This window comes from Aeromicrobium sp. PE09-221 (assembly GCF_002174305.1).
Taxonomy (GTDB): domain Bacteria; phylum Actinomycetota; class Actinomycetes; order Propionibacteriales; family Nocardioidaceae; genus Aeromicrobium.
Map to the genome: position 1 here is coordinate 57,672 of NZ_MIJB01000007.1, position 57,165 is coordinate 114,836.

A 57,165-nucleotide genomic window follows, 5' to 3' on the forward strand; every position below is an offset into this window, starting at 1 on the left:
GAATCAGGGAGGCGGCATGAGTGCCTCCGGTGAGCGGACGCTGTCGGAGAAGTCCGAGATCGCAGCCGTCGCCAGTGGTGACGCGGTGGAGCCCGCGGTCGTAGCCCGCGGTGCACGCGATCGATGCCGGGACGCCTGGCGTCAGGTGAAGCACTTCTTCGCCGATCCCGTGGCCTTCATCGCTGGCCTGGTCATCCTGCTGCTGGTGATCGCGGCAGTTCTCGGCCCCTGGATCGCCCCGTACGATCCCGCCGCGACCGATGCCGCGGCGAGTCTCCAGGGGCCCTCTGGAGCGCACTGGCTCGGCACGGACCAGCTGGGGCGAGATATCTTCAGCCGTATCCTGTCCGGGGCGCGCTTGACCCTCTTCGTCTCGGTGGGCGCTGTGAGCCTCGCCGTGCTCGTCGGTTGCACCGTCGGCCTGGTCGCCGGATTCGTCCGCGGCTGGTCCGATGCGGTGTTGATGCGGTTGATGGACATCCTGCTGGCCTTCCCTGGCTTGATCCTCGCGATCGTGATGGCGGCTCTGCTGGGACCGGGGATCGCCACGGTGATCATCGCCGTCGGAGTCTCTGGCACCCCGACCTTCGCCCGCGTGACGCGCGCCGCGACGATGCGCGCTGCCGTCGAGGAGTATGTGCTGGCGGCACGAGCCGTCGGGTGCAGCCGCGCGCGACTGCTGTTGCGTCACATCACACCCAACATCCTGGGACCCGTCGTCGTGCTGGCGACGCTGTATCTCGCCTATGCCGTCCTGACGGCAGCGGCTTTGAGCTTTCTGGGTGTCGGCGTCAAGCCTCCCGCGGCCGAATGGGGCGCGATGGTCAACGAGGGCCGCGACCTGCTGGCCGTCGGCTGGTGGGTGAGTCTTTTCCCGGGCGTGGCCATCGTGTTGTTCGTCCTCGCCGTCAACATCCTCGGTGATCGTCTACGTGATGTCCTCGATGTCGCGTCGGGAGCCGACGAAGTGCAAGGAGCTGAGAAATGACGACCACGGTCAGCACGCCACCGGTTCAGGAGGGGAGCGAGTTCCTCCTCGACGTCCAAGACCTGCGGGCGGAGTTCCGGGCCGGCGGTAACCGATGGGTACCGGTCACGCACGATGTGTCGCTATCGGTACGACGCGGAGAGGTGCTGGGGGTGGTGGGGGAGTCCGGCTCGGGCAAGAGCGTCAGCATGGCGTCCGTGCTGGGGCTCATGCCCTACCAGGGAGGCCGTGTGGCTCAGGGCCGGGCGATCTTCGACGGCCGAGACCTGCTGACGCTCAAAGAGCGAGAGCTGCGGCAGATCCGGGGCAGCAAGATCGGGGTGATCTTCCAGGATCCGATGACCTCTCTCAATCCGGTCCGGTCTATACAGCGGCAGATGGTCGAGACCCTCCGTGCCCACACTTCCTTGACGTCGGCGGAGGCCAAGGAGCGGGCACTGGAACTGCTGCGCCTCGTCCGTATCCCCGATGCGGCCCGTCGTCTACGCGCGTACCCGCATGAGCTCTCCGGGGGGATGCGGCAGCGCGTCATGATCGCCATCGCGCTGTCCTGCGAACCGGAGCTCATCATCGCCGACGAGCCGACGACCGCTCTCGACGTCACGGTGCAGGCCGATGTGCTCGCGCTCCTGCGCCAGCGCACCAGGGAGCGTGGGGTCTCGGTCGTGATCATCAGCCACGACGTGGGCGTCATCGCCTCCCTCGCCGACAGGATCGCGGTCATGTACGCCGGGCGCGTGGTCGAGTCGGGCTCCGCCCGACAGGTGCTCGGTCATCCCCAGCACCCCTACACGCTCGGTCTGCTCGAGTCGATCCCGGGTGTCAAAGGACCTCGGACCGAACGGCTCCCTTCGATACCGGGACTGCCACCACGTCCTGGTGGCGACGAGATGGGCTGCTCGTTCCGGGACCGGTGCCGATTCGCCGTCTCGCGCTGTGCGACCGAGCGTCCTGCTCTGGCGGAGGTCGGCGGCGAGCCCCAGCACCGTGCGGCCTGTCACTTCGCGATCTCCGATGACGGACGGGTCGTGCCGCGAGAGGGAGTGGTGGGCGATGCGTGAGCATTCGAGCCAGGTGCCGACCGTCGCGGAGCACTGGACGGCGGGATCCATCCTCTCCTCGCCGTTGCTCAGCTGCCATGACCTGGAGAAGCGATATGGTCGCGGCGCCCATGCGGTCCAGGCCGTTGCGGGAGTCTCACTGGGCGTCATGGAGGGGGAGACTCTCGGCCTCGTCGGCGAGTCAGGCTGCGGCAAGAGCACCTTGGCCCGGACGCTGCTGCGGTTGGAGTCCCCGACCGCGGGCACCATCCAGTTCGCGGGGGCCGATCTCACCGGGCTCAAGGGCCGGCGGCTCCGCAGTGCGCGCCGGGACTTCCAGATCATCCTGCAGGACCCCTATACCAGTCTCAATCCGCGCATGACCATCTCGCAGACGGTCCTCGAACCACTGATCGTGCACGGGATCGGCGATCGGACGGAACGCCGTGCACAGGTCGCCGAGCTCCTGGAGCGTGTCGGGCTCGATCCCGCCTTCGGCAAACGCTTCCCGCACGAGTTATCGGGTGGACAGCGACAACGTGTCGGCATCGCGCGGGCACTCGCGCTCAGGCCGCGGTTCATCGTCTGCGACGAAGCGGTCTCCGCGCTCGACGTCAGCATCCAGGCCCAAGTGCTCAATCTGCTGGCGGATCTGCGCGACAGCATGGGACTGACCTATCTCTTCGTCTCCCACAACCTCGGTGTGGTGCGCCACATCGCCGATCGGGTCGCGGTGATGTACCTGGGCAAGATCGTCGAGGTGGGCCGCAGCGAGGAGTTCTTCGAGGCCCCCCGGCACCCGTACTCGCAGCTGCTCTTGTCGGCGGTGCTGGAGCCCGATCCCGATATCGAGCCACCGGAGTCCGAGTCGGGGGGAGAGGCACCGAGCCCGTCGTCACCCCCGTCGGGCTGCCGCTTCCGCACCCGATGCCCCTTCGCGAGGGATCTCTGCGCTGCGGAGGAACCGGAGCTGCGGTCCATCGGAGGCTCGCGAGCCGTGGCCTGCCACTTCTGGGACGAGATCGCCGCGGGCCGGGCCGAGCCCACGAGTCGTCGAGTCGTCGACGCCCCCAACGAGAGAATGGAGTAGACCGTGGATGACGCGTTGCGTCGAGAGGTGAGCACCTTCGAGGGTGGCGTCCCGCTCGGGACCCTGCCACCGGCGGGCGAGATCCCCGAGACAATGACCGCGCTCGTGGTGCGCCAGGACCGCTTCGGCTCGCCGACGTCGGCCTTCGTCGTGGAGGAGGACATCCCGGTTCCGAGGATCGGGCCGGGTGAGGTGCTGATCGCCGTGATGGCGGCAGGCGTGAACTACAACAACGTGTGGGCCGCCCGCGGCTACCCCGTCGACGTGATCGCCTTGCGGCAACGCGGCGGTGAGCCCGAGGACTTCCATATCGGCGGCTCCGATGCCTCCGGCATCGTCTACGCCGTCGGCGAAGGGGTCGACGGCATCTCGGTCGGCAGCGAGGTCATCATCCACCCGGGCTACTGGGACGTCGACGACCCGTGGATCGCGAGGGGCCGCGACCCGATGGTCGCCCCATCCGCGCGGATCTGGGGCTACGACACCAACTACGGCTCCTTCGCGCAGTTCGCCCGGGTCCAGGCACATCAGGTCCTCGCCAAGGCCGACCATCTGTCCTGGGCCGAGGCGGCCGCTCCGACCCTCGTCGGTACGACCGCCTACCGGATGTTGCACGGATGGGCGGGCAATGAGGTCGCCCAAGGCGATGTCGTGCTGGTGTGGGGAGGCTCGGGGGGACTCGGTACCCAGGCGATCCAACTCGCCCGGCTGGCGGGTGCGCGGCCGGTAGCGGTCGTCTCCGATGACGAGCGCGGTGCCTATGCGGTCGAGCGCGGTGCCATCGGCTTCATCAACCGACGCGATTTCGACCATTGGGGAATTCCTCCGCGTATCGATGACGCCGAAGGGCAGGCAGGGTGGCTGAAGTCGGCCCGGGCCTTCGGCAAGCGGATCTGGGAGATCGTGGGTGAGCGCCGGGACCCGGCCATCGTCTTCGAGCACCCGGGCGCCGCGACCGTGCCGACGAGCGTGATGGTGTGCGAGCCCGGCGGCATGGTGGTGATCTGCGCCGGCACCACGGGTTTCGATGCGATGGTCGATCTGCGTTACCACTGGACGCGGCAGAAGCGCCTCCAGGGCAGCCATGGCACGAATGACCAGCAGGCGATCGCCTACAACGAGTTGGTGCGTGCCGGGCGGATCGATCCGTGCCTAGGGAGGACCGTCGCCTTCGAGGAACTGCCACGAGTCCACGAGCAGATGGGACGCGGCGAGGAGGTCTTCGGCAACGTGGTCGCCCTCGTCGGGGCTCAGGAGACCTCGACTCCCTGAGGCCGCGACGGACGTTGACGTGGATCACGCTCACATCTAGTATATGGAATATCGTATGGAGGTTCGAAATGAAGGAGAACCCAGCGGCATTCGTGCTCGCCGGCAGTCGCGGGCTCGGCTTCGCCAGTGCGGCCTCGCTCTCGTCGGCCGGACACCCGGTGGCGATCTGCGGACGTTCGGCCGAAGGACTCGAAGCGGCGATCGCGGCGCTGCCCGGAGATGCCCGGACCATCGGCCTCGCGGCCGATGTCAGCGACGGCGCGGAGCTGGCATCCGCGGTCAAGGAGGCGCGGAATGAGCTGGGACCCATCGGGGTGCTGGTGGCCAATGCCGGCGGACCCCCGGCCGGCGGCTTCGAAGATCTGAGCGATGACGAGTGGAATGTCGCCTACGACCTGACCCTCATGAGCTTCGTGCGGGCCGTGCGGCTCGTGCTCCCCGACATGCGGTCGCTGGGCGGCGGTCGCATCGTGCTGATCGGGTCCTCGAGTATCCGGCGTCCGATCGCCAATCTGACGCTGTCGAATGCCATGCGTCCGGCGTTGGCGGGATTGGCCAAGGATCTGGCCGTGACCTATGCGCCGGACAACATCACCGTGAACGTGGTGGCGCCGGGCCGGGTCGACACCGACCGGGTCCGGTCCCTCGACCTGGCCGCGGCCCAGCGTCGCGGCCTCGACGTGGCCGAGATCCGACGCGTCTCGGAGAGCACGATCCCGATGGGGCGTTACGGCAAGCCGGACGAATTCGGCGCGGTGGTGGGCTTCCTGGCCTCACCCGAGGCGAGCTATGTGACGGGACAGTCGATCCTCGTCGACGGTGGGATGACCGCCTCGTTGCCCTGAGCGGTCGACGAGATCGACACAGCAGAGGCCGAATCTCTGCAGTGCAACTGTGAGAACACCTGGAGGAGCGGGAATGACACGAATCAGGTCAGTGGAGGCGCGGACGGTAGCGATTCCGTTGGCGAAGGCGACGGCGATGGCCCGGCGTTCGGTAGATGTCCGGTACTACGCGCTCGTCCGCGTCACCGACGACGACGGACGGACCGGCATCGGCTTCTGTTACGCCGGCAACTTCGGCGGCTCGGTCGTCTCGCATGCTGTGCGCGAGCTCATCGCGCCGTTGGTGGTCGGCCAACGAGCGGACCGACATCGAGCGCTATGGAACGAGATCTACGCCGAGACCCTGCTGCACGGCCGGGCCGGGTCGGTCTCCCGCGCGCTGAGCGCCGTCGACATCGCGCTGTGGGACCTCGCGGCACGCACCGCTGACAAGCCTCTGTGGCAGTACCTCGGCGCGACCACGATCGAGGACAGCGTTCCCGCCTATGCCAGCGGGGGTTACTACCTCGAGGGCAAGACTCCCGATGACCTGGCCGCCGAGATGCGGGGGTACGTCGATGCGGGCTTCGGGGCGGTCAAGCTCAAGGTCGGCCGGGTCGGCGTCACCCCCCAGCACGATGCTGAGCGGCTCGCGGCGGTTCGCGATGCGGTCGGCCCGGATGTCCGCGTGATGCTCGATGCCAACAATGCGTGGAGCGATGTGCCGACCGCGCTCGAGGCCCTGCGATTACTGGAGCCGTACAATCCCTTCTGGATCGAGGAGCCCTTCGGCCCGGATGACATCCGCAGTCACGCGATGCTGGCGCAACGGACACCGATCACCGTGGCGACCGGCGAGATCGAGTACGGCCGATGGAGGCACCTGGAACTGCTGGAGCGCGGCGGTGCCGCGATCCTGCAGACCGATGCGGCCGTCTGCGGGGGGATCACCGAGTTCCAGCGCATAGCCGACTCGGCCGCCTCATTCGGCGTGACGATGTGCCCGCACTGGTTCCACGACCTGCACATCCACGTGGTGGCCTCGATCGCCAACGGTCAGTATGTCGAGTACTTCCCCGACGACCAGGTCCTCAACTTCCGTCGGCTCGTGTCCCGCCAGCTCACCGTGCTGCCGGGAGGTCGCCTCGCGTTGCCGACGGAGCCGGGACTCGGATTCGACTTCCTGCCCGAGGTCGTCGAAGACGTCGCGACGGATCAGTGGTCCTGACGCCATGCGATTCGCGACCTTGAGGCTGGACGGCACTGAGCAGGCGGCGGTGCTGTGCTCAGGAGACCGCTGGGCGCCGCTGCACCACATTGACCCCCGCCTGCGCGGTGATCTGCTCCGCCTCATCGCGGAGGAACCGAGTCGCGAGAACCTGGCGAACCTGGCGCAAGCGGGTGAGTCGCTCGCCGGTGAGCAGTTCGTGGAACGGGCGGCGGCGGTCTACACCATGCCGTATCGCCCGACCGGCAAGATCTGGGGCATCGGCCTGAACTACCGGGACCATGCCGCCGACCTCAGCGCGGACAGCCCCGCCCAGCCGGCGTCGTTCATGAAGGGCGCGCACACGGTCATCGGCCCGGGGGAGCCGATCGTGGTTCCCTCGCAGAGCGAGCGCACGACCTCCGAGGCCGAGCTCGGCCTCGTCATCGGCCGGCGCATCCGCGGCATCGATCGACGAGATGCTTTGGACAGCCTCTTCGGCTTCTGCGTCGTCCTCGACCAGACCGCCGAGGACATCCTGCAGCTCAATCCGCGGTATCTGACCAGGTCCAAGAACTTCGAGACCTTCTTCTCCTTCGGTCCGGAGGTCGTGACCCCCGATGAGCTGATCGGGGAGGGCCGGCTCGGCGATATCGAGGTGGCCACGGTGCGCAATGGCGAAATCGTCCGGCGCAACACCGTCGACAACATGATGCACTCACCCGAGGAGATCCTGCGGTTCCACGCCGACATGATGCCGTTCCTGCCCGGCGACCTCATCTCGACCGGCACGCCGGGTGCCGCGGTGATCGCACCGGGCGACCGGATGGAGGCCCGGGTCGATCATCTCGAGCCGCTGGTCAACGACGTGGTCGGAGCCGGAGAGCGCGCATGATCGTCCAGCCCGTGCCCGTCGCCACCCTCGATGTCGTGGCCGAGGTGCCGCCGTCGCTACAGGTGACCGATGGGCACCCGGGATGGCTCCGCGCGCGGCGGGGTGTCCTGGCGCCGCGGGCCTTCCTCGAGGGCCCGGTGCCCGCGCCGGACGGCGGTCTCTATCTCGTCGACGTCGCCTGGGGGCGGCTGCTCCACCTCTCCGCGGCCGGGGAGTTCAGCGTGCTGCTCGAATGCGGGGGAGAGCCGAACGGTCTGGCCCTCCGGTCCGACGGTTCTCTGCTGATCGCCGACTACCAGCAGGGCCTGCGGGTCGTGGACGATCCGGCCGCCGCGACCCCTGAAGCGCGCGTCCTGGCCGATGCCGCGGTGCACGGCTTCATCGGCCTCAACGACGTGGTCGTGGATCGGCGCGGGGCCGCCTATGTCACCGATCAGGGCGACTCCGGACTCCACGATCCCTGCGGGAGCGTCCGGCGATGCGATGCCGATGGCCCCGTCTCCACAGTCATCGGCGGACTGCCGAGCCCCAATGGGCTCCTCGTGGACGAGCACGACGACATGCTGTACGTCGCGATGACCCGCGACAACGCGATCTGGCGGGTGCCCCTGCACGGGGACGAGCCGGGGCGCGTCGGCCGGTTCATCCAGCTCTCGGGCGGCATCGGCCCCGATGGCATGGCCCGCGGCCCCCGCGGGAGCTTCCTCGTCGCGCACCTCGGCCGCGGCATGGTGGCGGTCTACGACCGGACCGGCGCGCCCGCGATGGCCCTGCGGTCACCCCGCGGCCTGGCGGTCACCAATCTCTGCCTCCATCCAGATGGTCGCCTCTACGTGACCGAGTCCGAGAGCTCCTCGGTGCTCGGCCTGGAGCTGTCGAGGCTGACCGAGGTCCTCGAAGGGAGCGATCGATGACATCCATCCTCATCACCGGCCCGAACGGCCGGATGAACCAGGTGATCCGCCCGGCGCTCGCCGGAGAGTTCGAGCGGGTGGTGCTGTACTCGCGCAGCCCCGTCGACTCGCTGTACGCGGGCGAGAGCGTCGTCCTCGGCGAGTTGGACGATCTCGAACGGCTCACCGAGGCCATGGACGGCGTCGACGTCGTGGTCCACATGGCCGGCAAGGCCGACGAGGGCGAATGGGAGGAGATCCTGGCCTCCAATATCCATGGCACCTACTGCGTGCTGGAGGCGGCTCGCCGGGCGGGTGTGCGCCGCGTCGTCTACGCCAGCTCGCACCACATCACGGGCCTCTACCGCGCCGGCGAGCCGATAGGGCCCGAGGACCCCGTGCGTCCCGATTCCTACTACGGCGTGAGCAAGGCCTTCGGCGAGGCCCTCTGCCGGCTCTACCGCGACAAGTGGGGGACCGAGATCGTCTGCCTGCGCATCGGGGCGTTCCGACCCCGCCCCGAGGACACCCGGCACCTGAGCGTATGGCTCAGCGAACCCGACGGTGTCCGGCTCCTGCGGGCGGCGATCCTCGCCGAGGGCGTCACCTTCGCGGTGGTCTACGGGGTCTCGGCCAACCGTCGCTCATGGTGGGATCCCGCCGTGGCGGAGGAGGCGATCGGCTATCGGCCGCTCGACGATGCCGAGGCCTGGGCCGACCGTGTCGAGGCCACCCCGGAGGGCCCCGCATCGATCTACCAGGGTGGCGTCTTCGCCGCCCCGGATTACTGCGGAGGGGTCTGGTAGCGCCGACCACTCGCCCGGGCGCCGCGCCAGACGGTGCTCTCGAATGACAACGTGAAGGGAACAGTATGTCCAGAAACCGCAGAGAACGATTCGATCGCGTGTTCGGCGGGACCTCACCGGTCCTCGGAATGATCCACCTCCAGGCGCTGCCGGGATCTCCCGGCTTCGGAGGAAGCCTCGATGCCGTGGTCGAGCACGCGCTGCGCGATGTCGCGACGATGGTCGACGGCGGTGTCGATGCCCTCATCGTCGAGAACCTGCACGATGCCCCCTACTACCCGGAGACGACCGAGCCGGAGACTGTCGCCGCGATGGCGGTGTGCGCGAGGGAGGTCGTCCGGCAGGCGGGCGTACCGGTGGGCATCAATGTGCTGCGGAACTCCTGGAAGGCCTCGCTCGGCGTCGCGGCCGCCTCGGGGGCGGACTTCATCCGCCTCAACATCCTGACCGATGCCATGGTGACCGATCAGGGCATCATCAACGGTGCGGCCCACCTGGTGACCCGCTATCGCCGGGCGATCGGCGCGGATGACGTGCTGATCATGGCCGATCTGCTCACCAAGCATGCGGCACCGCTGGTGGAGCGGCCCGTCCCCGTCATCGCCGGCGACATGCTCGACCGCGGCGGTGCCGATGCCATCATCCTGGCCGGCGACGACTCCAGCATGCCCCCGAGCCTCTCGCGGGTCGAGATCATCAAGGAGGCCTTCCCCGATGCCCCGGTGGTGCTGGGAAGCGGCATGACGGCGGCCGTGGGAGAGGAGTACGCCCGGGTCGCGGACGGTGCGGTCTTCGGCTACGGCTCGAAGGACGAGTCCGATATGGCGCGGCCCGTGAGCGCCGAGCTGACCGGGGCCTTCGTCCGCGCCTGGGGCAGCGGGCGGTCCGCGCGGTGACGACGGGAACGCACGCATGACCAGGAAGGTCTTCGTCGACAGCGACACCGGGGTGGACGATGCCCTCGCGCTGATGCTGCTCGCGGCCGCCCCCGAGGTCGAGGTCCTGGCCGTGGGCAGCGTGTTCGGTAACTGCCACGCGGACCGGGCGGCCGACAACGCGCGCTATGTCCTCGACACCTGTGCTCGCCCGGACATCCCGGTCTACCGGGGCAGCGACGCGCCGTTGGGACAGGAGTTGCGGCTCTCGGGCGGCATCCACGGTGAAGACGGGTTCGGCAATACGGGCCTGCGCCCCGCCGAGCCGGTGCCGGGTGAGCCGGATGCGGTCTCCGTGCTGTCGGACCTCGTCGAACGTCATCCGGGGCAGATCCACTACCTGGCGCTGGGTCCGCTGACGAATCTCGCGCGGGCGCTGCAGCAGGATCCCCGCTTGATGGACCGGCTGGCGAGCGTCACGATCGTCGGGAGCCTGGGGCCGGCGCTGCACGGCGACACCGAGCCGTGGGCCGACCGGCGGTTCCGGATCTCGCGCGATCCCAATGTCGCCTTCGACTTCACCGCGGCGCGGATCGTGGCCGACACCCCCGGACCGATGACCTGGTGCGGGCCCTATGTGACCCGGCAGTGTCTCGTGCCCGAGCAGTACTTCACCGGGATCGCGGAGCGCACGGGCCATGAGCCCGCACGGCTCATCGCGCGGATCAGCGAGTACTACGCGGACTTCTACACGCGTTCCTATCCGCAGCCGGGCGGGGCACGGGTGATGGGCATCAACGACAGTCTCGCGGCCGCCTGCCTGCTGTACCCGGAGCTGATGCTGGGTGCGGTCGAACGGGTGATGGAGACCTTCGAGACCCCCGAGGGCGAGCGCTATCTCGCCGGCGTGCACGTGCGACCAGACGACCCCCGTCCGGTCCACCGCGTCGTGTTCGACGTGGACTTCGATGCCGTGATCTCGCTGGCCGGGGAGACGCTCGAGAGGCCGCTGCCATGGACCTGACCCGTCGACCCCGCGCCGTGCCCAGCGATCACCCGCACGATCCCATTCAACCGCCGGTCAACCGACCGGAACATCATGGAAAGGCCAAGTGACAGTGAGCGACTTCACCCATATCGACTACAGCGTCAAGAACCGAGTGGCGACGATCATGATCGACCGGGCGGAGGCGATGAACTCGATCACGCCCGAACTCGAAGCGGAGCTGCACGCCGCACTCGACGTGGCCGACGCGGACCCAGAGGTGCAGGTGGCGATCCTGACCGGTGCCGGCACCACCGCCTTCAGTGCTGGCTACGACATCGGCTCGGAGGGACCAGACGGCCGGCCCATGGATCCGACCAATAAGGCCGTCGGCGACTACATCAAGTTCTGGTGGAACAGCGATCGTGCGGCGGCCGACAAGCTGATGCACATCTGGAAGCTGGACATCCCGGTGATCGCCGCCGTCAACGGCTGGGCGCTGGGCGGCGGCTTCTGGTATCAGCTGGCCTGCGACATCACCATCGCCGCCGACAACGCCGTGTTCGGCCAGCCGGAGGTGCGCCACATCTCCAATACCACCTTCCTGTTCGCCGCGCTGGCGGGCTGGAAGGCGGCGAACCGCTACGGCCTCACCGGCGATCACTTCGACGCCCAGGAGGCCTACCGTCTCGGGATCGTCAACGAGGTGGTCCCGGCGGACGAGCTGATGGCCACGACCCGCGCGCTCGCCGAGCGCATCGCCATGGTCCCGGCCGCTGCGATCCGGCTGAACAAGGCCATCACCATGATGGGCCTCGAATCGGCCGGGGTGGGCAGCGGGATGAAGCTCAACGCCGTTCTCTCGGCCATCGCGCACTCGTCGCACGGTCCCGAGCGCGAGGAGCTGTTCGATCAGCAGCGTAAGGACGGCATCCGCGGATTCCTCAAGGCCCGCGACGACAAGTTCCGCCCCGAGCCCTTCGGCCCGAGGAGCCGATGAGGTCATCCACCCGAGGGCAATGAATCTGACAGGAGAAAAGAGATGAAGAACATCACCGTCCCGATCATCGACATATCGCCGTTCGAAGGCGACGATCCCGCGGCCAGCCGCGCGGTCGAGACCGCCGTCAAGGATGCCTGCGAGAACATCGGATTCCTCGTGGTCGAGGGCCATGGCGTCTCCGCCGAGCTCATCGAGCGCATGCGCGCGGTCTCCAAGGCGTTCTTCGACCTCCCCGAGGAGGAGAAGCGACTCTCGGCCTCGGACCCGGGCAAGACGATGGGCTATGTCCCCCCGCTGAAGGAGAACCTCGCCGCCACGCGCGAGGAGGAGACACCGCCGGACCTCAAGGAGGTCTTCGACATCCGGCGCCCGGACACGCCCGATGACGACTACTACACCGAGAACGAGATGGGCCGGTACTTCTTCCGCCCGCTCACCTGGCCGGAGCGCCCCGAGTCCTTCCGCGAGACCTGGACCGAGTACTACCGGGCGATGGAGTCCCTGGCGAGCACGATGATGCGCATCTTCGCCGGGGCGCTGGACCTGCCGCACGACTACTTCGAGAAGACGATGGACCGCAGTGTCGACTACCTGCGGGCGATCAACTATCCCGCACAGGACACCGCGCCGCTGCCGGGTCAGCTGCGGGCCGGGGCGCACACCGACTACGGCACGCTGACGTTGCTCCTCACGGAGGATGCTCCCGGCGGACTGCAGGTCTTGGATCATGAGGGCGAGTGGGTCGACGTCCCGCATATGAGCGGCGCCTATGTGGTCAACATCGGCGACATGATGTCCCACTGGACCAATAACCGGTGGGTGTCGACCGTGCACCGGGTCGTGAACCCCGCGGCGAACGTGCGCACCTCGACACGGCGTCAGTCCATCCCGTTCTTCCAGAACCCGAACTACGATGCCGTCATCGAGGCCATCCCCACCTGTGTCCCCGAGGGCGAGCAGCCGCTGCACGAGCCCTTCGTCGCCGGTGAGTGGCTCCGGCGGAAGCAGGACAAGTCACGTGTCGCGTGATCTCACCGCCGTGATGCGGCCGCGGGGCATCGCCGTCGTCGGTGCCTCGCGGCGGCGCAGCCGGGGCACGCTGGTGCTCGCCAATCTCCAGCGCTTCGGCTACGAGGGACGGCTGTTCGCGGTCAACCCCGGTTACGAGTCGATCGGCGAGATCCCGTGCGTCCCGTCGGTGGACGACCTGCCGGACGACATCGACGTGGTCGTCGTGGCCGTTGCCGCGGATGCGTCGCTCGAGGTGATGCGCGATGTCGCCGCGGCAGGCATCCCGGCTGCGATCATGCTGGCCAGCGGTTTCGGCGATGGCGGCGTCGGCCGGCATCGCCGGGAGGAGCTGGAGAAGCTGGTGGACTCGTCTGGACTGCTGCTGGTGGGACCGAACTGCTACGGCCTCGCGGACTTCTCCGCGGGGATCGCCGCCTACTCCGGGTCGATCGTGGATCCCCTCGACCGCGGGGGAGTCGCCCTGATCATGCAGTCGGGCGCGCTGACCCACTCGATCACCGATTCCGCCCTCGGACGTGGTCTCGGCCTCTCGGCGCTGGTGACGACCGGCAATGAGATCGGGCTGGGCGTCGCCGACTACATCGCGTGGTACGCCGCCGACCCCGCGACGACCACCATCGGCGTCTTCCTCGAAGGGTTGCGAGACACTGAGGCCTTCTCGCGCGCCTGCGAACGCGCCCGCGACGCCGGCAAGCCGGTGGTCGTCCTGGCAACCGGCAAGTCCGCCCGGAGCCGCGGCGCGGCGCTCGCGCACACGGGAGCGATCTCGGGCAGCGGGGGCGCTCTGGCCGGCCTGCTCCGTTCGATCGGCGCGGTGCAGGTCGATGACATGGACGAGTTCCGTGAGACGCTCCTGCTCTTCTCCGCCACCGGTAGGCCGACCGGCGGCGGGACCGCGCTGCTCTCCATCTCCGGCGGAGGGTCGGGCCTGCTAGCCGATCTCGCCGAGGATGTCGGGCTGGAGTTGCCGGACTTCACGGCGGAGACGTCGGCGGCTCTCAGCGCGGTCCTCCCCGATTTCGGCGTGGTCTCCAATCCGCTCGATGCCACGGGAACGGCCGCCGACGATCCCGAACTGCTCCACGATGTGCTGGTGCGCTCGGGCCGGGATCCGTCGGTGGGTGCGGTCTGCTTCGTGTTGAATGTCGGCGCGGCGGGTGAGGCGCAACGCGGTCTGTATCGCCGCCAGGCCACCACCCTGGCGCGATTCGCCACCTCGACGGATGCCGTTCCGCTGGCCATGAGCCTCACGGCGGGACCCGTCGACCCGGTGGTGCGAGCGACCCTGGATGAGGCCGGCGTGCCGCTGCTGAGCGGCGCTCGGTCGTCGCTGGCCGCGATCGCCCGCTGGTCGTCCTGGCACGCGGACTCCGACCATCGCCCCCCGAGCCTTCAACCCGCGCCTGAGCGAAGAGAGCTCCCACGCGATCTCGGCGGCCGTTCCTCGTTGATGCAGCTGGTCGATGCCGGCGTGCGGGTGCCGCGCTTCGCCCTGGCCGATACCGCCGAGCGGGCCGGCGAGCTGGCCGAGGAGCTCGGCTTCCCGTGCGTGCTCAAGATCGAGTCGGCCGATATCGCGCACAAGACCGATGTCGGCGGTGTGCGCGTGGGACTGAGCTCTCGGGACGAGGTCGTCCAGGCGACCGAGGAGATCCTGGCGGCCGCATCCTCGCAGGTTCCCGATGCCGTGATCGACGGTGTGCTCGTCCAGGAGATGGTCGCGGGACCGGGGCTGGAGTGCCTCCTCGGCGTGGTGCGCGATCCCCAGGTGGGGCTGACCCTCTCGCTGGCTCCCGGCGGCGTCCTCGTCGAGCTGATCGGGGAGGTGCCCAGCTGGCCGTTGCCGCTCGGCCCCGAGGAGGTGGCCTGGCTGATCGACCACGGCCCGCTGGCGACCCTGCTCGACGGCTACCGGGGCGGTCCGCGCTACGACAGAGCGGCGCTGATCGAGAACGTGGTCGCCTTCGCAGGTCTCGTCGCCGCCTACGGCGAACAGGTCGAGGCGGTCGAGATCAATCCGCTGATCGTGCTGCCGGAGGGGCAGGGCGCCGTCGCGGTGGACTGTCTCATCGTGCCCCGTGATCATGGCGACCTCGGGTGAGCCGAGACATGAGAGCCATGGAGACGGTGCACGAGGCGGTCGCAGCCGCGATCGCCGATCAGCGGGGCCCGGTGTTCGGGCTCATCGGCGATGCCAACATGCGGATCATCGATCGCTATGTCAATGAGCATGGCGGCCGATTCCTCGGTGCCGTCCACGAGGCCGGGGCCGTCGGGATGGCCGACGGCTGGTCCCGGATCTCCGGGCGTGTGGGCTTCGCCTCGTTGACCCATGGGCCGGGTCTGACCAATGCCCTGACCGCGCTCACCGAAGCGGTGCGGGCCCGCAGCTCGCTCGTGCTGCTCACGGGGTCCACGCCGTCGGACGAGGAACACTTCCAGCGCTTCGACATCGAGGGCCTGGCCGACCTGGCCGGAGCCGGTTTCCTCCGGCTGGATGCGCGGAGGTCGGCGCGATACCTGATCGCGGAGGCGGCCGCTCTCACGCACCGGAGCCGCCGTCCCGTGGTGGTGGACATTCCCGTCGACCTCCTCGATCAGTCCTCGACCGACGAGGACCCGGCGGACCCGATCTTGCTCGCGGAGTCCCCGACGGTTGATGCCGACCAGCTCGACCGCGTGCTCGGCATTCTCGCGACCGCCCGGCGCCCCGTCATCCTGGCCGGGCGCGGGGCCGTGTTGTCGGGGGCTGGGCCCGCGATCGCCCGATTGGCGGACCTGATATCCGCGCCGCTGGCCACGACGCTGTTGGCGAAGGGCCTGTTCGCCGGACATCCGGCAGAGCTCGGGGTCATGGGCACGCTGGGGTCCGATATCGCCACCGAGGTGATCAGCCGGGCCGATTGCATCATCGCCTTCGGCGCCGGTCTCAACCGGTTCACGACGGCCGGGGGCGGGCTCCTCGACGGCGCGACGGTCATCCGCTGCGATGACGACCCCGAGCGGATCACCGGGTCGGGCGATGTCCCGATCCTCGCCGACGCGGCCCAGGCCGCGCACCTCCTCCACGACACGCTGGCCGCCAACGAGATCGAGTTCTCCGGCTATCGCGACGAGAGGATGCTCGCCCGGATCGCCGAGTACGACCCGCGCGCGGCGCTCATCGATCGCAGCGGCGATGGTCGCATCGACCTGCGATTGGCGATGCTCCAGCTCGACGACCTGCTGCCAGCCGACCGTCTGGTGGTGTCGGATACCGGCCGGTTCATCTATCCGACCTGGAAATACCTCGGGGTGGGACGACCGGGGCACTTCGTGCATACCCTGAACTTCGCGTCGATCGGGCTCGGTCTGGCGACCGCCATCGGTGCCGCCGTCGCCGAACCGGACCGACTCGCTGTGGCGGTCGTGGGCGACGGCGGGGGACTGATGAGCATCCACGAGTTGGTGACGGCAGTGCGCCACCGCGTGCCGCTCGTCGTCCTCGTCTGCAACGACGGCGCCTATGGGATGGAGTACCGCTATCTCGACGATGCGGGGCTCGATCCGTCGCTGTCCCTGCTACCGGGCGCGGACTTCACGCGCATCGCCGAGGCGATGGGCTGTCGCGCGGTGCGCATCACTTCACTCGACGAGCTCGGGGCGATACCCGATCTCGTCGCCGATAGGGGCCGGCGGCCGCTGGTCGTTGAGCTGGTGACCGACCCGCGGCACGACCCTGGCCGATGAGCCGTGCGGTCGGCGCAGCGGTCACACGCAAGGGAGGTCTCAGTCCGGGGTGTTGATCATGAACTGGGCGGCGTGCTGGGCGTAGCCCCAGAAGCGCGCGTCGTGCTCGGGATCGAGGTCGACGGCGTCCAGTCCCTCGCGGAAGTGCCGCAACCAACGATCGCGGGCCTCGGAGTTCACCGCGAACGGAGCGTGCCGCATACGAAGGCGGGGGTGTCCGCGCTGCTCGGAATAGGTCGTCGGGCCGCCCCAATACTGCTCCAGGAACATGGTGAACCGCTCCGCCGCCGGGCCGAGGTCCTCCTCGGGATACATCGGGCGCAGCACCTCGTCCTCGGCGACTCCCGCGTAGAACACCTTCACGATGCGCTCGATCGTGGCGCGCCCGCCGATGGCCTCATAGAAGTTGTCCTCGTCGCTCATGCCCGCACCGCCCGTGGGAGAAGCGCGCTAGGCCGGTACCGGTATGAAGCCGTGCTGATCGTTCGCTCGCTCATCAGTAACCTCCAGGTGGAACCATCGTGACCGGGATCCGGATGCCCGCCGCGTCGAAGCGGTGCTTGACGCGCTGGCGCATGGCGCGAGCGACACCCCACTGCTCGAGTGGAGCGGTCTTCAGCACGACGCGGATGACGACGCCGTCCTTGTCGAAGCGCTCGACACCCCACACCTCGGGGGGCTCGAGGATCACGCCCTCGAAGGCCTTCTCGGCATACATCTCGTTGGCCACATCGTGCAGGATGCGTTGCGCCTCGTCCAGATCGGACTCATAGGCGACGGTGATGTCCAGGACCGTGCGAGCCCAGTTCTGGCTCGAATTGCCCACGCGCAGGATCTCGCCGTTGCGCACGTACCAGACGGTGCCGTCAACATCACGCAGTCGTGTGACGCGCAGGCCCACGGACTCCACCGTCCCGGCGGCCTCGCCGAGGTCCACGACATCGCCGACCCCGTACTGGTCCTCCAACATCATCGAAATGCCCGCGAGGAAGTCCTTCACGAGGGTCTGTGCGCCGAAGCCGAGTGCGACGCCGACGATGCCGGCGCTCGTCAAGAGAGGTGCGACGGGGATGCCGAAGCTCGCCAGGATGGTGACGACCGCGATGGTGAGGATGATGCCGGTCGCGACGCTCTTGAGCAGCGATCCGGTTGCTTCGGCGCGCTGACGTCGCCGCTGGGCAGCGGGCTCCCCGCGCTCGGCGATCTTGGCGCCGGCCTTCGTCTGAGCGATCGCATTGGGCATCGCTCCTTTGGCCGCTTGGCTGATCAGCCGGTCGATCAGCCGATTGGCCACCCAGCGCAGAACCAGCGCGAAGGCGATGATGATGATCGCCCGCAGCGGCACTTCGACGAAGCGGTGAAACCATGGTTCGTCGAGGAAGTCGAGGTCAGGCATGGCTCCCAACGTACCGGCCGATACGATAGGGCCCATGAGCCTCGTCCGCGCCTTCACGACCCTTGTGGCCGCTGTGGCCGCCGTCCTCATCGCGACTGCCGGACCGGCGGCCGCCTCGACCGCCCCTTACACCTGGGAACAGGACGAGCCGCTCAGTACGCTGTACGTCGTCGGCATATTCGCGGGTGTCCCACTGGCGCTGTTCGTGGTCATCTGGATCTTCGCCGCCGCGACCGCCCGCAACAACTACGTCCCCCCGGCTCCGTCCACGGAGCTCGAGAAGGTCGACGCGGACCACTGACCCGCTCCATGAGGAAGGCCCCCGCCGGCGGCGGGGGCCTTCTGCATTCCCACGACTCGTGTCGCAGCGGAGTTGGGGACGAACGATGATGCGTTGCGGCTGCCAGGACAACCGCAACGCATCATCATCGGTCGGGGCTTCGCCCAGCGAGCTCGCTCAGTTGACCGCGCGGGCACGCAGGGCGCGGGCGAGGTCGTCGCGGCCCTCCTTGACGTACCGCAGTGCCGCGGCGGGCGCCTGATTGTCGGCGAGCCACGCATCGACGCGATCGAGCGTGTCCTGCGAGGGATCGGCAAACGGGAACAGGTAGATCAGCGCGATCTGACCGATCCACACCCCCTGCTCGTCGATGATCGTCTCGGCCATCTCCAGGTAGCGCTCGACATAGGGAGCCAACAGCTCGCCCTGCCCGTGCACCTGGAAGGACGCCGCGATGCTCCGCCGCGTCTCGTTCGGGGTGGCCGGATCGATCGCGACCTTCTGCCAGGCGGTCTCCTTGGCCTCGGGCACCGGGCGGATCGCCAGCGCACCGGCACCGCGCTCGCGGCCGGCATTGGTCGGATCCCGGTCGATCTCCGCGGCGATAGCGGTCTCGTCGAGTGCTCCGAGGCGGGCGAGCGAGGTCACCAGGGTCCAACGCAGATCGGTGTCGACCGTGAGCCCGTCGACGCCGTCCTGCAGGATCTCTCGCACGCGGTCCGGAGTGCTGGCCGCGGCGGCGAGCGCGCGAGCGAGGGCGAGCTGGTGGTCCGTGCCGGGCTCCGCCGAGGTGAGCAGCTCCCACAACCCCTCCTCCCAGGTGCGTGACAGCTCATCGCGCCGGGCATCGGAGGTGAAGGACGAGACCGCCGTCGTTCCCTGGCGCAGCAGTGACCCCACCGCGGTCAGATCGCCCTCGGTTCCCACACCGGACAACACCAGCCGTATGAAGTCGGCTGAGCCGAGCTCGGCGTCGCGGGTCATGTCCCATGCCGCGCCCCAGCAGAGTGCTCGGGCCAGCGAGTCCTCGATCGCCCCGATGCCGCCGAGCAGGGTCGCGAAGGACCGCTCGTCGAGGCGGATCTTGGCATAGGTGAGGTCGGCATCGTTCAGCAGCACGAGATCCGGCTGCTGCCTGCCGACGAGCTCGGGGATGTCAGTGAGCTCGCCCGCGATGTCGACCTCGACCGCGTCCGTGCGCACGATGGCGCCGTCCACCTCGTCATACAGTCCGATCCCGATGCGGTGACGGCGTAGTGTCGGGAAGTCCGGATGTGCGGACTGCTCGACCGCGAACGAGGTGAACCGGCCCTCGTCATCGGTCTCGAAGCGGGCGCGCAGGGTGTTGACGCCCGAGGTCTGCAGCCACTCGGCCGCCCACGAGTCCAGCTCTCGTCCAGATGCCGTCTCCAGCTCGACGAGTAGATCGCGCAGTTCCGTGTTGCCGTAGGCATGCTTGGTGAAGTAGGCGCGCAGGCCGGCGAAGAAGTCCTCTTCGCCCACCCAGGCGACCAGCTGCTTGAGGGCCGACGCCCCCTTGGCATAGGTGATGCCGTCGAAGTTGGCCTCGACGGCGTGCAGGTCGTAGTTGTCGGCGGCGATCGGATGCGTCGAGGGCAGCTGATCCTGCCGGTAGGCCCAGTTCTTGCGGGCATTGGTGAAACCCGTCCAGGCATCGGCGAAGCGCGTGGCGTTGACCTGGGCGTGGTGGGAGGCGAACTCGGCGAAGGACTCGTTGAGCCACAGGTCGTCCCACCACTTCATCGTCACGAGATCGCCGAACCACATGTGGGCCATCTCGTGCAGGATCGTGTTGGCGCGCTGTTCGTAGGCGGCGACAGTCTGTCGGCTGCGGAAGATCAGCTCGTCGCGGAAGGTCACGCAGCCGGCGTTCTCCATCGCGCCCATGTTGTACTCGGGAACGAAGAGCTGGTCGTACTTGCCGAAGGGGTAGCCCATCGCGAAGACGCGCTCGAAGAAGGCGAAGCCCTGCTTCGTGATCTCGACGATGTCGTCGGCATCGAGGTGCTCGACGAGGGACTGCCGGCAGAAGACACCGAGCGGGATCTCGCCGTACTCGCCGGCGTACGTGTCACGTACGACGTGGTACTCGCCGGCGACGAGGGCCGTGATGTAGGTGGACATGCGCGCTGTCGGCTCGAAGTGCCAGACGGCGACGCCCTCGCGGACGGGCTCGGGCCCCGGGGTGGGGGAGTTGCTGACGACCTGCCAGTGCGCGGGAGCGGTCACGTGGAAGGTGAACTCGGCCTTCAGGTCCGGCTGCTCGAAGGTGGCGAAGACGCGCCGGGCGTCCGGCACCTCGAACTGCGTGTAGAGGTAGACGCGGTCGTCCGTCGGGTCGACGAAGCGGTGGAGTCCCTCGCCGGAGTGCGAGTAGGCGCAGGTCGCCTCGACGCGCAGTTCGTTCTCGGCGCGCAGATCCGGCAGGGGAATGCGGCTGTCGGCGTACGTGGCGGGATCGAGCGACGTGCCGTTGAGGGTCACTGCCGAGACCTCGGCCCCCACCAGGTCCACGAACGAGGACGATCCGGGCACCGCGCCGAAGCGCAGCGTCGTGACGGAGCCGAAGCGCTCCGGACCGGTGGTGAGGTCGAGCTCGACGACGTAGGAGTCGGTGGAGACGACGGCCGCGCGCTCGGCGGCCTCGTTGCGCGTCAGGTTGGTTCCGGGCATGAGTTCACTCTTTCACGAACCCCCCACCGGCTCATCACACGGCGTGAGCCGCGACGGACGCCCGGATGTCAGCGCCGCGGTCCGCCGTCGGCGACCCGGCCACTGGCGAGACGCCACAGCAGGGGCACACCCCGCTCGTCGGTGCTCATCCGGTCATCGACCCTGGCCTCTACGGGTGATCGCGTCGTCGGCCGTCGCTCGTACCACTCATGACCGGACCTGACGGCGGGTCTCATGCATGTCGCTCGGATCGGCCTGAGGTCCCTCGTGGGGCAGGATGGACGTATGGACATTCCCTTCGCCGCGTCCGAGCGGTCGAGCGTGGGCATCGAGTGGGAGCTCGCTCTCGTCGACGCCGACTCCGGTGACCTGCGCCAGGTGGCGCAGACCGTGCTCGACGCGGTGGCTCCGGCCGGCGGGGGAGAACACCCCAACGTCCGGCAGGAGCTCCTGCTCAACACGGTCGAGGTGGTCTCCGATGTCCGCCGCACGGTCGCGGAGGCGGGGCGCGACCTGCAGCGTGCGATCGATGAGATCCGCGCGGTCACCGATCCGCTGCGCGTCGAGCTCATGAGCGCGGGCACCCACCCCTTCGCCCGCTGGGACAACCAGCGCGTCACCGATAAGGAGCGCTATCAGACGCTCATCGACCGTACTCAGTGGTGGGGCCGACAGATGCTCATCTACGGCGTCCACGTGCACGTCGGCATCGAGGACCGCGACAAGGTCCTGCCCATCAGCAACGCGATGCTCGCCTACTACGGCCATCTGCAGGCCCTCAGCGCGTCGTCACCGTTCTGGGGCGGCAAGGAGACCGGGTACGCCTCCAATCGTGCGCTCATGTTCCAGCAACTGCCCACCGCGGGGTTGCCCTTCCACTTCCGTGAGTGGGCCGAGCTGGAGCACTATGTCCAGGACCTCACCACGACGGGCGTCATCGACATCTTCGATGAGATCCGCTGGGACCTGCGCCCGTCGCCGAAGTTCGGGACGCTCGAGGTGCGGGTGTGCGACGGCATCCCGACGATGCGGGAGCTGCTCGCCACCTCGGCGCTCACGCACTGCCTCGTGGAGTACTTCTCCGGCGAGCTCGACGCCGGTCGGGAGCTGCCCGATCTGCCGCCGTGGTTCGCGCAGGAGAACAAGTGGCGCTCCGCGCGGTACGGCATGGACTCCTGGCTCATCCTCGACCAGCACGCCAACGAGGATCTCGTCACGGCCGACCTGGCTCGCCTGGTCGAGAGGCTCGCCCCGGTCGCGGAGCGGCTCGGCTGTACCGACGAGCTCGGCCACGTCGAAGAGATCGTGCGGTACGGCCCCTCGTACGAACGGCAGCGTCGCGTCGCCGCGGCCCACGACGGACGACTCGACGCGGTGGTCGGCTCGCTCGTGGACGAGATGCGAGCCGGGCACCCGTTGCCGGTGAGGTGAGACCGCGTCGGCGTCGCCTCATAGGTGCGCAACGGCCGGCATCTGCCGTGCGTCCTCGCCGACTCGTCGACCCCATGCAGGCCCGCTGTCGCTCCCGCGGGCGGCCGGAGGACACCGCCGAGCAGCCGGCTGGAGCCGCCGACGTGGCCGGCCCGCACGAGCGGGCGATCGCGAAGCTGAGGTCGTGGGCGATGCGCTCGAAGCGCCGCAGTGCGCCGGGATCGGCCGAACCGGCGGACCCGAGTGCGGCGTCGGCGGCCTGGCCTTCCGGATCGGAGCTCGTCGCACGAGGGGGTCGTCACGAGTGTGAGAACCGTGGGAATGCCGAAGGTGGTGCCGATGGTTGCACTACGGTATGAGCAATTCACCTGAGACCGTCGACTTCTGGTTCGACCCGTTGTGCCCGTGGGCGTGGATGACATCGCGGTGGATGCTGGAGGTGGAGCAGGTCCGCGATGTTCGCACGCGATTCCGCATCATGAGCCTCGCCGTGCTCAATGAGGACAAGGACATCCCGGAGGACTACCGCGAGATGCTCAAGACCGCGATGGGCCCGGTGCGCGTGTGCCAGGCGGCGGCCGACCATGCGGGACCGGATATCCTGCGAGACCTCTACACGGCACTCGGAAACCGGCGTCATCCCGGCGGTCGTGACTACGATCGCGAGGTCTTCGTCGAGGCATTGGAGGAGGTCGGACTTCCCGCATCGCTCGCCGATGCCGCCGATGATCCGCAGTACGACGATGCCATCCGCGCATCGCATGCGGAGGGCATCGGATTGGTGGGTGAGGAAGTCGGCACGCCGGTCATCGCGATCGCGGGAACGGCCTTCTTCGGTCCGGTCTTGAGCCCGGCGCCGAAGGGTGAGGAGGCCGGCAAGGTGTGGGACGGTGCGCGTCTGCTCGCCGGCTACGAGGGCTTCTTCGAGCTCAAGCGCACGCGCACGCGCGACCCGATCTTCGACTGACCGCGTCCCCGGTGGCGGTAGCTCGTCAACCTTTCGCTCCCGCTGGAGGTGGACCATCGACGTCATCGCGACCCGGATGGGGTTGATGGCCTACCTCCACCGTGGTCGGCCGCCGCCGTCGGGATGCTCGAGACCGGTGAGTGGGCGACTCCTTCGGCTGGAAGGCGGGTTGGGATACTGGGGCTATGCGCGTTCACCTCGCGGCGGATCACGCCGGCTTCGAACTCAAGACCCATCTGATCGCCTGGTTGACGGAGAACGGCCACGAGCCGGTGGACCACGGCGCCTTCGAGTACGACGCCGAGGACGACTATCCGCCGTTCTGCGTGGCTGCCGCCGAGGCGACCGTCGCCGATCCGGGCTCGCTCGGCCTCGTCATCGGGGGCTCGGGCAATGGAGAGCAGATCGCCGCCAACAAGGTCAAGGGCGCCCGCGCGGCCCTCGCGTGGAGCGTGGAGACCGCAGAACTGGCGCGTCAGCACAACAACGCCCAGATCATCGGTATCGGCGCGCGGCAGCACAGCGTCGAGGAGGTCGAGGCGATCGTCGCGGCCTTCCTCGCGACGCCGTGGAGCGAGGCCGACCGGCACCAGCGACGCATCGATCTGCTCTCGCGCTACGAGGAGACCGGCGCGTTTGCCTGAGGGACACACACTCCACCGGCTCGCCGGGGAGCTCACAGAGGCGTTCGGCGGCCATACGATCTCGTCGGGATCTCCGCAGGGCCGCTTCGCCGGTGCCTCGGCGCTGGACGGTCGTCTCCTCGATCATGCCGAGGCGTGGGGCAAGCACCTCTTCGTCGACTTCGGAGATGTCGCCGAGCAGGTCCACATCCATCTGGGGCTCTACGGCTCGTTCCGCATCGCCGCCGGGGTTCCCGAGGTCATCGGACAGGTGCGTTGGCGGGTGAGCGATGGGACGACGACGGCCGATCTGCGCGGTCCGACCGCCTGCGAGCTGCTCACCCCTGCCGAGGTCGAGACCATCCTCGATCGCCTCGGTCCCGATCCGTTGCGCGATGACGCCGATGCGGGCGCCTTCATCGCGCGGGTCCTGCGGTCGCGCGCGGCGATCGCGACCCTGCTGATGGACCAGTCGGTGATCGCAGGGGTCGGCAATGTGTACCGCGCGGAGGTGCTCTTCCGGCACGGGATCGACCCCTTCACGCCTGGCCGGGAACTTCCGGTGCCCGTCCTCGAGGCGATCTGGGCCGATCTCGTGCTCCTCATGCGCGAGGGCGTACGGACCGGCCGGATCGACACCGTACGGCCCGAGCACGAGCCCGAGGCGATGGGGCGCCCCCCGCGCCAGGACGATCATGGCGGCGAGGTCTATGTCTATCGCCGCGACGGCCAGCCGTGCTGGATCTGCGGTGAGCCGGTGCTGACCCGCGTCGTAGGGGCCCGGAACCTGTTCTGGTGTCCCGGCTGTCAGCCCTGATACCCGCGCGCCGGCGGGGGACGGATGGTGATGCATCGGGGTCGCCAGGGCGACCCGGATGCATCGAGTTCCGAGAAGGTCTGCACCGGCGGCGATGCGTGGTGGCTGTCAGAGCGACCGCAACGCATCATCATCCGTCCCCACCGATGCGGACGTGAGCACGAGATTGAGGACATCTGCCTCTGCCGCTGGGGCGGAATCGTCGTGATACTGAGCACGTGACCCCTGCACGATCGATCCCTCGGGCGGTCAGCACCGTGCCCGTGGCGCTCATCGTCGCGGCCTGGCTGCCGGCCATCGCGGCCGTCGCGACCGCAGTGGTGGCCCAGCAAGACTGGTCCCCGACCCTCCGGCTGGTCGTCACCGCGATCGTCTACGGTCCGGTAGCCGCGATCGCGCTCGGTGCGGGACGGCGCGATGTCGCGCTCATCCTGGGCGGACTCGCGGTCACCAGCGGCCTGCTCGCCTTCGCGATTCTTCTGGGCCAAATCGATGCCACCGTGGTCGACATCCAGATGGTGGCCATCGTGGCGCGTCAGCCGGAGATCGCCGCGCTGGCGATCCTGCCGTGGCTCCTGGTCCGGCATCATCCACGGGCACGCCGCCTCGGCGTCGGCGCCGGGGTGGCGGCGATCGCGCTCGACCTCGGGATCTGGACGGTCGGACGGGCGGACCCGGTGTCACTCGAGATCGTGGTGTTGCCGCTGTTCCTCGCCCTCGGCAGCTTCCTCGCCGCCGGGGCCACGCTGGCGACCGAATGGCGGCGGTATTCGGAACGTCGGCGTGAAGCGCTTGCTTGGTCCGGTGCGGGTGCAATGCTGCTCGCCCTGAGCTACGCGAGGATCTTCGTGGATGGTCCTAGTGCGGCGACGGTGGTGGGAGACGCCGGATTCGTACTGGCTCAGGGATTGCTTCCGGTGGGGATCGTCGCGCTGGCCGCCGGCTCGGGCCGCCGCTCTCGGCCAGCCGGTCCGCTGTTCACCACGATGGTCTGGGTGCAGTCGCTCGCCTTCGCGATCAGCCTCTACCTCCTGGTCGGCGTGATCGCCGTGGCGTCCGGGATGTCTCCGGCGCTCGCCGGTGCGTGCGCCGCCGCGGCTCTGGCACTCGTCTTCAGTTCGATGATCGGGCTCGTCCGTCGACGAACCGGCCGGATGTACTACGGCGACGGCACCGACGTGCGTGCGGTGTTCGGTCTGCTCGGCGAACGCATCGCCGGGGCCGATGAGGAGGCGGGGGTCGCCACGCTCGCCGAGTCGCTGCGCGAGGTCTGGGGGCTCTCGTCGGTGACCATCACCCCGGCCCATGACGGACACTCGTCCCTCCCGGCGGGTGAGGACGGCTACCGGCTGTGCCAGGAACTGGTGGTCGACGGGCGGAGCGTCGGGGCGATCACGTTGACCGGTCCGGATCCGATGGTGCTCGACGATGTGGTGATGCCGCTGCTCCATCGCATCGGACCCCTTCTCGGTGTCGCGGTGCTGTTGGCACAGGTCAACCACGAGGTGGCGGCCACCCGTTATCGCACGATCCGGGTGCGTGCGGAGGAGCGACGGCTGCTGCGGCGGGAGTTGCGTGACGAGCTGGCTCCCGCGCTCGCCGGCATCGCCTACTCGATCACCGCCGCGCGCCGATATCTCGGCACTGAGCCGGGGGAGGCGCGACGACGGATCGCCGCGGTGCGCGACGACGTGGCCGACCAGGCGGAGGCGATACGGCGCCTGGCGCGCAGCATGCTTCCGGCCGCCCTCGATGCCGGCGACCTCGACGGCGCATTGCGCGAACTGGCCGCCCAGTTCACCGATGGCCGGCAGACGGTCGTCGTCTCGGCGGCCGGCACCGACACCCTGGAGTCGAAGACGCAGCTCGTCTGTTATCTGCTGGCCGCCGAGGCGGTATCGCACTCACGACGGCTCGACTCCTCGATCGCCGTGGAGCTGCAGGTCCGGCCGTCCGAGGAGCACGCATGGCTCCGTATCGGGCTCACCGGGGATGAGGCCGCGGCGAGTGCCCGAGAGTCGCTGCTCGGCGCCCTCGGTGTCCACGCCACCGAGCTCGGCGCCACGGTGACCACCGAGGGCGAGGCGCTCACCGTGGCGGTGCCGCGATGAGCCCCCGGAAGGTCTGTGCGGCCGCGGTGTGGGTCGTCTCATGGGGTTTCGCTATCGCTGCTCTCGCACTGGGCTGGTTCGCCGACACCGGATCGGAGCCGCTACCGGGGGTCTTCCTCTCGCAGGCACCGCCGGAAGTCCGGGCGGTCTTCGGCAGCATCGGAGTGACTGTCGCGCTCGTGTACGGTCCGGTGAGCGCCCTGATCCTCGCCCGCCGTCCGCATCCGGTGGGCGTCATCCTCGCGGTGCATGCCGTGGGCTCGGGGATCGCCACCTTCGGCGTGCAGTGGGGTTCGCTCGGAGCAGAGCATCCCGGCCTTCCGCTCTGGGGATTCTTCGCCTTCGCCGCCGGCTGGGGCTATGTACCGGGGACGTTCATGACCGCCGTGCTGCCGTTGCTCATCACCGACGACCGGCTCACGACGGGACGTCGGTTGCTCATCGGCTCGTGTGTCGCGGCGGCGGCGGTCACCTTCGCCGCCAGCCTGATCCAGCAGAGCGTGCCCGTGCCGGTGAATCCCTTCGCGATCGACATCCCCTGGCTCCAGGCTCGACTCTCGGATATCTACACGGTGCTGACCGTGGTCATCGTCGGTGAGTCCTTCCTGGTATGTCTGCTGCTCGCACGGCGGTGGCGGGGAGCGACCGGACGTGCCCGCACCGGGCTCGGCTGGCTGACCCTCGGGCACTCCTTCCTGACGCTGTCCTATCTCGCTCTGGTGGTTCCCGCCGGGCTCGCGCCTCCTGCCTGGGTGGTGGAGTTCGGTCTCATCGCCCCCGTCGTGGGCCAGGTCCTCTATCCCGCGGCGATCCTCGTGGTCGTCCTCGGACAGCGGCTCTGGGGGATAGAGCTCGTCGTGAGCCGGGTGACGCTGTGGGCACTGTCGAGTATCGCCGGTGTCTCGCTCTACCTGTTGATCGTGGTGGTGGCGCCGCGATGGATTCCCGGGGCGGGCGGGTTGTGGTTCCTGGCGCCGCTGGTGATCGCGGTGGCGATCCAGCCGATGCGCCGCTGGTTGCAGCGACGTATCGACCAGCTCATCTACGGCGAGGGGGCCGACCCCGAGGCGTTGCTGACACGGCTCGGAGACCGGCTGGGAGAGATCGAGGCGGGGGCCGCCGGGTTGCGAGAGCTGTGCGAGGCGTTGCGCCGTGTGCTGAGGCTCGGAGCCGTCGAGGTCACCTCGAGGGCCTCGGCGCTGAGCGCCTCCACGGGACGTCCTGCGGGTGCGCCGGCCAGGATCGAGCTCGGGAACCCCTCCGAGCCGATCGGGGTGCTGCTCGTGTGGCCGGTGGAAGGCCAGCGGCTGGACCGGCGCAGCCTCTCGGTGCTCTCCGATGTCGCGGGCCTGTTCGCGGTCGCCGTCCGGTTGGCGGAGTCCCATGGCTCCCTGGAGCGGGCCCGCGCCGACCTCGTGGCATCGCGTGCGAACGAACGACGATCGGTCAGGCGCGAGCTTCATGACGGTCTCGGTCCTTCCCTGGCCGGGATCGGCTTCGGGCTGGCGGCCGCCGAGAACCTCGCCGCCCGGCGACCCGAGAAAGCCGGTGAGCTGCTCGCCGAGCTGGCCGAGGACCTGGATCGCCGGATCCGCGATGTCCGCACCCTCGTCGACGAGGTCATCCTCTCCCCGGTGACGGGCACGTCGCTCGAGGTGGCAGTCCGTGAACTGGCGGCTCGTTTCGACTCCGAGCGGCTCCGCGTGCGGTCGGAGGTCGCTGAGACGGGTCCGCTCCCGGTCGAGGTCCAGCGGGCGTTGTACTTCATCACGGCCGAAGCTCTGGCCAATGCCGCCCGGCACGGTGGGCCCAGCAGGATCGACGTGCTGATCGCGTGGCGGTCCGAGGAGATCACGGTGACGGTCACCGACGACGGGAGCGGGGTCGCGGCCGACGCGGTGCCCGGTGTGGGGATGAGATCGATGTCCGAGCGGGCCGCGGAGCTGGGCGGCGAGCTCCAGGTCCGGTCGGCCGACCCCGGCACCCGGATCACCGCCGTCATTCCGGCGCGACGACCCGTGGCCGACACGGAGGTGTGCTGATGAGTGAACCGCGGGTGATCGAGGTGGTGGTGGTCGACGACCATCCCCTGTTCCGGCGGGGCATCACCTCCTTGCTGGAGACCTTGGAAGGGGTCCGCGTGGTCGGTTCGGCCTCCTCCGTCGCCGAGGCGATCGAGGTGGTCGAGCGCACGCGTCCGGCGGTGGTGCTGATGGATCTCGATCTGGGCGATGGACAGAGCGGTATCGATGCCACCCGGTCAGTGGTCCGTCGACAGCCCGAGATCGCCGTTCTCGTGCTCACGATGCTCGGCGATGATCAGTCCTTGTTCGCCGCGATGTCGGCGGGCGCGCGCGGGTATCTCCTGAAGGTCGCCTCGCCCGGCGAGGTCGAGCGGGCGATCAGGGCGGTGGCCGACGGGGACGTGCTGTTCGGTGGGGACGTGGCGGCGCGCGCCGTGGCCTTCATGCGAGGGGCTCCTACTGCCCAGCGGCCTTTTCCCGAGCTCACCGAACGCGAACGCGAGGTGCTTCATCTGGTGGCGCGGGGCCTTGACAACGGTTCGATCGCGCGGACCCTCGTGCTCACCAACAAGACGGTGCGCAACTACGTCTACGGCATCATCACGAAGCTCGACGTGCCCGACCGCAGCTCGCTGATCGTGCTGGCGCGCGAGTCGGGCTTCGGCAGCTAACGATCGTCGGTCCAGACCGGGGTCCGATGTCCCGGGCAGATTCAGGACATCGCCATCTAGGAGGCGGGACGCCGGGCCGCAGAGGGTGGACGTGTCGCGGAATCAGCCGCATAACACGAAAGAAGCGAGTCCATGTCCACTACCTCAGCATCCCCGAGCGCGGCCGTCGGCCGCGGCATCGGGCCCGATGAACCCCCACGTCGCCGCATCACCCTCTGGCCTCTCTGGGCGAGCCTGGCCGGCGCCCTCGGCTGGATCGGCACCATCGTCTTCGATGTCCGGCCGCCGGCCGAGACCGAGGCATGGAAGAAGGGCGAGGACTATCTCGTCACCGCGGCCGACATGTCGACGCTCGATGTCGTCACGGGCCGGATGGGCTGGACGGCCGGGCTGGCGTCTGTCGCCGCGCTTCTGGTCTTCTGTGCGTGCTGGCGTCGCTCGGTCGAGAGCCGCTACGACTCGGCAGCGGCCCGCGTCGTCACGCTCGGAGCGACGGCGACCGCCGGCGCGGCTCTGCTCGGATACGCCTGGAAGGGCGCCCTGGCCAACTATCTCGGCCCGGAGTCGGGTCTCTATGACGACGAAGGCCTGTTCATCTACTACATCCTGACCGATTTCGGGGCTTATCTCCCGTGGTTCGGTGTGCTCGTGTCAGCCTTCGCGGTGGTCTGGATGGCCTTCGCCGAACGTCTGGTCTCGCGAGTCCTCGGTGCTGTCAGCGCGGTCTTCGCGGTGGGGCTCACCGCCCTCATGCTGGCCATGGGTGTGCCGGGAATCCCGGGCACGCTGATCCAGATCTGGTTGGTCATCGCGGGTATCTGGCTGGCCGTGGGCCGCAGCCGGGTCATCATCGGGGGATCGGATCGATGAGGCGTGGTCGCGCGACCGCCTGGGTCGGTGGAGTCAGCGTGCTGCTGGCACTGACGGCGTGCTCTTCACCGGCGGATGACACGGCTGAAGAGGACCGTGACGAGGTTGTGGTCGAGGACACCGCCGACGGCGTCGAGGTGCCCGCAGAGTGCCGGGAGGCCTATGCCTACGCCGCTGCCGGAGGGAGCCTGGACGATATCGAGGCACTGCCGGATGGCTGGCCGGCGGCGCCGGGTGGTTCCACACTGTGCGTCACCGCCGATGGAGGTTCGGTCGAGACCGCCTCGTATGTGACGGCCGCCCCCATCGAGGAGGTGCTGGCGTACTACGAGCGGGAGCTGGCCGGGGACTACGAGGTCGTCCGTGTGGACGGTGCGGAGAACGGCACCGGATACGACTCGCTGGACGGCAGCGGGGAGGCGATCGGGTTCCAGATCCGCGAGAGCGATGGTGGCTTCGTGATTGCCTTCGTCGGCGGAGATGAGAGCGAAGGAGAAGAGCAGTGAGACATCGTCGGCATCGAGAACGCGGACGGTATCGCTTCGCCGCGACGACCGGCCTGGTGCTGGTCGCGTTGCTCATGGGCAGCGGCCTGCTGCCCGCCGTGGCGGGTGAGCAGATTCCCGAGCTGCAGACCGAGGTGCCCGCCGCCGACGTCATCGAGGAATGGGAAGCTGAACCGGCGCCGGAACCAGAGCCCGTGCTCGAGGAGCCGGCCGATCCCGCATCCGAGCCGGGGCCCGATCCCGCATCCGAGCCGGGGCCCGATCCCGCATCCGAGCCGGGGCCCGATCCCAAGCCCAAGCCGGAGCCCGATCCCGCACCTGAGCCGGAGCCCGAGCCGACGGCCGAAGCCGAGATGGGGCAGAAACCGGACGCCGGCCCAACCGATGACGAGCCCTCGGCAGAGACCGATAACTCGGCCGAGCTCGTCGCTGAGGGCATTCCGCCGGGGGTGACCCGCAGCCACTGGTTCACCGTGGAGAACGCGACGCGGATCCATGCGCTCATCGCGGCCAGGAGCACCGATGTGCAGGCGCGGATCGTCAGTGTGAGCGGTCAGTCTTCACCCTGGGCGCCACCGGGGCGTCTCACCACCTTCATCCCGAGTGCTCCTCCGGTCACCGGCAGCTATCGTCTCGACATCCGCAACCGGAGCAACGAGACCGTCGACATCAGTTACGAGATCTTCGCCGACGACGTAGGCCCGGTGCAGATCAGCGCGCAGGTCACCGGGGACCAACGGTGGCTCGGGGTCACCACCCGGCTGGTCCGTGCCGATGGCACGCCCGTGACCGGCGCTCAGGTGAGCGGCACGATCGGCGACTCGGACGGCAGGCAGTATCCCTTCGAGATGAGCGATAACCGGGACGGTACGTATACCTACCGCAACGGCAATGTGCCGGACGGCAGCTACGTGGTCGGTGTCGTGGCGGTCGTGGACGGAGTCGAATATCGCACGGCCAGCGGCGGCCGGGTGGTCGGCGGTGCTGAGCCGCCGCAGGTGCTCTTCAGTCTGTCGAGGGAGCCGAATCCGCGCGGCTGGTACACCCAGAGCGTCCGCGCCGATTTCTTCGCCCTCGATCCCGACGGGGTCGACTGGGTCCGGTACAAGGTGGGTGACGACGACACCGGTGAGGCCGCCGGAAATCACGGCTTCGTGATCATCGACTCCGATGGTGTGCACGAGGTGCTGGGCTGGGCGATGGACAGTTGGGGCAATGTCTCCGAGCCGGTCAACCGTACGGTGCGCGTCGACACCACCGCGCCCGAGACGGCCCTCAACGGCGCGCTGAGCCGCGCCCGGGTCAACCAGGGAGAGCCGGCGACGGCGGACTTCAGCTGCCACGACTCCGTCTCCGAGGTCGAGAGCTGCCTGATCCGGTTCGGCAACGGCGAGCCCCGGGAGTCCGGTCAGCCGATCGATACCTCGGCAGCGGGCAGGCTCGACTATGAGGTGATCGCGGTCAACGGCGCTGGGCTGGAGACCACGACGAAAGGGCATCTCGAGGTGGTCGGCGACCGCGTGCCGCCGATCGTCGTGCTGCAAACGGAGCCGGCACCGAATGCCCAAGGCTGGCACAACAGCGCCGTGAACGCGGTGGTCAGCGCGGCCGATGCGCAGACCGGCGTGGCATGGATCGAATACCGGGTCGGTGACGGCGCCTGGGTGCGCGTGCCCGAGGACGAGGCACGGTTCACGGTCGACACCGAGGGCGAGAACCGGATCCTCTTCCGGGCCGCCGACCAGGCGGGCAATGTCACGATGGACCATCCTCGCCAGATCGACGTCGATACGGTCGCGCCGCGGGTCGTCATCGATTCGGGTCTCGATGGTCGCGTGGTGTGGCAGGGAGCGATGGTGACCGCCTCGTTCGACTGCACGGACGAGGTCTCCGGTGTCGAGAACTGCGTCGGATCGACACCGCACGGTACGGCAGTGCCCACCGACACGCTCGGCTCCCACGCGCTCAGCGTGACGGGCACCGATCACGCGGGCAATGTTCGCGTCGCCCGGGCCGTCTACACCGTCGTGGGCGATGATGTCGAGCTGCCGGAGGTCACCGCGACACCGCTCACCAGTCCCGGTCCCGGTGGCTGGTGGGACGGTGATGTCGAGGTGGATCTGGTCGCGGGTGGCAGTGCCCGCACGGTCCATTGGTCGCTCGGGGGTGTCTCCACGGGCGAGGGGGCCGCGGACGAGCTCGCCACCGTGCCGATCAACACCCCTGGTGTCACGCGGCTGACCTATTGGGCCGAGGACGAGCAGGGCCAGCGAGGCGAGCGAGGGGAGTTGACGGTGTCGATCGACGACACCCAGCCGGCCATCGAGCTCGCCGGAGTGCTCCACAGCGGGCAGACGTCCCGTGGCGCGGACGTGTCGGCGGAGTTCAGCTGCGTCGACGCGGAATCGGGGGTCGATTCCTGTCTGCTGCGGTTCGACGACGGTGTGGAGCTGATGCCGGGGGAGCGGATCGACGCCTCCGAGGTGGGCAGCAGGGGGTTCGAGGTCATCGCTCGCAACGGAGCAGGTGCGGAGCTCACGAGAGCCGGAACGTTGGTGGTGTCCACCGATGACACGACGGCCCCGGCACTGGAGCTCACCACCGAGCCAGCCGCGTCAAATGCGCGAGGCTGGTTCCGACGGGACGTGACGGTCTCGATCGCGGCCAGCGATGCCGGCAGCGGTGTCGCCTGGCTGGAGCACCGGGTCGACGACGGTCCGTGGGTGCGGGCGAACGGTTCGCGAGTCGATGTCCCGGTGACCGGTAACGGTGTCACGACGATCGGGTACCGGGCGGCCGACGTCGCGGGCAATCGGACCGGCGAACGTACGCGGGAGGTTCGCCTGGACAAGGCCGGTCCACGGGTCACGGTTGATCCGTCGATCGATGGCGCGCGGGTCGAGCAGGGTGCGGGACTGACCGCGGTCTTCGCGTGCACCGATGAGCACTCCGGGGTCGACACCTGCGTTGGTTCGATGCCCAACGGCGCGCCGCTGCCGACCGATGAGATCGGGACATTCGAGCTCGTCGTGACGGCTACCGACCGGGCTGGCAATCTGACCCGGGCCGTCGCGGCCTACACGGTGGTGCCGCCGGGGGTGCCGGCAGCCAGCGCTCAGCCCGATCGCCCGACCCATCGCGACTGGTGGAATGACGAGGTGCGCATCACGCTGCGGACGCTCCCGGAAACCGGGGCTGCCACGGTGCACTGGGAACTCGAGGGTGCCCAGAGCGGCAGCGGTTCGGCGGAGCGGGAGACGGTCGTGACGGTCAGCGCCGAGGGCGCCTCGGTGCTGCGGTACTGGGCCGAGGACGCCGAAGGCGGGTCCGGGGAACCGGTGCGCTTCGACGTGCAGATCGACCGCACACCGCCCGAGATCGGCTACGAGGGTCTCCCCGCGGGTGACCGCCCGCTGACGGTGGAGCGGGATTCGGCGGTCGTCGTCGAGGCCGTCTGCTCTGATGGCGGCGGTTCGGGACTCGACAGTTGCGACTCGCCGCTGGTGGGCGGGATGGCGCTTCCGACCGATCAGCTCGGGGAGTTCCGTATCCCGTCCTTCGCCGCGGATATCGCCGGCAACGAGACGACCGATGAGTTGGTCTATCGGGTGGTCGATGCCCCGGTTGAAGAGCCCCAGGAACCCGGCGATCCCGGCGACGCGGGTGATCCCGCCGGGCCGGGCAGCCCCGGTGACGCCCCCGGCGGGCCCGGTGGCGCTCCGGCACCGACGGGGAAGGGAACGGGCGCCGGATCGCTTCCGTCCACCGGTGGCCAGGCGACGTTGCTGGGGATCGCTCTGGCGACCATGACGCTATTGGGCGGTTCGCTCCTGCGGCGCGAGCGGAGGCGCTGACCGGTCGTCCGGGCCCGCGGGCGGGTGTCCTCGATCGGAGGCTCCCGCCCGCGGGTGACCTCGCGCGGTAGATTGCCAGCATGCCGAAGATCCAAGGACGTACCCTCACGGAGCATCGTGCTCGCGTGCGCCGGCAGGTCTTCGAGGCCTTCGCCGAGTTGGTGGCCGATCGTCCCTACGATCAGGTGACGCTGGCGGAGATCGCGAGCGCGGCGGGAGTGAGCCGGACGGCGATCTACAACCACTTCCCCGACAAGGAGTCGATCGTCCTGGCCTTCGCGGCCGATGAGACCGATCGCTATCTCGAGGAGCTCGATGAGGCCCTCGACGGTGTCGAGGATCCAGTAGCTGGGCTGCGCATCTACGTCGAGCATCACCTGAGGATGCGACAGTCCCTGCACTTCGGTCTCGGTCCGGCGCTTTACGGAGTGCTCTCGGCCGACTCGATGGTCGAGATCCGCAAGCACGTGCGGCTCGTGGAGCGAGCGGTGCGCGCGCTGTTGCATCAGGGAATGGCGGCCGGCGTCTTCCAGGTGGAGGACGTCGATACCACCATCGCGCTCATCCACGCGACCCTCCAGGTGGGTCCCTCGGTCGACGCCGAGGTGGCCGCGGCCTTCGTGCTGCGCGCCGTCGGCGCGCGTTGAACCGCTGGGCCTGGCGCTGAGGTTAGGCATACCATAGAATCGTGGGGAAGCTGACACGCTGTCGCTATTGACATGACGAGATGTCAGATTAATATGACGTAGTGTCACTTAATCGCTCGACAACTCCGGAGACGCCATGACCCTCACCGCAACCGAACCGCTCTCTACCCTGTTGCGCGACGGCTCGAAGGCCGAGCACACCTCGGCCGAGGGATCGTCCTTCATGTCGGTCATGCTGGAAGGTCGGATCAGCCCGGAGGGCTACACCGCCTACCTGTTGCGTCTCCAGCGTGTCTACACGGCGCTCGAGTCGGTCGCCCGACGACTCGACGGCGATCCGATCGCGAGTGCCGTGATCGATCCGGCCCTGGAGCGCAGTGCAGCCCTCGCGGCGGATCTGGATCACTGGGCCGGGCCCGACTGGCGCGAGATCGCGCTCGAGTCTCCGGCGACGCAACGCTATGTCGAGCGCATCGAGGCGTCGTCATCGTGGGGCGGCCTCTTCGTCGCCCATCACTACACGCGGTACCTCGGAGACCTCTCCGGCGGTCAGGCCATCGGTCGGATCCTGGGACGCGCTTATGGGCTCGAGACCACCACCGGAGTGGAGTTCTACGCGTTCGACGCGATCGCCAAGCCCAAGCCCTATAAGGACGCCTACCGGGCGCGTCTGGACGCACTGCCCTTGGATGGCGCGGAGCGGCAGCGCATCCTCGACGAAGTCAAGGTCGTCTTCGGTCTCAACGAGGCCGTCTTCTCCGAGCTGTCCGCCGATCTGGATCGCTGGACGCGTTGATCCGTCCCGGTGACACGGGTCGCCGGATAGAGTTCGTGCGTGGGCAAGATCGAGGGGACGTGGTGGGCATCGGTTCGCCGCCTAGACGACCGGATTGCGGCATGGCGCCTCGGTAGCGGCCAGGGCCAGTCGGGGGTGCTCTCGCTGCTCATCGTGGCGACCGTACTGATCTTCTTCGCCTCTGTCGCCTGGTATCACGTGTTTCCGGCGGTGACCTTCCTCGTGCCGATCGTGGTCGGTGGGTTGCTGCTGAGGTGGAAACCGCTCGCTACTCTCACGGCGGTGGCGCTCATCGGCGCCGTCGCCGCCGCGGCGATGGAGACGGGACGCTCGGGCTTCGCCACCGGGCGGGTCGCGACGGTGGCGATCATCGTCCTGGTCGCCCTCCTCCAGCTGTACATGGCGCGAATCAACCGCAGTGAAGTCCCTGCTCCCTTGGGGCAGCACATGCTGGCGGAGCTGCGTGACCGTCTCCATGCCCAAGGCGATGTCCCAGAGTTGCCGGCGGGGTGGCGCGCCGAGCAGCAGATCCGCTCGGCGAGTGGTACCAGCTATGCCGGCGATTTCGTCGTCGCTGATCTGTCTCCCGATGGACGTCGGCTCGAGCTCATCCTCGTCGATCTCTGGGGCAAGGGCGTCGCGGCCGGTACCAAGTCATTGCAGGTCGCCGGGGCCCTCGGCGGGCTCATCGGCTCGCTTCCCCCGCTGGGCCTCGTGGCCGCGGCGAACGACTACCTCCTGCGTCAGCGCTGGAATGACGGCTTCGCGACGGCCGCCTATGTCATCATCGACCTCGCGACGGGTCGTTACTCGATCGTCAACGCGGGACATCCGCCCGCGCTGAGATGGTGCTCGCGGACCAATCTCTGGCGGGTGGACGAGGCGACGGGCATGGCGCTGGGCGTCACGTCACGACCGGAGTTCTCGCCCAGCGAGGGCGTGCTCGAGCCGGGTGAGGCGCTGATGCTCTACACCGATGGCGTGGTCGAGACCCGCGATCGCGATATCGCCGGTGGCATCGCCTGGCTCCAGGACACCGCCAGGGCGGCCATCCGCCAAGGCTTCCAAGGAGCTGCGGGACGTGTGCTGGACCGCGTGCCGACCGGCGATGACGATCGCGCGCTGCTCATGGTCGAACGTCTGGACGCGCGCTGATCGCTCGCATCAGAGGACGGCGATCAGCACCAGCAGGGTGAGCACGAGGACGATCGCCCCGATGATGCCGAAGACGCCGGCGAGCCCCCGTCGCTTCTGCGGCTGATGGCCGATCGCCCCGCGGGTGAACTGGTGGTAGGGCGGGGCATAGAAGACCGGGACCGCTCCGTGCTCGGGGACCTCCACGTCGATGCTGGCTCTGCCGTAGGTGAGCATCCACTGGCAGTCGACCTCGATGAAGGCGCGTCCCGGAGGCATCGCGATGCGATTGGTTCCGTAGGACACGCGCGTGGGGTAGCCGTTGATGCGGACCGACGGGGTCACCGGGGTCGCGGTGACGGCCGAGCCCTGCAAGGTCAGGTCGATGAAGCCGGTTGGCGCATGGGGTGCGGGGCCTGGGAGGGGATCGGACATGACTCCGCAGCGTGGCAGCGATCAGCCGCTGAGGCAAGCAGCCGCGCTGTGGAGGGGTGAAGCAGGGGTGAGTTCCGCGCTTTCGGCTCGAGGACGGACATATCGGTGTCATCCTCGATGTCTCGGCCGAAAAGGGAGGACTATGACGATCGCGCTGGTAGCCTTCTCGGTCCTGCTGGGCCTGAACGCCGTCCTCCTGGCGGCCCTCTACCTGCGCTATCGACGAGAGAACCGGCGGTAGCGCGCGTGACATCGTCGGGGGATGGAGACCGACCCGGCGACGCGAGAGTAATGCCCGCGGTGTACGGGATCGGGTGGAGGAGTGACCGCCGACCGCCCCCACCCACTCACTCGGGGCCGGTGGTGCTCACCCGCGGATCTCCAGGATGGGTACGACACGAAAAGGCTCCCGAACCCTTGGGTCCGGGAGCCGGCGGAGCGGAAGACGGGACTCGAACCCGCAACATTCTGCTTGGAAGGCAGAGACTCTAGCCAATTGAGCTACTTCCGCGCGCTGCTGAGGCAGCGCGTTCATTCTGCCATAGACGACCAGAGCATCGGTACGCAGCCCGCTCTCGGCAACCGCAGCCACCGGATTCGCCGAACCGGCGATGGCCTCGCGATGTCGGTGCTGGCCGTTAGTTCGTGTCGAGGAGCGCGCCCGATATATCGACCGAGGGGTCATGGACCTCTTCACAGCCACCGCCGACGAAGCTCACCGTGAGGGTTGCTGCGACGCGGGACGAGAGGACCCGTTCCTCCGCAGCGTGCCCAAGAGCGCCAAGGTCGAACCATCCCGGCGCCGCGGTCAGTCCGTGCGGACGAGGATGTCGGCGGCGGCCGGGGTGTGCTCGCGGCCGAGATGGCGCCTCTCCTGCTCGGCCCAGACGGACCACCAGGGGCGATACGTCTCTCCGTCGCGGGCGAGCGCGCGGTGGCGACGTGTGGCCTCGTCGGCCTCCAGCCAGACCAGCAGGCTGAGGAACGGACGGATCGCCGCGGAACCCGAGCCGACGCCGTCGACGATGAGCAGCGGGCCCGGGGCGATGGTGAGCGGCACACCTCTGCGATCGTGGATCCAGTCCCAGCGATGCGCCCTGCCGAGCTCGTCGACGGCGAGGGCCGCAAGGACGTCGCGGAGCATCGGCACCGCCGGTTCCAGCCCGTGCCACCCCGGATAGATCTCCTCGAGGGGGAACACCGGAGCATCGAGGCGATCGGCGAGCCGATGCGCGAACTCGGTCTTGCCCGCGCCACTGCGGCCGTCGATCGCCACCACGCGGGTGCGGCCGCAGGCAGGTTCGCGGCGTAGCAGGGTCTCGGCGACATGGTCGACGGCATCGGTCACTCCTCGATCGTGCCACGCGCCCTCATAGCCACCTGCTTCACGAAGTGTCAGGGGCGATAGGCTGTGAAGCCGGTGCTCGCTGAGCGCCGCCGGGATGTAGCGCAGCTTGGTAGCGCATCCGCTTTGGGAGCGGAGGGTCGCAGGTTCAAATCCTGTCATCCCGACGTTTGCGTACCCTTCGCCGTGGGTCGACACGGCGAAGGGCGAGAGCCCCTCTTCGTGGCGAAGGAGGCGGGATGTCGCTGCTTCACGAGATCTCCGACGAGCTGACCGTTCGTCTGGACGTGCCGGTCGGCATCTCCGACCTGTCTTTCGACACCCTGGCTGCGGGGCCTCATCCGCTGGATGTGGACTGGGTGCGTCGCGAATCGCTCATCGGCCGCGTCGCCCCGCGTACATCGCAGCAGTACTTCGCCGAGCGCGGCGTCGTGCCCGATGCGACCGGACCCGTGCGCACGGATGCCGATCCCGAGGCGGGGATCACGGCACGCTGGATCATCCCCGCCCGCTGGAAGGATCGCACGCAGGGTTACATCTGGATCATCGACGATGACGAACGGCTGACCCATGCGGATGCCGCCGAACTCATGAGCGAGGCCGGACGCGTGGGGGAGTACCTCTACCGGCGCGCCAGCTGGCTTCGGGATCGGGCGGACAGCGTCCGCCAGCTCGTCACCGGCAATCGTGGTGCCCTGCATGACACCGCGGCTCACTTATACGAGACCGCCGGTTATCGGCCCGGTCCGGTCATGGTCGCCGTCGTCGCGGTGCGTGCTGCCGAACCTGAGCTCCTGCTTCCCGCCGATCTGCTGGACGGGCCGTTTCCGGGGAGCGGAAGCGGCGAGGTGTGGCGCTATGTCGACGGGCGTCGCGCCGTCCTCCTGTTCGGCCCAGGCAGCATCGGCACTGAGGCCGTGGCGCGCACCGCCGAACACGTGAGGGATGTGACCAACCGGCAGCTCGGCGGACGCGGTTCGGCAGTCGTGGGGATCGGTGGGAAGGCGGACAGCCTCGTCGCGGTCGACACCGCCTTCCGGCAAGCACGGCTGGCGGCCCGGGCGGCGCTCTATCTGCCGCGATTCGAGGACATTGCCCGGTGGGACCGTCTGGGCGCCCTGCGGATGGTGCTCAGCATCCCCGACCGTTACCTTCCCGAGACCCTGGACCCGGGTGTGGCGAGTCTGTTCGATGACTCGGCCTTCCTCGCCGAGACGCTGGAGATCTACTTCGCCACCGGAGCCAATGTCGCCGAGACGTGCCGGGCACTATCGATCAGTCGGGGCACCGTCTACTACCGATTGCAGCGCGCTGAGACCATCTCCGGTCTGAGCTTGAAGGACGGTCAGGACCGTCTCACCCTCGAGGTGGGGCTCACCGTCAAACGGATCATCGACGGGCTCGCCGCCGATCCTTTGGCCTCGGTCGCGCCTCCTTCGTCATAGCTGCCGTCCCAACCCGACGCGATTGGACACCTGTGTGACATCGGTCGAAGAGATTCTGTACAGGAGCCTCACGCCAGCGGTGTCCTGGGCTTCCTACCATCGACTAGCCCTGCTGTGACGACCCGAGGAGAGCAAGACGATGGCCCCAACCGAGGGCGACCAGCCGCTGGTGAGGATCGACGGCCTCCGCAAGTCCTACGGTGAGCACACCGTCCTCGACGGCATCACCCTCGATGTCAACGCCGGGGACGTCGTCGCGCTGATCGGTCCCAGCGGTGCCGGCAAGAGCACGCTGCTGCGCTGCGTCAACTACCTGGAGATCCCCGACGAGGGCGTCATCGAGCTCGAGGGGGTTCCGACAGCCGCCGCCCCGAGTGCACCCACCAAGTCCGAGTTGCTCGCTGTGCGTCGCAAGACCGGCATGGTCTTCCAAGGTTTCCATCTCTTTCCCCATCTCTCGGTACTCCGTAACATCACTCTGGCCCAGGAACTCGTCCTCGGTCGTTCCTCGGAGGACGCTGAACAGCGAGCATTGCAGCTGCTGGATCGTGTCGGGCTGAGGGAGAAGGCATCGGCGCGACCGACACAGTGCTCGGGCGGGCAGCAACAGCGGATCGCGATCGCTCGTGCTCTCGCCCTCGACCCCGTGGTGATGCTCTTCGATGAGCCGACCTCGGCCCTGGACCCGGAGGTCAGCGTCGAGGTTCTGCGCGTGATGCGCGAACTCGCCGACCTCGGCACCACGATGGTCGTCGTGACCCATGAGATGGGCTTCGCGCGGCGGGTGGCGGACCGAGTGGCGATGCTCGCGGGCGGGTCCCTCGTCGAACAAGGTGACCCCGCGACGATGTTCAGCGATCCGCAGCACGAGGTCACTGCTCGCTTCCTCAACGCGGTGTTCGACCGATGAACCAGCTCGACTGGGGTCGGGTCCTCGAAGCGATCGGCGCGGGTATCGGGTACACGGTCGGCCTCACCGTCATCGCTTTCCTCGGCGGGATGATCCTGGGATTCCCGGTGGCGCTGATGCGGGTCTCGCGGATCAGAGCGCTGCGCTGGATCGGTACCGCCTATGTGGAGATCTGCCGTGGGGTGCCGGTCGTGGCCTGGATGCTGTTGATCTTCTATGGACTGGCCGATCTCATCGGGACCGATCCGCTCATCGCCGCCACGGTGGCCTTGACGGTCGTGGCGACGGCCTACATCGCCGAGAACTACCGCGCGGCGCTCCTGCACGTGCCCCTCGGCCAGTGGGAGGCGGCGGTCTCCCTCGGGCTGACCCGCCGACAGCTCTTCTGGCGGGTCATCGCGCCCCAGGGGGTGACGATCGCCCTCGCCCCCTCGGCGACCTACGCGATCGGTCTGCTCAAGGAGTCCGCATTCGCGGCTGTCATCGGCGTGAGCGACATCGCCTTCCAGGCCCGCACGCTCACCCAGAGCGGCCAACCGGGACTGGCGACCTTCGCGGTCGCCGGTGCGGTCTATCTGCTGCTGAGCCTGCCGATCGCGGCTGCCGCACGCACCATCGATCGTCGGATGCGGACGAGGAGCGCGATGTGATGGAGTTCGTCACCGACCATCTGCCGACCTTATTGGGCGGCTTGCGCACGAGCGCCTGGCTCGCGCTGATCTCGATCGTGCTCGGTCTGCCCTGCGGGCTGTTGCTCGGTCTGATGGCCACCTCCTCGTTGGCGGTGGTGCGTTGGGCGACCTTGGTCGTGGTCGAGGTCTTCCGCGGCATCCCGATGTTGCTGCTCGTCTACTTCGTCTACTTCGGACTTCCCGGCGCCGGATTGAGCCTCGCCGCGGAGACGGCTCTGGTCGTCTCGCTCGTGGTGAGCGCTGCCGCCTACACCAGCGAGATCTTCCGGGCGGGCCTCCTCGGGGTCGCGCGCGGACACCGCGAGGCCGCACGCAGTCTCGGGCTGACCGGCTTCCAGGAGCTGCGCCACATCGTCCTGCCGCAGGCACTGCGAGCGGTGCGGCTGCCGATCATCTCTTTCAGCGTGCTGATCTTTCAGTACACCTCCGTGGGCTTCGCGATCGGCATCCCTGAGCTGCTGTCGCGGTCCTACGCGATCGGCTCGGTCACCTTCAACTATCTCGGGGTCTTCGTCTTGGCCGGCGTGCTCTACGCGACGGTCGCCATCGCCGCCTCAGGGCTCATGCACCTGGTGCGACGTGACCGAGCCCCTCAGGTGCTCCCGTTCTGATCGCTTCACTGTCCTACAAGGAGAAAAGATGACCATCACCCCACGACTGCTCGCCTCGAGCGCGGTGCTCGCACTCAGCGCGGGCTTCCTGTCCGCCTGTGGCTCGGATGCCGAGTCCACTGTCGCCTCGGACTGCGAGCCGATCGCGGAGGTCGAGACCGTCGAGGAGGGCGTTCTGACCGCGGCCGTCGCGGAATTCCCGCCCTATATCGGTGCCCAGGGCGGCAAGCCGACCGGCATCGACGGCGAGCTGTTGACCGAGATCGCTGAGCAGCTGTGTCTCGAACTCGACCTGCAGGTGACGTCCTTCCCGGCGATCACCTCGGCGTTGGAGTCCGGACGAGCCGACCTCAGCGCCGGTTCGTGGACGATCAACGAGGAGCGTCAGGAGAAGTTCGAGGTCTCCGATCCGGTGTATCTATCGCTGTTGTCGGTGGTGTCCGCCGATGGATGGAGCACCGTCGACGAGCTGGAGGGCAAACGAGTCGGCACCACGACGGGCTATCTGTGGGTCGATGATGTCCAGCAGATCCTGGGCGCCGATGCCCTTCGGCTGTATGAGTCCGAGCAGGCGGTCTACGACGACCTGAAGGCCGGACGTCTCGACGCCGGGCTGTTCACCGAAGGTGCGGTCGCGTACTACATGGACAGCGACGGTAACCCCGAGGGTCTGGAGAATGAGGTCATCGAGGCCGACGACCGGATCGAGATGACGGTCAACGAGCCCGCGACCGGCGTGCTGATCCGCAAGGGCGCCACGGATCTGCTGGATGCGGTCAACACCGTGGTCGCCGAGATGCAGACCTCGGGCACGCTCGAGGAGCTGCTGACCGGCGCCGGCATCTCGTCGGAGTCGGTGGTGCTCCCCGAGTAGGGACCGCCCAGCATCCTCGCTTGCGCGAAAGGGCCCGGACCGCGATTGTGCGGTCCGGGCCCGCTTCATGTCGCGCGGGTGATCCGGTCAGAGCCCCATGCAGAGTCTGCGGGCGTCGTAGATGGCAGCGTGGACCCCGCGGTGCGCCACGGCATCGCCGATGCGGAAGAGACTGAAGCCGCCACCTGGGTCGGGCACGGGCTGTGGGGAAGCGTCGGCCATCGCCATCAGGTCGATCTGGCCCCGGTTCGCCGACTTCGTGCGGAGCTCGGCGTAGACCTCGTCGATCGGGATCGTCCCCTGTTCGACGACCACGAGATCGGCCTCCCGGGTGGACTCGATGTCGTTGTAGGTGTGGCGGAGACGGGCCTCCAATCGGCCGCCCGACCGGCGCACCTCGAGAAGTTCTTGATAGCTCTCGGTCACGACCCCGTTGCTCGTCAGGATGCGCAGATAGTCCGGGCGCACCGTATGGGTGATGTCGTGGCCGATCTCATCGTCGATGGTGAGCATGCGGACGCGGTTGCCGGCTTCGGCGAGATATTCGGCGGTGGTGGCGGCCTGCTCTCCACCGTGAGCGTCGTAGACGATGACGTCCTTCCCGGTCGGCGCCGGCCTGTTGAGTACATCGGCCGTCGAGACCACGAAGCGTTCTCCACCTTCGGGAAGCTCGGTGTCCGGTAGGCCCCCGGTCGCGACGATGACCACATCGGGTGACTCCGCCAGCACGTCATCCGCTTCCGCGTACCGACCGGTGCGCAGTTCCGCACCCGCGAACCTCGCCTCGGCGGCGAGCCACTCGGAGATCGAGCGCTTCTCGGACTGACGGTGGGGGCGGGACATCGTCAACACTTGACCGCCCACCTGCGAGGCGGCCTCGAAGAGGACGACATCGTGGCCCCGCTCCGCGCTCACCCGTGCGGCTTCGAGGCCGCCGGGGCCACCGCCGACCACGACCACCTTGCGACGCGGACCGGCGGTCGGGCTCACCAACTGGGGGATGGTCGCCTCACGGCCGGTCGACGGGTTGTGCAGGCACAGCGTGTCGACACCGTTGAGGCAGTAGCTGGCTCCGACGCACGGGCGGATGCGATCCTCCTCTCGGCGTTCGATCTTGCGGACGATGTGCGGGTCGGCGATATGCGCGCGGGTCATGCCCACCAGGTCGATCAGGTCCTCGCGCAGCGCGTGCCGGGCGGTGGCGAGATCGGCGATGCGGCCGGCATGGAAGACCGGCACGTCGACCGCCTCCTTGATGCGGGAGGCGACCGGCAGATGGGCCCCGAGTTCGCGCCCGAAGGGGGGCATGACATCGGCGAGCTCACGATGGGTGAAGCCCGCGCCATAGACCGTCGAGATGTAGTCGAGCGCGCCGGTGGCGGTCAGCATGCGGGCGATGTCGACGGCCTCGCCCGGGCCGATGCCGCCGTTGACGCCCTCGTCACCGGGGAGTCGGATGCCGACGACGAAATCCGATCCCACGGCCTCGCGCACTGCGTGGACGATCTCCAGCACGAAACGCGCGCGGTTCTCCAGGGAGCCGCCGTACATGTCGTCGCGCTGGTTGGACCGGGGCGCGAGGAACTGGTCGACGAGGTGTCCGGCGAGGCCGGCGATCTCGACGCCGTCCAGGCCGCCTCGCTTGGCTCGCAGCGCGGCGGCTGCGTAGTCCTCGAGGATGCGGGGGAAGTCGAAGTCTTCCATCGCCTTCGGGTAGCTCCGGTGGGCTCGCTCACGGATGGCAGACGGGCCGACGGTCGGCAGCCAGTGCCCCGAATGGTCGTCGCCCCGGCGGCCGATGTGCGTGATCTGTACCATGACATGTGAGTCGTGGCGATGCACCCGTTCGGCGACATCGGCGTAGAACGGCAGGACCGCATCGGAGCCCGCGTTGATCGAGCCGAAATGACTGAGTGAGTCGAGCGAGACCGCGCTCGACCCGCCGAACATGGTCAGGCCGATGCCGCCGCGCGCCTTCTCCTCCTGGTAGAGCGCATAGCGCTCGCCAGGGACGCCTCCTTCGCCGACATATCCGGCGGGAGCGTGGGCCGAACTGAAGATCCGGTTCTTGAGGGTGATGGAGTTGAGCCGCAGTGGTTGCAGCAGGGGGTCAGCCATGGTCGTCCTTCGTCATCGTGTCGCATCGAGGCTAGGGACGTGACGGCCGGGACGATATGGACGGACGTCGAGAGTTCCCCCGGCGGGAATTGAACAGTGCGAGCGCTCCTCAGCGCTCGTGTCCGGGAAGCGCCGGGCGAGACCAGCGGGCTGCGCAGCAAGCGCCGGTAGCCGGTCTCCCCGGTGGGCAGAGCCAGCACGGCGAGGGAGAGCGCGATGACGAGTGCGGGCGTGATCGCCGCGGCTGGCCACGGCCCTCCCGCAATGCCCCAGGCGAAACAGCCGAAGGTGAGCGTCATGACCGGCAGCGTGAACCAGGGCGAACCGATCCATCCGAACGGCCACATGTCGGGGTGGCGATACGAGCGCCGATCCGGACGCATCACTCCATCGTGCCGGGAACGGCGTCCGATCGCTCGGCGAGGTTCTGTTACTCGCGCCCGCGCGAATAACCCGTCGACCCTCGCGCGGGACCCTGCCGGTGATGGACTCCGTCGGGTCCAGGCCTTCCTACGATCGAAGCGAGCCCGGCGGGCTGTGCGCCGGGCTGTCCATCACCTCGATCCAGGAGAGATGTGTTCCCCTCACCAGCCCCCTCCCATCACGCTCGACGACGCCGACTGGCGTGCGCCCTCGCGACCGGTGTCGTGGCCACGGTGGCGGTCACCGCGTTGCCCGCCGCCGCCGATGTCCCCGGCGAACGCCCGGAGCTCGGACCCGACAAGTCGATCGCCTTCTATGTCGGCAAGGACCTCACCGAGGACGGCCACCCGCTCATCGGCGGCTTCGGCCACGAGCCCTCCAGCCATTGGGTCGAGGTCGTCCCGGCCCAGGACCATCCAGAGGGCTCCACGGTGACCGTCGGCGTCACCGAGGATGCCGACATGCCCGGTGAGCTGACCGAGATCCCGCAGGTCGAGCACACCTTCGGCTACATCACCTCGAACTACTCGGAGTTCACCGGCCTGCCGGCGCCGCTGATGAACGGCGGACTCAACGAGAAGAATGTCGCCGCCCGCGATGTCTGGTCCAACTCTCGTGAGGAGCTCTGGGACATGACCCCCGAGGACCAGACCGGACCCCAGTACTCGGACCTCTCGCGCTTCGCGATGGAGCGTGCCAGCACGGCCCGCGAGGCGGTTGAGATCCTCGGCGAGCTCATCGACGAGCACGGCTACAGCACGTACGGCGGCAACTCGCACATGTTCGCCGACGAGGACGAGGGCTGGATCTTCATCGAGTACTCCGGCGGCGAGGGCCTCTGGGCGGCCGAGCGTCTCGGACCCGACGAGGTCCGGGTGTCCTACCCGGGCTACATCCAGGAGTTCCCGACCGAGGCCGTCGAGGGTGACGACCCCGACTACCTCGGATCGAGCAACCTGGTCTCCTTCGCCGAGGAGCAGGGCTGGTACGACGCGCAGACCGATGACCTCTTCGACCTGCAGGAGGTCTACCAGCAGCCCTTCCCGACCGATCCCTTCGAGGTCGGCGAAGTGGCCGACCCCGAGGACCCGGCGCCCTACCGGAATCCGATCTCGCTCGAGGCCGAGCTCCAGGAGCTCGCCCCCGTGTCGCTGCAGGACATGATGCGTCTCGTGCGCGATCCGCGCTGGTCCGATGACCGCTCCGGCTACGGACAGGTCGCGGAGCTGCGATCGGATCTCGCCGACCCGCGTCTCGCGACCCTCTGGCTCGCCCCCACGTCGGCCGTCACGGCCCCGTACACGCCCATCGCGATCGGCACCGAGTCGCTGCCCGAGGAGCTGACCCAGCACCGCTACCTGACGGCCGAGGCGAGCGGCACCTACCTCGATCCGGCTTTCGCCGAACAGGAGGCGACGGAGTACGCGACCCAGACCTACAAGCGGCTCATGTACGCCACGTGTGCGCGCCCGGACGAGTACCTCGGTGAGGTCACCGCGGCCTTCGAGGGCTTCGAGGCCGGGGCACTGGACGAGTGGTCCGATGTCCAGGAGGAGGCGGCGGGTCTCGTCGAGGACGGCGACGATCCGTCGGCCGTCCTGACCGACTACACGACCGACAACGCACTCGACGGCCTCGCGCTGGGCAACCACCTGCTCGACGACATCCTCGCCCGGTCGAGGGAGGACGGCGGCCTCCGGGCGCCGGATATCGACGTTCCCGAGGGAACCACCGGATCGGCGCGATCGCAGTCGATGGTGCTCGGGGCGCACGGCGATATCGCGAGCTCGCGGGATCGGATGAACTGCGATCTCGGGGGCGGCTGGGCCGACGGCTCCACGCTCGATCGGCAGGGTGAGTACGGCGATCCTGGCGACGTGCCGGACTTCTCGGCCGCGAGTATCTCGGGTCGTCCCGAGCTCAGCGACGACGGGGGCAATGCGACGGCCCTCGTCCTCGGCCTCGGAGGCCTGATCGTGGGTCTGGCGCTCGGCGCCCTCGCCCAGGGGCGCCGCAAGCGCGCGTGAGCGAGGAGGGGGTCCGGCGACCGCCGGACCCCCTCATCCGCGTGCCAGGAACTCGCCGCGCTGGAGGATCAGGCGGCGCAGATAGGGACGCAGAACGAGGACGGCCACCATCCGGCCCAGGAGACCGAAGGGGGCCGCGAACTCGATCGTGTCGGTCATCAGCGTGCCGCCGTCGACCGTCTCGAAGCGATGCTCGTGTCGAAACCGGGCGAAGGGACCGAAGACCTGCTCGTCGACGAAGCGGGTGGGCTCCTCCACCTCGGTCACGGCAGCCGTCATCGTCCACCACAGGCCGAAATGCCGAGCCTGCCAGGTCACCCGGTCGCCGAGGCCCAGCCGCCCGGACGCCGGCCCGGAGACCACGCGCTCGCGGGACCGGGACTGCGAGGCGGTGTGGGCATGGATGTCCAGGGCCGCATCGAACAGTGCCTCCGCCGAGCGCGCGCTGAGGGTCTGGACGCGAAAGCCCGCCATGTTGCGCAGCATACCGGCGCTCCGCCGCCGGAGGGCGGATTCTGCCGGTGATGCCGTTCCCCCTAGACTGGAGTGCGGCTTGCGCGAGCCCCGCGCCGCGCTGCCCCCATGCTTTCGATCAACTCAGGAGTCAACAACGTGAAGAGCAGCACCGAAACGCTGAGCCCGACGCGGGTCAAGCTCACCATCGAGGTGCCGTTCGAGGAGTTCAAGTCCCACCTCGACAAGGCGTACAGGTCCATCGGCTCGCAGATCACGGTGCCCGGCTTCCGCAAGGGCAAGGTCCCCGCCCCGGTCATCGACCAGCGCGTGGGTCGCGCCGCCGTCCTCGACGAGGCGCTGAACTCCGCGCTCCCCGGCTGGTACAACGAGGCGCTGCAGGAGCAGACGCTCCAGCCCCTCGGGCAGCCTGAGATCGACCTCGCCAAGTTCGACGACGGCTCGGACATCGAGGTCACCGCCGAGGTCGACATCCGTCCGTCGGTCGAGTTGCCGGACCTCAAGGGCATCGAGCTCGAGGTCGAGGACGCCGAGGTCACCGACGCCGATGTCGACGAGCAGCTCGAGGCGCTGCGCGAGCGCTTCGCCACGTACACCGAGGTCGAGCGTCCCGCCGCGGACGGCGACTCGGTCACCATCGACCTCTCCGCGGCACAGAAGGACGGCACCCTCATCGAGGAGGCGCAGGCCAGCGGTCTGCCCTATCAGGTGGGCAAGGCGACCATGATCGAGGGCCTCGACGAGGCGCTCATCGGCCTGGAGAAGGGCGCCAGCGCGACCTTCTCCACCCAACTGGTCGGCGGCGAGCTCGCCGGTGAGGAGGTCGACGTCACGGTCACGTTGACGGAGGTCAAGGAGCAGCATCTCCCCGAGGTCGACGAGGAGTTCGTGCAGATGGCCTCGGAGTTCGACACCGTCGAGGAGCTGCGCGCCGATCTCGTCGAGCGCCTCACCCGCGGCAAGCGGATGGAGCAGGCCGCCGAGGCCCGCGACCTCGTCCTGGAGAAGATCCTCGACCAGATCGAGGTGCCGCTGCCCGACAGCCTCGTCGAGACCGAGGTCACCGCGCGCCGCGACCAGATCAAGCAGCAGCTGCAGTTCGCCGGCCTGACCTTCGAGGGCTACCTGGAGGACCAGGGCCAGACCGAGGAGGAGTTCGAGGCCGAGCTCGAGCGCGGTGTCCGCGACTCGATCGCCGCCCAGTTCGTCCTCGACCAGGTCGTCGAGGACAACGAGTTCGACATCGACGATCAGGAGCTGAGCCAGCACATCATGCGGCGAGCGCAGGAGTCCGGTCAGGACCCGAACCAGTTCGTCCAGCACATCATGGAGCACAACCACGTCCCCGAGATGATCGGCGAGGTCATGCGCGGCAAGGCGCTCGCCTCGCTCGTCGAGGGCGCGACCGTGAAGGACAAGTCCGGCAACGAGCTGGATCTCGCCCGTCTGCGCGCCGACGGCTCGCTCGCCGACGAGAACGAGGCCGAGACCGAGGCTGAGCAGCGGTCGAACTGAGCTCCGTTCTCCCAGGCTGACAGGCGCTGTGCCGATCATCGGCACAGCGCCTGTTCGCGTACCGAGCACTGCACCATGCCGGTGAGTCATCAACCACTACGTACGGGCGCCCCACACGCCAGGACCTAGGCATCGGTCACGACATTTCGACACACCGGGTCCCCCGAGGCAGACTGGGGTCATGCCCACGACCCCGGCTCGCACCACCGATATCGCCGCGCTGGTGCTGACCTATGGCGATCGTTTGGTCCTCGGCACGGTGCGCGATACCCACCGGGCCGTGGCGCGCCGCGCGTTCGCTCCCACACGACCCTTCGGCGGGCGGCGCGTCGAGCGGGCGCATGATGCCGCCAGCGACGCGGTCTACGGGACGATCTCCGGTGCCCTGAGAGCCGTCGGCGGAGGCGCTCGATCGCTGTCGCGGCGGGGTCTGGGGCGGCCGGTGGAGGCGACCCGCTACGGACGCCGGTTGCAGTCCGTCGTGAACGGCCTGATCGGCGACGAGCTCCGAGCCGTGGATGATCCGCATGCCATCACGATGCAACTGCGCTCGAACGGACGCGATGTCCCCGCGACGCCGTGGTCGTTGAGCCGGGCGTATCCCGATGCCACCGGGCATCTGGTGATCTTCGTCCACGGTCTCTGCGAGGACGACGAGTCCTGGCGGGCGGGGGCAGGGGAGAGCCACGTCGAACGCATCCGTCGCGACACCGATGGCACGCCGGTCGTCATCCGTTACAACTCCGGTCTGCACATTTCCGAGAACGGCAAGCATCTGGACACCCTCGTCGACGCCGTGGTCGCCGCCTGGCCCACGCGGGTCACGAGGATCAGCCTCGTCGGACATTCGATGGGCGGGCTGGTCGTGCGTGCGGCGACGAACCATGCCATCGCCGCGCAGCGCGAGTGGACGGGGCTGGTGCGCGACATCGTCTGCCTCGGCACGCCGCACACCGGTGCGGCGCTGGAGAAGGCGGCCCATCTCGGAGCCCGGGTCCTCGCCTTATGGCCGGAGTCCAGTGCGTTCGGCGAGATCCTGCAGGCCCGCTCGGAGGGCATCGTCGACCTGCGGCACGGGTACATCTCGATCGATGAATGGCAGGGACAGGATCTGACCGCCCGCTGGGGACTCGACCGCATCGCGGCCGCGCCCTTGCCGCACGCCGACTATCACTTCGTCGCCGCCACGCTCGGCGCTCGCAGGGGACACGTCGTCAGCCTCGTCCTGGGCGATCTGCTGGTGCAGCTCTCGTCCGCGCACGGGAGCGCGCGTTCCGGCGAGGTGGTCCAGGGAGCACGGTTGGAGTACCTGCCCAGTGCCCACCACTTCGCCCTCCTGCACCACCCCCGGGTCGGCGCCTGGCTCGTGGAGTGGCTCAATTCCCGATATCGCTCGCCTCGGGCGCTCCCGACCGGGTAGTCTCCGGCGCATGGTGAACAAGAGTTACATCGGCGCCAGCATCGACATCGCGGCCACTCCGGCCGAGGTCTGGGCCGTGGTCAGCGACCTGCGCCGGATGGGTGAGTGGAGCCCGCAGTGCCGCAAGATGTTCATCAAGGGCGGTGTCGTCCAGCGCGGCACCTCGACGATCAACATCAACCGCCAGGGACCCCTCGTCTGGCCGACGCGATCCATCGTGACGGAGTTCGTGCCGGAGCAGCGACTCCAGTTCGTCGTGCGCGAGAACAGGACCCGCTGGACCTTCGAGCTGGAGGCCACGCCCGAGGGCACGCGGCTGACGGAGAGCCGCACGACCCCGAAGGGGGTCAGCGACGTGTCCAATCTGCTGACTCGACGGGTACTCGGCGGCACCGAGCGCTTCGAGGACGGCCTGCAGAGTGGCATCCACCAGACGCTGCGACGGATCAAGGACGCTGCGGAGGCCCGATGAGCCCGCTGAGAAGGCCGGCTGTCGCGCCGCTGGAGGCCGAGCGTACGATCGCCGCCGGCCCGGCGCAGGTCTGGTCGGTGCTCGTCGACGCCGCGCGGATGCGTGAGCTGAGCCGGGAGACCGTCGCACAGGTCTTCGTGCCTCGGCGACTGCGCCGTGGCACCTGGAGCCTCAACCTGAACCGCAGCGGCTGGTTCGTCTGGCCGACGGTGAGCCGCTACGTGCGGGTCGTCCCGCGGCGACGGCTCTGCTTCTATGTCTTCGGCCCGGCGGCATGGTGGACCTATGACCTCGAGCCGGTCGACGGCGGCACGGCGGTGCGGCTGCGTCGCGACCTCAGCGGCGGCCGGTCGGCCTGGCTCAGCATCATCATCGCCGGTATCGGCCTCGGCGGGGCTCCGGCACACGACCGCGCCCTCGCCCGGGACATGGTCGACACCCTTGAGGGGCTGGCTCGCGCCGTCGAGCGGTGAGTTGTCCCGCATCCCTCGCGTGGGCGGTGGGCTATCCCGCACCCGAGCCGCGAGCGGCTCGCGCGGACGCGATCTGCCGACAGCGAACAGGGACGCCGGTTGCGTGTCTTCAGCCCCGGCGCCGTCTAGGGTCGGTGACGTGAACACTCCGATGACTCCCCAGTTGTCCGCTGAGGTCGGCCCTTCGGATCTTGACGGCCACATCTACAACCGCCTGCTGAAGGAACGCATCGTGTTCCTCGGCGCGGAGGTCCGCGACCAGAACGCCAACGCGATCTGCGCTCAGATGCTGCTGCTCAATGCCGAGGACCCGGACGCCGACATCCTCTTCTACATCAACAGCCCCGGTGGCTCCGTGGACGCCGGCATGGCGATGTACGACACCATGCAGTACGTCTCCAACGATGTCGTCACGCTCGGCATGGGCCTGGCCGCGTCGATGGGTCAATTCCTGCTCGCCGCGGGCACCCCGGGCAAGCGCTACGCGCTTCCGCACACCCGCATCATGATGCACCAGCCCTCGGGCGGCATCGGCGGCTCAGCGTCGGATATCCGCATCCAGGCCGAGCAGTCGATCCTGCTGAAGAAGCAGCTCAACGAGCTGCAGTCGCAGCACTCGGGTCAGTCGGTCGAGCAGATCGAGCTGGACTCCGACCGCGACCGCTGGTTCACCCCCGAGCAGGCCAAGGAGTACGGCCTGATCGACCACGTCGTCTCGACCGCAGGAGATGTCCGCCGATGAGCTACTACATCCCGCAGTGGGAGGAGCGCACGTCCTACGGGTTCCGGCGCGTCGATCCCTTCGCCAAGCTGTTCGAGGAGCGCATCATCTTCCTCGGCACACCGATCACCGATGACGTCTCGAACGCCCTCACTGCGCAGCTGCTGTGCCTGCAGTCGATGGACCCCGACCGCGATGTCAGCATCTACATCAACAGCCCCGGTGGCTCGTTCACGGCGCTCACGGCGATCTACGACACGATGCGCTACATCAAGCCCGATGTGCAGACCTTCTGCACGGGCCAGGCGGCCTCGGCCGCCGCTGTGCTGCTGGCCGCCGGCACGCCGGGCAAGCGTTTCGCGCTCCCCAACAGCCGGGTACTCATCCACCAGCCCTACACCGAGGGCACGGGCGGACAGATCTCGGACCTGGAGATCCAGGCCAATGAGATCCTGCGCATGCGTTCGCTCTTGGAGAACATGATCGCGGAGGCCTCGGGCAAGACACCCGAGGAGGTCAGCCGCGATGTCGAGCGCGACAAGATCCTCACGGCCGCTGAGGCCAAGGAATACGGGATCATCGACCAGGTGCTCGACACCCTCAAGACGCCGGGATTCTGACCCCGTCGTCGTTGCGACACGGCACGACCCGCCCCGGCGACGTCTGCACTCTCGTCCGAGTCGCGGTTATCGTGGACCAATCCACGACGATCCGCTGCGGACGATGACGCCGCCGGGGGCCGCGCCGCGGCTCACTCGAAAGGAAGCGCCTGATGGCACGCATTGGCGAGACCGCCGACCTCCTCAAATGCTCGTTCTGCGGTAAGAGCCAGAAGCAGGTCAAGAAGCTCATCGCCGGGCCCGGCGTCTACATCTGCGATGAGTGCATCGACCTCTGCAATGAGATCATCGAGGAGGAGCTCAGCGAGAGCGTCGAGGTCAGCCTCGGCGAACTGCCCAAGCCCCACGAGATCTTCGACTTCCTGGGCGGCTACGTCATCGGCCAGGACCGCGCGAAGCGGTCCCTGGCGGTCGCGGTCTACAACCACTACAAGCGGGTCCAGGCCCAGGCCTCCGGCCGGATGAATGCCGGCGAGGGCGTGGAGCTGGCCAAGTCCAATATCCTCATGGTCGGTCCCACCGGTTGCGGCAAGACCTACCTGGCGCAGACCCTCGCGCGGATGCTCAATGTCCCCTTCGCGATCGCCGACGCCACCGCGCTGACCGAGGCGGGCTATGTGGGTGAGGATGTCGAGAACATCCTCTTGAAGCTCATCCAGGCCGCCGACTACGACGTCAAGAAGGCCGAGACGGGCATCATCTACATCGACGAGATCGATAAGATCTCGCGCAAGAGCGAGAACCCCTCGATCACCCGCGATGTCTCCGGTGAGGGAGTGCAGCAGGCCCTGCTGAAGATCCTCGAGGGCACCACGGCCTCCGTGCCGCCGCAGGGGGGACGCAAGCACCCCCACCAGGAGTTCATCCAGATCGACACCACCAATGTGCTGTTCATCGTGGGCGGTGCTTTCGCCGGCCTCGAGGAGATCATCGAACAACGCAGCGGCAAGCAGGGCCTGGGCTTCAATATCGCACCGGTCGAGGAGGATGCCGCGCCTGCGGCTGAGAAGCTCTACTCCTCGGTGCTTCCGGAGGATCTGCTGAAGTTCGGCCTCATCCCGGAGTTCATCGGTCGCCTGCCGGTCATCGCGGCGGTCGACAAGCTCGATCGCGCGGCCCTCGTCTCGATCCTCACCGAGCCCAAGAACGCGCTGACCAAGCAGTATGCGCGCCTCTTCGATATCGACGATGTCGAGCTCGAGTTCACCGACGAGGCCTGCGAGGCGATGGCGGATCTCGCCCTCGCCCGCGATACCGGGGCGCGTGGTCTGCGCTCGATCATCGAGGCCGTGCTGCAGCCGATCATGTACGACATCCCCGCCCGTGAGGATGTCGCCAAGGTGATCGTCACTGCCGACACGGTCACCAGCGATGCGGTGCCCACCGTCCTCACCCACGACGAGGTCAACAAGAAAGCCAGCTGACTGTTCGGTACGCCGACCTATCGGCCGCTAGGCTGTGTCGATGACCCCTGTCGACCTCACCCTCTTCGGCGCGACCGGCTTCACCGGAGGCCTGACGGCCGACTACCTCGCGCAGCATCTCCCTGCCGACGCTCGTTGGGCCGTCGCCGGCCGTTCCGCGGACAGGCTCCAGGCGATCGCCGACCGCGTCGCCTCCGAGGGCGGAGTCGTCCCCGAGGTCGTCGTGGCCGACCACGGCGATCAGACGAGCATGCAGCGGATGGCGGCGGGGACGCGTGTGCTCGTCTCTACGGTGGGCCCCTATCTGCAGTACGGCGAGCCCGCGGTCAAGGCCGCCGCCGAGGCGGGGATCGGCTATCTCGACCTGACCGGCGAGCCGGGCTTCGTCGACGCGATGTGGTTGAAGTACCACGAGATCGCCCGTAGCACAGGTGCTCGGCTGATCCATGCCTGCGGTTTCGACTCGGTGCCCTATGACCTTGGCGTCCTGGACCTCGTCGAACGGCTGCCCGTGGATGTCCCGATCACCGTCAAGGGCTATATCCGCGCGAATGCCTCGTTCTCCGGCGGCACCTACCACTCGGCCGTCACGCAGTTCTCTCAACTCGCCCTCGCCGAGCGCGTTGCCGCCGAACGCCGTAAGCACGAGCGGCGGCCGGAGGGCCGCCGCGTGCGCGGTGGCGGCAGACCCGGACGTGCCTCGGGGGTCCGCGGCTACGCCGTGCCGCTGCCGACGATCGACCCCCAGGTCGTCCTGCGGTCGGCGCGAGCGCTCGAGGTCTATGGACCTGATTTCCGCTATGAGCACTTCGCGCACTTCCACACGGCGCGCATGGCGATCGCCGCCGGGCTCGGGCTGGGGGCCGCGGTGCTCGGCGCCCAGTTCGGGCCGACCCGCCGGCTGCTGCTGAAGGCACAGAAGGCGGGGGACGGGCCGAGCCAGGAGCGACGGGCATCGTCCTGGTTCACCCTGACCCTGGTGGGCGAGGGCGGAGGCGAGCACGTCGAGACGGAGGTCTCCGGCGGCGACCCCGGATACGACGAGACGGCCAAGATGCTCGCGGAGTCGGCGATGTGCCTGGCCTTCGACGACGTGCCGGAGGCATCGGGTCAGCTGACCACCGCGGTCGCCATGGGTCGTCCGCTCATCGACCGCCTGATCGCCGCCGGCATCACCTTCCGCGCCCGCTGACGGCTCAGGTCAGGCCACGCGGCGGACGGCGGGCAGATCGAGCAGATCCTCGGGCGTGGGCATCTGAGAGCCGGGCAGAGAGGCCGCGGCGCTGCCGTAGGCGACCGCGAGGGCCAGGCACTCGCCCGGGTCGGCACCGCGTATCGATCCAAGCAGGTATCCCGCCAGCGAGGAGTCGCCGGCTCCGACCGTGCTGCGGGCGGTGATGCGCGGGGCTTCCGCCGACCAGATGCCCTCGCGACTCAGCAGGAGTGCCCCCTGCGCGCCGAGGGTCAGCAGGATCGCGCCCAGTCCTCGTTCGAGGAGCGGACGTGCCCGCTCGCCGGCCTGTGCGGGATCGCCCTCGAACTCCGAAGCCGGGACGCCCAGCAGTTCGCCCAGCTCGTCGGAATTGGGCTTGATGAGGGCGAGCGATGCGGGAGCCCGTTCGACGGCGGACGCGAGCGCGGCACCTGAGGTGTCCAGGGCGACGGGAGCCTCGAGCCGTTCCGCGAGCTCGCCGTACCAATCCGCC

The 57,165-nt window shown here is 68.5% G+C and carries 52 protein-coding genes and 2 tRNA genes (2 of these 54 running past the window's edge); 45 read left to right on the plus strand and 9 right to left on the minus strand.

The genetic code is table 11. The features are described from left to right. The 16 genes from BHE97_RS03965 to BHE97_RS04045 all read left to right on the plus strand — a co-directional run. Window positions 1-20, plus strand: partial view of an ABC transporter permease gene (locus BHE97_RS03965; protein WP_087622729.1) — the end only. Its footprint begins 919 nt before the window's first position; only the last 20 of its 939 coding nucleotides appear in the window; its start codon lies off the left edge, out of view; the stop codon is at window positions 18-20. Then, window positions 17-988: an ABC transporter permease gene (locus tag BHE97_RS03970; protein ID WP_087622730.1), complete on the plus strand. Its 972-nt coding sequence runs from the start codon at window positions 17-19 to the stop codon at window positions 986-988. The genes BHE97_RS03965 and BHE97_RS03970 overlap by 4 nt, the downstream gene beginning before the upstream one ends. Then, window positions 985-2,049: an ABC transporter ATP-binding protein gene (locus BHE97_RS03975; RefSeq protein WP_087622731.1), complete on the plus strand. Its 1,065-nt coding sequence runs from the start codon at window positions 985-987 to the stop codon at window positions 2,047-2,049. Before BHE97_RS03970 ends, BHE97_RS03975 begins: the two co-directional genes overlap by 4 nt. Next, a complete protein-coding gene (locus BHE97_RS03980; RefSeq protein WP_087622732.1) occupies window positions 2,042-3,118 on the plus strand; it encodes an oligopeptide/dipeptide ABC transporter ATP-binding protein in 1,077 nt (358 codons plus the stop codon). Before BHE97_RS03975 ends, BHE97_RS03980 begins: the two co-directional genes overlap by 8 nt. Window positions 3,119-3,121: 3 nt before the next feature. Then, window positions 3,122-4,390, plus strand: a complete 1,269-nt coding sequence (gene ccrA / locus BHE97_RS03985) for a crotonyl-CoA carboxylase/reductase (protein ID WP_201791304.1) — start codon at window positions 3,122-3,124, stop codon at window positions 4,388-4,390. 68 nt (window positions 4,391-4,458) lie between these two features. Next, window positions 4,459-5,235 (plus strand): SDR family oxidoreductase, encoded by a 777-nt coding sequence (locus BHE97_RS03990; protein WP_087622733.1) that lies wholly within the window; start codon window positions 4,459-4,461, stop codon window positions 5,233-5,235. 73 nt (window positions 5,236-5,308) lie between these two features. Then, window positions 5,309-6,442: a mandelate racemase/muconate lactonizing enzyme family protein gene (locus tag BHE97_RS03995; protein ID WP_087622734.1), complete on the plus strand. Its 1,134-nt coding sequence runs from the start codon at window positions 5,309-5,311 to the stop codon at window positions 6,440-6,442. Between the two features lie 4 nt (window positions 6,443-6,446). Then, complete coding sequence (locus BHE97_RS04000) at window positions 6,447-7,316, plus strand: fumarylacetoacetate hydrolase family protein (RefSeq protein WP_087622735.1); 870 nt, start codon at window positions 6,447-6,449, stop codon at window positions 7,314-7,316. Then, entirely contained in the window at window positions 7,313-8,230 is a 918-nt protein-coding gene (locus tag BHE97_RS04005) for an SMP-30/gluconolactonase/LRE family protein (protein ID WP_087622736.1), read from the plus strand. Before BHE97_RS04000 ends, BHE97_RS04005 begins: the two co-directional genes overlap by 4 nt. Further along, the gene (locus tag BHE97_RS04010) at window positions 8,227-9,015 is read left to right on the plus strand and encodes an NAD(P)-dependent oxidoreductase (RefSeq protein ID WP_087622737.1); all 789 of its coding nucleotides are present in this window, start codon (window positions 8,227-8,229) and stop codon (window positions 9,013-9,015) included. Before BHE97_RS04005 ends, BHE97_RS04010 begins: the two co-directional genes overlap by 4 nt. Window positions 9,016-9,113: 98 nt before the next feature. Then, window positions 9,114-9,911 (plus strand): BtpA/SgcQ family protein, encoded by a 798-nt coding sequence (locus tag BHE97_RS04015; protein ID WP_170931248.1) that lies wholly within the window; start codon window positions 9,114-9,116, stop codon window positions 9,909-9,911. Between the two features lie 16 nt (window positions 9,912-9,927). Then, complete coding sequence (locus BHE97_RS04020) at window positions 9,928-10,914, plus strand: nucleoside hydrolase (protein WP_087622739.1); 987 nt, start codon at window positions 9,928-9,930, stop codon at window positions 10,912-10,914. A gap of 94 nt (window positions 10,915-11,008) precedes the next feature. Further along, on the plus strand, window positions 11,009-11,875 hold the full coding sequence (locus BHE97_RS04025; protein WP_140399955.1) for an enoyl-CoA hydratase/isomerase family protein: 867 nt from the start codon (window positions 11,009-11,011) through the stop codon (window positions 11,873-11,875). Window positions 11,876-11,917: 42 nt separating this feature from the next. Next, the gene (locus tag BHE97_RS19695) at window positions 11,918-12,907 is read left to right on the plus strand and encodes a 2-oxoglutarate and iron-dependent oxygenase domain-containing protein (RefSeq protein WP_140399956.1); all 990 of its coding nucleotides are present in this window, start codon (window positions 11,918-11,920) and stop codon (window positions 12,905-12,907) included. Next, window positions 12,897-15,011, plus strand: a complete 2,115-nt coding sequence (locus BHE97_RS04040; RefSeq protein ID WP_170931249.1) for an acetate--CoA ligase family protein — start codon at window positions 12,897-12,899, stop codon at window positions 15,009-15,011. Before BHE97_RS19695 ends, BHE97_RS04040 begins: the two co-directional genes overlap by 11 nt. An 8-nt stretch (window positions 15,012-15,019) precedes the next feature. Then, a complete protein-coding gene (locus BHE97_RS04045) occupies window positions 15,020-16,639 on the plus strand; it encodes a thiamine pyrophosphate-binding protein (protein ID WP_087622742.1) in 1,620 nt (539 codons plus the stop codon). Window positions 16,640-16,678: 39 nt separating this feature from the next. Here the strand turns inward: BHE97_RS04045 and BHE97_RS04050 are convergent, their stop codons facing one another. Further along, window positions 16,679-17,062: a globin gene (locus BHE97_RS04050; RefSeq protein ID WP_087622743.1), complete on the minus strand. Its 384-nt coding sequence runs from the start codon at window positions 17,060-17,062 to the stop codon at window positions 16,679-16,681. 73 nt (window positions 17,063-17,135) lie between these two features. Further along, entirely contained in the window at window positions 17,136-18,035 is a 900-nt protein-coding gene (locus tag BHE97_RS04055) for a mechanosensitive ion channel family protein (protein ID WP_087622795.1), read from the minus strand. 34 nt (window positions 18,036-18,069) lie between these two features. On the opposite strand from BHE97_RS04055, the gene BHE97_RS04060 reads away from it, so the two are divergent. Beyond that, window positions 18,070-18,336 carry a hypothetical protein gene (locus BHE97_RS04060; protein ID WP_087622744.1) on the plus strand — a complete coding sequence of 89 codons (267 nt, stop codon included), beginning with the start codon at window positions 18,070-18,072 and terminating at the stop codon, window positions 18,334-18,336. Between the two features lie 156 nt (window positions 18,337-18,492). On the opposite strand, the gene pepN is transcribed toward BHE97_RS04060, so the two are convergent. Then, window positions 18,493-21,009 carry an aminopeptidase N gene (pepN, locus tag BHE97_RS04065; protein WP_087622745.1) on the minus strand — a complete coding sequence of 839 codons (2,517 nt, stop codon included), beginning with the start codon at window positions 21,007-21,009 and terminating at the stop codon, window positions 18,493-18,495. A gap of 285 nt (window positions 21,010-21,294) precedes the next feature. Here pepN and BHE97_RS04070 point away from each other — a divergent pair, with 285 nt between their 5' ends. The 13 genes from BHE97_RS04070 to BHE97_RS04135 all read left to right on the plus strand — a co-directional run bounded on the left by BHE97_RS04070 (window position 21,295) and on the right by BHE97_RS04135 (window position 37,481). Continuing rightward, window positions 21,295-22,440, plus strand: a complete 1,146-nt coding sequence (locus BHE97_RS04070; RefSeq protein ID WP_087622746.1) for a glutamate--cysteine ligase — start codon at window positions 21,295-21,297, stop codon at window positions 22,438-22,440. 355 nt (window positions 22,441-22,795) lie between these two features. After that, complete coding sequence (locus tag BHE97_RS04075; protein WP_087622747.1) at window positions 22,796-23,407, plus strand: DsbA family protein; 612 nt, start codon at window positions 22,796-22,798, stop codon at window positions 23,405-23,407. Window positions 23,408-23,592: 185 nt separating this feature from the next. Continuing rightward, on the plus strand, window positions 23,593-24,051 hold the full coding sequence (locus BHE97_RS04080; RefSeq protein WP_087622748.1) for a ribose-5-phosphate isomerase: 459 nt from the start codon (window positions 23,593-23,595) through the stop codon (window positions 24,049-24,051). Beyond that, window positions 24,044-24,847 carry a DNA-formamidopyrimidine glycosylase family protein gene (locus tag BHE97_RS04085; protein WP_087622749.1) on the plus strand — a complete coding sequence of 268 codons (804 nt, stop codon included), beginning with the start codon at window positions 24,044-24,046 and terminating at the stop codon, window positions 24,845-24,847. The genes BHE97_RS04080 and BHE97_RS04085 overlap by 8 nt, the downstream gene beginning before the upstream one ends. Before the next feature lie 218 nt (window positions 24,848-25,065). Continuing rightward, complete coding sequence (locus BHE97_RS04095; RefSeq protein WP_087622751.1) at window positions 25,066-26,958, plus strand: histidine kinase; 1,893 nt, start codon at window positions 25,066-25,068, stop codon at window positions 26,956-26,958. Then, window positions 26,955-29,000, plus strand: coding sequence for a histidine kinase (locus BHE97_RS04100; RefSeq protein ID WP_087622752.1), 2,046 nt, complete (start codon window positions 26,955-26,957; stop codon window positions 28,998-29,000). Before BHE97_RS04095 ends, BHE97_RS04100 begins: the two co-directional genes overlap by 4 nt. Continuing rightward, on the plus strand, window positions 29,000-29,653 hold the full coding sequence (locus tag BHE97_RS04105; RefSeq protein ID WP_087622753.1) for a response regulator transcription factor: 654 nt from the start codon (window positions 29,000-29,002) through the stop codon (window positions 29,651-29,653). Before BHE97_RS04100 ends, BHE97_RS04105 begins: the two co-directional genes overlap by 1 nt. A gap of 132 nt (window positions 29,654-29,785) precedes the next feature. Continuing rightward, window positions 29,786-30,523 carry a hypothetical protein gene (locus BHE97_RS04110; RefSeq protein WP_201791305.1) on the plus strand — a complete coding sequence of 246 codons (738 nt, stop codon included), beginning with the start codon at window positions 29,786-29,788 and terminating at the stop codon, window positions 30,521-30,523. Next, window positions 30,520-31,029 carry a hypothetical protein gene (locus BHE97_RS04115; RefSeq protein ID WP_087622754.1) on the plus strand — a complete coding sequence of 170 codons (510 nt, stop codon included), beginning with the start codon at window positions 30,520-30,522 and terminating at the stop codon, window positions 31,027-31,029. The genes BHE97_RS04110 and BHE97_RS04115 overlap by 4 nt, the downstream gene beginning before the upstream one ends. Further along, window positions 31,026-34,883, plus strand: a complete 3,858-nt coding sequence (locus BHE97_RS20010; RefSeq protein WP_087622755.1) for an LPXTG cell wall anchor domain-containing protein — start codon at window positions 31,026-31,028, stop codon at window positions 34,881-34,883. Before BHE97_RS04115 ends, BHE97_RS20010 begins: the two co-directional genes overlap by 4 nt. A gap of 80 nt (window positions 34,884-34,963) precedes the next feature. Then, window positions 34,964-35,530, plus strand: coding sequence for a TetR/AcrR family transcriptional regulator (locus BHE97_RS04125; protein ID WP_087622756.1), 567 nt, complete (start codon window positions 34,964-34,966; stop codon window positions 35,528-35,530). A 136-nt stretch (window positions 35,531-35,666) separates the two neighbouring features. Beyond that, window positions 35,667-36,326, plus strand: coding sequence for a biliverdin-producing heme oxygenase (locus BHE97_RS04130; RefSeq protein WP_087622757.1), 660 nt, complete (start codon window positions 35,667-35,669; stop codon window positions 36,324-36,326). A gap of 39 nt (window positions 36,327-36,365) precedes the next feature. Continuing rightward, window positions 36,366-37,481, plus strand: coding sequence for a PP2C family protein-serine/threonine phosphatase (locus BHE97_RS04135; RefSeq protein WP_087622758.1), 1,116 nt, complete (start codon window positions 36,366-36,368; stop codon window positions 37,479-37,481). 9 nt (window positions 37,482-37,490) lie between these two features. Here BHE97_RS04135 and BHE97_RS04140 read toward each other — a convergent pair whose 3' ends face one another. The 3 genes from BHE97_RS04140 to BHE97_RS04150 all read right to left on the minus strand — a co-directional run bounded on the left by BHE97_RS04140 (window position 37,491) and on the right by BHE97_RS04150 (window position 39,243). After that, a complete protein-coding gene (locus BHE97_RS04140; protein WP_087622759.1) occupies window positions 37,491-37,895 on the minus strand; it encodes a hypothetical protein in 405 nt (134 codons plus the stop codon). A 437-nt stretch (window positions 37,896-38,332) separates the two neighbouring features. After that, window positions 38,333-38,406: transfer RNA gene (locus BHE97_RS04145), tRNA-Gly, on the minus strand. 297 nt (window positions 38,407-38,703) lie between these two features. After that, the gene (locus BHE97_RS04150) at window positions 38,704-39,243 is read right to left on the minus strand and encodes a hypothetical protein (protein WP_087622760.1); all 540 of its coding nucleotides are present in this window, start codon (window positions 39,241-39,243) and stop codon (window positions 38,704-38,706) included. Between the two features lie 90 nt (window positions 39,244-39,333). Between BHE97_RS04150 and BHE97_RS04155 the strand changes: the two genes are divergently transcribed. From BHE97_RS04155 to BHE97_RS04180, 6 genes are all read left to right on the plus strand, one after another. Then, window positions 39,334-39,407, plus strand: a tRNA-Pro gene (locus tag BHE97_RS04155). Between the two features lie 72 nt (window positions 39,408-39,479). Then, window positions 39,480-40,685, plus strand: coding sequence for a helix-turn-helix domain-containing protein (locus tag BHE97_RS04160; protein ID WP_087622761.1), 1,206 nt, complete (start codon window positions 39,480-39,482; stop codon window positions 40,683-40,685). Between the two features lie 139 nt (window positions 40,686-40,824). Beyond that, entirely contained in the window at window positions 40,825-41,595 is a 771-nt protein-coding gene (locus BHE97_RS04165) for an amino acid ABC transporter ATP-binding protein (protein WP_087622762.1), read from the plus strand. Continuing rightward, a complete protein-coding gene (locus tag BHE97_RS04170; protein WP_087622763.1) occupies window positions 41,592-42,245 on the plus strand; it encodes an amino acid ABC transporter permease in 654 nt (217 codons plus the stop codon). Before BHE97_RS04165 ends, BHE97_RS04170 begins: the two co-directional genes overlap by 4 nt. Beyond that, window positions 42,245-42,898, plus strand: a complete 654-nt coding sequence (locus tag BHE97_RS04175; RefSeq protein WP_087622764.1) for an amino acid ABC transporter permease — start codon at window positions 42,245-42,247, stop codon at window positions 42,896-42,898. The genes BHE97_RS04170 and BHE97_RS04175 overlap by 1 nt, the downstream gene beginning before the upstream one ends. Window positions 42,899-42,926: 28 nt before the next feature. Next, complete coding sequence (locus tag BHE97_RS04180) at window positions 42,927-43,772, plus strand: ABC transporter substrate-binding protein (protein WP_087622765.1); 846 nt, start codon at window positions 42,927-42,929, stop codon at window positions 43,770-43,772. Window positions 43,773-43,859: 87 nt separating this feature from the next. Here BHE97_RS04180 and BHE97_RS04185 read toward each other — a convergent pair whose 3' ends face one another. Next, window positions 43,860-45,890, minus strand: a complete 2,031-nt coding sequence (locus BHE97_RS04185; RefSeq protein ID WP_087622766.1) for an NADH:flavin oxidoreductase — start codon at window positions 45,888-45,890, stop codon at window positions 43,860-43,862. Window positions 45,891-46,465: 575 nt separating this feature from the next. Here BHE97_RS04185 and BHE97_RS04190 point away from each other — a divergent pair. Then, the gene (locus BHE97_RS04190) at window positions 46,466-48,340 is read left to right on the plus strand and encodes a C69 family dipeptidase (RefSeq protein WP_201791306.1); all 1,875 of its coding nucleotides are present in this window, start codon (window positions 46,466-46,468) and stop codon (window positions 48,338-48,340) included. A gap of 33 nt (window positions 48,341-48,373) precedes the next feature. On the opposite strand, the gene BHE97_RS04195 is transcribed toward BHE97_RS04190, so the two are convergent. Further along, entirely contained in the window at window positions 48,374-48,814 is a 441-nt protein-coding gene (locus BHE97_RS04195) for an SRPBCC family protein (protein ID WP_087622798.1), read from the minus strand. A gap of 138 nt (window positions 48,815-48,952) precedes the next feature. Between BHE97_RS04195 and tig the strand changes: the two genes are divergently transcribed. From tig to BHE97_RS04235, 8 genes are all read left to right on the plus strand, one after another. Then, window positions 48,953-50,329: a trigger factor gene (tig, locus tag BHE97_RS04200; protein WP_087622799.1), complete on the plus strand. Its 1,377-nt coding sequence runs from the start codon at window positions 48,953-48,955 to the stop codon at window positions 50,327-50,329. Between the two features lie 181 nt (window positions 50,330-50,510). Further along, a complete protein-coding gene (locus BHE97_RS04205; protein ID WP_087622767.1) occupies window positions 50,511-51,749 on the plus strand; it encodes a hypothetical protein in 1,239 nt (412 codons plus the stop codon). Between the two features lie 10 nt (window positions 51,750-51,759). Further along, window positions 51,760-52,221 carry an SRPBCC family protein gene (locus tag BHE97_RS04210; protein WP_087622768.1) on the plus strand — a complete coding sequence of 154 codons (462 nt, stop codon included), beginning with the start codon at window positions 51,760-51,762 and terminating at the stop codon, window positions 52,219-52,221. After that, window positions 52,218-52,694 (plus strand): SRPBCC family protein, encoded by a 477-nt coding sequence (locus BHE97_RS04215; RefSeq protein WP_087622769.1) that lies wholly within the window; start codon window positions 52,218-52,220, stop codon window positions 52,692-52,694. Before BHE97_RS04210 ends, BHE97_RS04215 begins: the two co-directional genes overlap by 4 nt. A gap of 151 nt (window positions 52,695-52,845) precedes the next feature. Further along, window positions 52,846-53,436 carry an ATP-dependent Clp protease proteolytic subunit gene (locus BHE97_RS04220; RefSeq protein WP_087622770.1) on the plus strand — a complete coding sequence of 197 codons (591 nt, stop codon included), beginning with the start codon at window positions 52,846-52,848 and terminating at the stop codon, window positions 53,434-53,436. After that, entirely contained in the window at window positions 53,433-54,035 is a 603-nt protein-coding gene (locus tag BHE97_RS04225) for an ATP-dependent Clp protease proteolytic subunit (RefSeq protein ID WP_087622771.1), read from the plus strand. Before BHE97_RS04220 ends, BHE97_RS04225 begins: the two co-directional genes overlap by 4 nt. 152 nt (window positions 54,036-54,187) lie before the next feature. Continuing rightward, window positions 54,188-55,459 (plus strand): ATP-dependent Clp protease ATP-binding subunit ClpX, encoded by a 1,272-nt coding sequence (clpX, locus tag BHE97_RS04230; RefSeq protein WP_087622772.1) that lies wholly within the window; start codon window positions 54,188-54,190, stop codon window positions 55,457-55,459. Between the two features lie 40 nt (window positions 55,460-55,499). Further along, the gene (locus BHE97_RS04235; RefSeq protein ID WP_087622800.1) at window positions 55,500-56,651 is read left to right on the plus strand and encodes a saccharopine dehydrogenase NADP-binding domain-containing protein; all 1,152 of its coding nucleotides are present in this window, start codon (window positions 55,500-55,502) and stop codon (window positions 56,649-56,651) included. A 9-nt stretch (window positions 56,652-56,660) separates the two neighbouring features. Here the strand turns inward: BHE97_RS04235 and BHE97_RS04240 are convergent, their stop codons facing one another. Continuing rightward, window positions 56,661-57,165 carry the 3' portion of a 1-phosphofructokinase family hexose kinase gene (locus BHE97_RS04240; RefSeq protein WP_087622773.1) on the minus strand. Its footprint extends 425 nt past the window's final position, so only the last 505 of its 930 coding nucleotides appear in the window; the start codon falls outside the window, past its right edge; its stop codon occupies window positions 56,661-56,663.

Bases quoted from the DNA above. Each gene is read 5' to 3' on its own strand.
- BHE97_RS04170 (WP_087622763.1), top strand. From the start codon at position 41,592: ATGAACCAGCTCGACTGGGGTCGGGTCCTCGAAGCGATCGGCGCGGGT.
- BHE97_RS03990 (WP_087622733.1), top strand. From the start codon at position 4,459: ATGAAGGAGAACCCAGCGGCATTCGTGCTCGCCGGCAGTCGCGGGCTC.
- BHE97_RS04175 (WP_087622764.1), top strand. From the start codon at position 42,245: ATGGAGTTCGTCACCGACCATCTGCCGACCTTATTGGGCGGCTTGCGC.
- pepN (WP_087622745.1), bottom strand. From the start codon at position 21,009: ATGCCCGGAACCAACCTGACGCGCAACGAGGCCGCCGAGCGCGCGGCC.
- BHE97_RS19695 (WP_140399956.1), top strand. From the start codon at position 11,918: ATGAAGAACATCACCGTCCCGATCATCGACATATCGCCGTTCGAAGGC.
- BHE97_RS04000 (WP_087622735.1), top strand. From the start codon at position 6,447: ATGCGATTCGCGACCTTGAGGCTGGACGGCACTGAGCAGGCGGCGGTG.
- BHE97_RS04215 (WP_087622769.1), top strand. From the start codon at position 52,218: ATGAGCCCGCTGAGAAGGCCGGCTGTCGCGCCGCTGGAGGCCGAGCGT.
- BHE97_RS04235 (WP_087622800.1), top strand. From the start codon at position 55,500: ATGACCCCTGTCGACCTCACCCTCTTCGGCGCGACCGGCTTCACCGGA.
- BHE97_RS04140 (WP_087622759.1), bottom strand. From the start codon at position 37,895: ATGTCCGATCCCCTCCCAGGCCCCGCACCCCATGCGCCAACCGGCTTC.
- BHE97_RS04165 (WP_087622762.1), top strand. From the start codon at position 40,825: ATGGCCCCAACCGAGGGCGACCAGCCGCTGGTGAGGATCGACGGCCTC.
- BHE97_RS04220 (WP_087622770.1), top strand. From the start codon at position 52,846: ATGACTCCCCAGTTGTCCGCTGAGGTCGGCCCTTCGGATCTTGACGGC.
- BHE97_RS04060 (WP_087622744.1), top strand. From the start codon at position 18,070: ATGAGCCTCGTCCGCGCCTTCACGACCCTTGTGGCCGCTGTGGCCGCC.
- BHE97_RS04115 (WP_087622754.1), top strand. From the start codon at position 30,520: ATGAGGCGTGGTCGCGCGACCGCCTGGGTCGGTGGAGTCAGCGTGCTG.
- BHE97_RS04100 (WP_087622752.1), top strand. From the start codon at position 26,955: ATGAGCCCCCGGAAGGTCTGTGCGGCCGCGGTGTGGGTCGTCTCATGG.
- BHE97_RS04045 (WP_087622742.1), top strand. From the start codon at position 15,020: ATGAGAGCCATGGAGACGGTGCACGAGGCGGTCGCAGCCGCGATCGCC.
- BHE97_RS04080 (WP_087622748.1), top strand. From the start codon at position 23,593: ATGCGCGTTCACCTCGCGGCGGATCACGCCGGCTTCGAACTCAAGACC.
- BHE97_RS04180 (WP_087622765.1), top strand. From the start codon at position 42,927: ATGACCATCACCCCACGACTGCTCGCCTCGAGCGCGGTGCTCGCACTC.
- BHE97_RS04185 (WP_087622766.1), bottom strand. From the start codon at position 45,890: ATGGCTGACCCCCTGCTGCAACCACTGCGGCTCAACTCCATCACCCTC.
- BHE97_RS04210 (WP_087622768.1), top strand. From the start codon at position 51,760: ATGGTGAACAAGAGTTACATCGGCGCCAGCATCGACATCGCGGCCACT.
- BHE97_RS04110 (WP_201791305.1), top strand. From the start codon at position 29,786: ATGTCCACTACCTCAGCATCCCCGAGCGCGGCCGTCGGCCGCGGCATC.
- BHE97_RS03980 (WP_087622732.1), top strand. From the start codon at position 2,042: ATGCGTGAGCATTCGAGCCAGGTGCCGACCGTCGCGGAGCACTGGACG.
- BHE97_RS04070 (WP_087622746.1), top strand. From the start codon at position 21,295: ATGGACATTCCCTTCGCCGCGTCCGAGCGGTCGAGCGTGGGCATCGAG.
- BHE97_RS04020 (WP_087622739.1), top strand. From the start codon at position 9,928: ATGACCAGGAAGGTCTTCGTCGACAGCGACACCGGGGTGGACGATGCC.
- BHE97_RS04225 (WP_087622771.1), top strand. From the start codon at position 53,433: ATGAGCTACTACATCCCGCAGTGGGAGGAGCGCACGTCCTACGGGTTC.
- BHE97_RS04050 (WP_087622743.1), bottom strand. From the start codon at position 17,062: ATGAGCGACGAGGACAACTTCTATGAGGCCATCGGCGGGCGCGCCACG.
- BHE97_RS04005 (WP_087622736.1), top strand. From the start codon at position 7,313: ATGATCGTCCAGCCCGTGCCCGTCGCCACCCTCGATGTCGTGGCCGAG.
- BHE97_RS04195 (WP_087622798.1), bottom strand. From the start codon at position 48,814: ATGGCGGGCTTTCGCGTCCAGACCCTCAGCGCGCGCTCGGCGGAGGCA.
- BHE97_RS04125 (WP_087622756.1), top strand. From the start codon at position 34,964: ATGCCGAAGATCCAAGGACGTACCCTCACGGAGCATCGTGCTCGCGTG.
- BHE97_RS04055 (WP_087622795.1), bottom strand. From the start codon at position 18,035: ATGCCTGACCTCGACTTCCTCGACGAACCATGGTTTCACCGCTTCGTC.
- BHE97_RS03970 (WP_087622730.1), top strand. From the start codon at position 17: ATGAGTGCCTCCGGTGAGCGGACGCTGTCGGAGAAGTCCGAGATCGCA.
- BHE97_RS04075 (WP_087622747.1), top strand. From the start codon at position 22,796: ATGAGCAATTCACCTGAGACCGTCGACTTCTGGTTCGACCCGTTGTGC.
- BHE97_RS04105 (WP_087622753.1), top strand. From the start codon at position 29,000: ATGAGTGAACCGCGGGTGATCGAGGTGGTGGTGGTCGACGACCATCCC.
- BHE97_RS04160 (WP_087622761.1), top strand. From the start codon at position 39,480: ATGTCGCTGCTTCACGAGATCTCCGACGAGCTGACCGTTCGTCTGGAC.
- BHE97_RS04010 (WP_087622737.1), top strand. From the start codon at position 8,227: ATGACATCCATCCTCATCACCGGCCCGAACGGCCGGATGAACCAGGTG.
- clpX (WP_087622772.1), top strand. From the start codon at position 54,188: ATGGCACGCATTGGCGAGACCGCCGACCTCCTCAAATGCTCGTTCTGC.
- BHE97_RS03975 (WP_087622731.1), top strand. From the start codon at position 985: ATGACGACCACGGTCAGCACGCCACCGGTTCAGGAGGGGAGCGAGTTC.
- BHE97_RS04130 (WP_087622757.1), top strand. From the start codon at position 35,667: ATGACCCTCACCGCAACCGAACCGCTCTCTACCCTGTTGCGCGACGGC.
- BHE97_RS04205 (WP_087622767.1), top strand. From the start codon at position 50,511: ATGCCCACGACCCCGGCTCGCACCACCGATATCGCCGCGCTGGTGCTG.
- BHE97_RS03995 (WP_087622734.1), top strand. From the start codon at position 5,309: ATGACACGAATCAGGTCAGTGGAGGCGCGGACGGTAGCGATTCCGTTG.